Origin of the sequence: Janthinobacterium sp. P210005 (genome assembly GCF_036231865.1) — a bacterium.
Taxonomy (GTDB): Bacteria; Pseudomonadota; Gammaproteobacteria; order Burkholderiales; family Burkholderiaceae_D; genus Janthinobacterium; species Janthinobacterium kumbetense.
The window spans coordinates 337,723-395,393 of record NZ_JAZARC010000004.1 but is presented as its reverse complement, the minus strand read 5'-3'; the positions used below and the strand labels follow the sequence as shown (position 1 = coordinate 395,393).

Genomic DNA, 57,671 nt, shown 5'->3' with positions numbered 1-57,671 from the left:
TCCATCAACACCTCTTTTGCCATCAGCATGGCTTTTTCGGCCGTGCCGCCGATGCCGATGCCCAGCATGCCAGGCGGGCACCAGCCGGCGCCCATGGTCGGCACGGTCTTCATGACCCAGTCCACCAGCGAGTCGGACGGGTTCATCATGATCATCTTCGACTTGTTTTCCGAACCGCCGCCCTTGGCAGCCACTTTCACGTCGACGGTATTGCCTTCAACCAATTCCATGTGCACGACGGCTGGCGTGTTGTCCTTGGTGTTCTTGCGGTCGAAATGCGGGTCGGCCACGATGGAGGCGCGCAGCTTGTTGTCGTCGAAGTTGTACGCGCGGCGCACGCCTTCGTTGACGGCGTCGGTAACCGTGCCGCTGAAGCCTTCGAAGCGCACACCCATGCCGATTTTCAGGAAGACGTTGACGATACCCGTGTCCTGGCAAATCGGACGCTTGCCTTCCGCGCACATGCGCGAATTGGTCAGGATTTGCGCGATCGCATCTTTTGCCGCCGGGCTTTGCTCGGCCGCATAAGCGCGCGCCAGGTGTTCGATGTAATCAGCAGGGTGGTAGTAGCTAATGTACTGCAACGCTGCGGCGACGGATTCGATCAGGTCTTCTTGCTTTATGACAGTCATGGTGTTCTCGCGGTAGATAAGAAGGGTAAGACTCTTTACTAATACTAGTTACTGCATTGGAATGACAAAGCCCATGGCCGCTGCTGGCAGCCATGGGCTTCGGGTTTAATGCGGTCGTGCCTGGTTCTGGGTCACCGTCATGATGCGGTCGGTGTACGCGATCGCCATGGCGGAAATGATGAAGACCATGTGGATCACCGTCTGCGCGATGATCACTTCCATCTTGTAGGAGTTGGCATTGATGAAAGTCTTCAGCAGGTGGATGGACGAGATGCCGATGATGGCCATCGCCAATTTCGTCTTCAGCACGGAAGCATTTACATGCGACAACCATTCCGGCTGGTCTGGGTGGTCATCGAGGTGCATGCGCGAAACGAAGGTTTCGTAGCCGCCAATAATGACCATGATCAACAGGTTCGAAATCATGACCACGTCGATCAGGCCTAATACCACCAGCATGATGGTCGCTTCGTTCAGCTTGGTCGGCAGGGCGCTGCCGGGCACGGCGACGGCCGTCAGTACGTGCTGCAGGGCTGCATCATTGCCGAACACGGCGCCGATCAGGTCGGATAATTCCACCCAGAAATGGAAGACATACACGCATTGTGCGAGGATCAGGCCCAGGTACAGCGGCAACTGCAGCCAGCGCGACATGAAGATGAAGGCGGACAATGGATGCAGCTTGGTATGTTTGGCAGACGGTGGTAGGTGGTCGATCATGTAGGGGTTCCTGGGGGAGTAAATACCAATTTTTGGCATGCCCGACATTTTACACTTGCTGTCGATTACTGCGCATGGCCTTGCTCTGTATTATTGGGTTTGATGAAACACAAAGTGGTATTGAAGCTTCGGCGCGCCAGGCATTTTCCCAGTGAAAATACTGTACGGCGTCCCCTTGACGCCCATCGCCGAAGGCGCTTATGGTTAGCCTTGACAGAGGAAAACGCTGCAGAAAATGCGCAATGTAAGGCGTCCGTAAGACAGGGCGCTTATCGTGTTAGCAAACAATTACTACACTGGAGACAAGCATGGCCGCTACAGAAAACCAAGGACAGGGCACGCAGCAGCAAGGACCAGAAGAGTCGCGCGTATTTGAACCATCGGCGGCCTTTGCCGCACAAGCCACCATTTCCGGCATGGCCGCGTACCACGCCATGGTGAAAGAGGCGGAAACCGACTACGAAGGCTTCTGGGTCAAGCTGGCGCGCGAAAACCTGAGCTGGAAAAAGCCATTCACCCGCACCCTGAACGAAGACAATGCCCCGTTCTACAAATGGTTCGAGGACGGCCAGCTGAACGTGTCGTACAACTGCCTGGACCGCAACATCGAAAATGGCCTGGGCGACAAGACGGCCATCATCTTCGAAGCGGACGACGGCACCGTTACCAAGGCAACCTATAAAGAACTGCACGAAAAAGTCTGCAAGTTCGCCAACGGTCTGAAATCCAAGGGCATCGCCAAGGGCGACCGCGTCATCATCTATATGTCGATGTCCGTCGAAGGCGTTGCCGCCATGCAAGCCTGCGCGCGCATCGGCGCCACCCACTCCGTCGTGTTCGGCGGCTTTTCTGCGAAATCCTTGCAGGAACGCATCATCGACGCGGGCGCCGTGGCCGTCATCACGGGCGACGAGCAATTGCGCGGCGGCAAGAAGCTGCCATTGAAATCCATCGTCGACGAAGCGCTGGCGCTGGGCGGCTGCGATACCGTGAAAAACGTCATCGTGTATAAACGCACGGGCAGCGACTTGCCGATGGTGGCGGGTCGCGACACGTGGCTGCACGACCTGGTCGCAGGCCAGAGCGCGCAATGCGAACCGGAATGGGTCGATGCCGAGCATCCATTGTTCATCTTGTATACGTCCGGCTCGACCGGCACGCCGAAGGGCGTGCAGCACTCGAGCGGCGGCTACCTGCTGTGGGCCGCGCTGACGATGAAGTGGAGTTTCGACATCAAGCCCGACGACGTGTTCTGGTGCACGGCCGACATCGGCTGGGTGACGGGCCACAGCTACATCGCGTATGGCCCGATGGCCGTGGGCGCTACGCAAGTGGTGTTCGAAGGCATCCCGACCTACCCGAACGCGGGCCGTTTCTGGGAAACCATCAAAAAACACAACGTCAGCATCTTCTACACGGCGCCAACGGCCATCCGTTCGCTGATCAAGGCGGCCGACGTGGACCCGAAAGTTCATCCAGGCAACTACGACCTGACCAGCCTGCGTTTGCTGGGCACGGTCGGCGAGCCGATCAATCCGGAAGCGTGGATGTGGTACTACAAGCATATCGGCGGCGAGAAATGCCCGATCGTCGATACCTTCTGGCAAACGGAGACGGGTGGCCACATGATCACCCCGTTGCCGGGCGCCACGCCGATGGTGCCCGGTTCCTGCACCCTGCCATTGCCAGGCATCATGGCCGCCATCGTCGACGAGGCGGGCCAGGACGTGCCGAACGGCCAGGGCGGCATCCTCGTAGTAAAACGCCCATGGCCATCGATGATCCGCACGATCTGGAACAACCCCGAGCGTTTCAAGTCCAGCTATTTCCCGGAAGAACTCGGCGGCAAGATGTACCTGGCAGGCGACGGCGCCATCCGCAACAAGGACACGGGCTACTTCACCATCACAGGCCGCATCGATGACGTGCTGAACGTGTCGGGCCACCGCATGGGCACGATGGAAATCGAATCGGCCCTGGTGGCCAACCCGCTGGTGGCCGAAGCGGCCGTGGTGGGCCGTCCGGACGACACGACGGGTGAATCGATCTGCGCCTTCGTCGTGCTCAAGCAAGCGCGTCCGACAGGCGAGGAAGCGAAGAAACTGGCCCTGGAGCTACGCAACTGGGTCGGCAAGGAAATCGGCCCGATCGCGAAGCCGAAGGAAATCCGTTTCGGCGACAACCTGCCGAAAACCCGCTCCGGCAAAATCATGCGCCGCCTGCTGCGCGTGCTGGCCAAGGGCGAGACGATCACGCAAGACGTGTCGACCCTGGAAAACCCGGCCATCCTGGAGCAGTTGAAGGAAGCGTCGTAATGGAAGGTCGGTCCCTGCGGGGGCCGACCATGGCATGTATTGGGTTGCTGCTTGTCGTTGTGTGCTTTAACTTTTACCCCACGGTAAATAACTTTGGCAGTCCGTAGAATCTTTGCTATAATCTGCGGCTTCGCGACAAGCGAGAAATAGTACGCAATGCGAGCAAGTAGACGCATTGCCTGCAGGAGAGGTGGATGAGTGGTTGAAGTCGCACGCCTGGAAAGCGTGTATAGGTTCATAGCCTATCGGGGGTTCGAATCCCCCTCTCTCCGCCACGGATAGTAATTAAGTAAGATCAGGACGTCTCAGGAAGTCCCTCAAAAACCGCTTAGAGCCTTGATTCTAAGCGGTTTTTTCGTTTCTGGACGTTGCACAGCGTCCCAGGACATCAACCTCAAGTAGGCGCAAGTTTGGGGGCTTCTCGTACTCAGCCATTGCCGCTTGCCCCAAAAATTCAAAAAAACGACTATATTGATCTTTACAGCATGCCGCGCAGGAGGTTTGCCATGCCAAAGATCATTGCTCCGTTGACAGATTTACTCATCCGCAACGCCAAGCCACGCGAGCGGCCGTACAAAATGTTCGATGGTGACGGCATGTACCTCGTCGTCGCGCCAACCGGCTCCCGTATCTGGCGGTTCAAGTTCCGGCAGGCCAACGGCAAAGAGAATACGCTGACGTTCGGTCCTTACCCGGAAATCACCTTGCAGGACGCACGAGAAAAGCGCCTGGCGACACGCCGCCTGCTACTGCAAGGAATCGACCCCGCCCAGCATCGCGACGACGCCAAACGTCTGGCAAAGGATAAGGCGTCCAACACCTTCGAAAAAATCGCGCGCGAGTGGCACGGCAACAAAGTGCCGACGTGGAGCGAACGCACCGCCAAGAACACCATCCAGCGCCTGCAAGCGGACATCTTTCCAGCCATCGGCCGCATGCCGATCGATGAGATAAAGCACCGCGATCTGATTGCCGCGCTGCGCAAGATCGAGGAGCGTGGCGCAAGTGAAGTCGCCCATCGCCTGAGAGCGGTATGTGCGTCAATTTTCAGCTACGCGATTCAGTGCGGATTCACAGAGCGCAATCTGGTCACCGATATGAAGGATGTGTTGAAGACCGTCCGCGCCGGACACTTCGCCGCCATCAACACCGACGAACTACCGCAGTTCCTGGCCATTCTGGACCGCAACGAAGCACGCATGTTCGCGCAGACCCGCATTGCGCTGCGGCTGATGCTGCTGTGCTTTGTGCGCACCAGCGAGTTGATCGAGACGCCCTGGAGTGAAATTGACCTGGAGCGCGGCGAGTGGATCATTCCATGGCAACGCATGAAGCGCGGCAAGCTGACTGTCAATCCGGATATGACCAACCATCACGTCTGCCTGTCACGCCAGGCGCTGGAGCTGTTGCGCGAACTGCACGCGATCACGGGCCGCAGCAAGTACCTGTTCCCGAACCAGCGCGACCACGAAAAGCCGATCAGCAATAACACGATACTGGTGGCGCTTGGACGCATGGGATACAAGGGCAAGATGACCGGCCATGGCTTCCGGGCGCTGGCCATGAGCACCATCAAGGAGCGCCTGGGCTACCGGCATGAAGTCGTGGACCGCCAGCTGGCACATGCGCCGAAGGACAAGGTGGCCAGTGCCTATGACCGGGCGCAGTTCCTGGCAGAGCGGCGCAAGATGATGCAGGATTGGGCCGACTACATCGATGCCGTCAGCGGCAAGGGAGCGCCGCCGCTGACGCCCAGATTAACGCTGATCAGCGGCGAATTCAGCCGGGATGGCGGAACAGGAGGGCACCATGTCTAAGTATGTACTGCGCCTCACGGATGCGCTTATCAAGCAAGCTGCTCCGAAGGACAAATTATATAAACTTCCCGATGGGGCTGGTCTGTACATCGAAGTGCAGCCCAGCGGCAGCAAGATCTGGCGCATGAAGTATCTCCAGCAAGGCGGTGGAGAAAGCGTTCTGACTTTTGGCCGGTATCCCGAAGTGTCCATCGCCAAAGCCCGCGAACACAGGCTTGCAGCGCATCAGATGCTGGAGAGGAAGCAGGACCCGAGCACAGAATTCAATCGAGAAAAATTGCATCCACTGCCAAAGCCTATTCCACTCGACGAAATATTCGATGAGCCGGAGTGGGGCCATGTGCAGACCAGTGTTCTGCGGGCGACCCTGTTCGCTATCCGTCACCTCGAAACCGCCTTATTTCCTGCATTGGAGCGCATTTCCGTCAGTGAAGCACAGCACAGTATCCAGCAAGGAGCCATTCGGCAAATTGAACAGGACGGTTTGCAGGTCGTTTCCCGACACCTGGAGGGTGTTGCGACGGCGCTCGCTGCCAGCTATTTACGTAATGGTATGAGCATGGACCAATTGGTTAGCGCGATGAAAGAGTCAAGGAGGCGGGTACGTCGCCAGGGAGACAACATGCGGTAGCTACCGGAGCCTTTGTCCGGGCTGCAATTCTGCATGCAACCAAAAGCACCCTTGACGAAACGAACCGCTTGCAAATGTCGTGATCAGACCTAGAATGAAGCTCTCTTATGTGGGAATCGCTCCCACGAGGGCATGCATCGAGCATGTCCCTATGCTTAGCGGCATAGGCGTTGCGGTCGTCACCCGCCACCATGATACCTAGCAGTTTCTGCTAGAGATATATATCGCCGGGCCATGCAGAAGCATGCACATCTCGGCACGATAAAGCGCTGCCTTCAGCGTCTTCATATCCCACAATCCGCAAGACGGATTGCCTGGATGATTGCGTCCGATGGGCGCTCCTTCAAACAGGAGCAAGACTCCTGCCCTGATTGGTTCGCATACCCCGCGAGGTAGCGAACCCTATAAAGCACAGCATGGCTTTGCCGCAAGCCGCACCGTCAGCAGAAATGCCAGCGATGCGATGCCATCGCGGCCGCTGCCAGCGCATGTGCTTCAGAGCCGCCAGTATCGTCACCGCGAGTGCGATGCTGGCATGTATGCCGTCACATGCCATGGCTACGTGCGCGCGTCGTTACTGGCGGCGTGCTGCCAGTGACGACGCGCCGCTGACGGCATAGGCCAAGGCGGCAAGCACAGAGCGTCCGCGTGACGGTGCTCAGTGACGAGGCCAGATGCCTCTCCATCGCAGGCTAGCCTTGCGATTTCCTTTGCCCGCAACGGGCTGATTAGTTGAAGTTGATCCGTGCACGATGTGCACTCCATGGACCCTGGGTGATTGGTCCCTGCTGCGGCGGCTCCCTCCGGGAGCGTGCAGCGGTGCCACACGCGCATGCGGCGCGGGCAGGCAGCAACAGCAACCGCATACACGGGAGTGGTGTCCCGAGGCCCTTGATTCAACCTTTTCTGCCGAGGCAGCGAGGGTGGCCAGAAACACTTACCAGACAGAATTACACCACGCAGCATCGATGTAAAAACCAAGGATCGAAGGGATGACTTTGCCATGCGCGACTTGAACTACCAGCTCAAGCAACTGTGTCACCGTAACCGGGATGGCAGCTTTGCGACGCAGGCCGACCGCGAGCGCCTATTAAACCTGTGCGCCAACGACCTGGCGGAACGGGGCTTCCAGCATATGAGCGTGGACAGCCTGAAGCCGAAGCACGTGGCGGCGCTGCTCGACAAGTGGAAGCAGGATGGCGTCAGTACCGGAACGGTCAAGAATCGCATGAGCGCCCTGCGCTGGTGGGCCGAGAAGATCGGCAAGGAGAACATCATTGCGCGCACCAACGGCGAATACGGCATCGCGGAGCGGGTGTTTGTCACCAATGTCTCGAAGGCGAAGGTGCTGGACGCCGACACGCTGGCCCGCGTGAACGATCCGTATACGCGCATGTCCCTGCAGCTGCAGGCGGCGTTTGGTCTGCGGCGCGAGGAAAGCATCAAGATCAAGCCAGGATGGGCCGATGGCGGGAACATCCTGCGGCTGCAGGACAGCTGGACCAAGGGCGGCAAGTACAGGGAGGTGCCGATCACAACCATGCAGCAGCGCGCCGTGCTGGAAACGGCCAAGGCGCTGGCGGGAAGAGGCAGCTTGATTCCGGCGCAGTTGCGGTATCGGGACCAGTTGAACCGCTTTCGTGCGCAGTGCGACAAGGCTGGCATCCATGGCGTGCATGGGCTGCGCCATGAGTACGCGCAGCGGCGCTATGCGGAGCTGACTGGCCGACCCTGTCCAGCCAGTGACGGTCTGACTTCGAAGCAGCTGGATGCTTCGCAAAAACTCGCAGATCAAGCTGCGCGGCTGAAGATTTCGGCGGAGATGGGGCATGGCCGTGAACAGGTCACCTCCATCTATCTGGGCAGATAACCGACCACTTGTATCAGGAGCGCAGCGCATGGAATAGAAGAGATGAAGAAGGGGCAGCGCTGGCGCTGCCGGAATGATCGAGGAGAGTCGGCATGACTCTTCATTGTTTGCTGTTCATCAATCGAAGGAGAATCTTATGACCACGACTAAAAAATTCCTCCGCTTGCCTGCGGTCATCGAGGCCACCGGCTGGTCCCGCGCCACAATCTGGCGCAAGGTGAAGGCAGGCGTGTTGCCAGCGCCTATCCCCATCGGCCCCAAGTCCATCGCTTGGGACTCGGAGGAGATCGCCCAGTGGCAGCAGCGCTGTATAGACGCCAGTCGCGGGGGCAGCTGAGCGTGATAGTGAGCAACGGTTCGATCCGTAGTAACTCGTACCATCAATTCGATCAGAAAACAGCGAGCGCCCATCGCCCTCTCCGTTGGGACGCCGACCAAGGAAGCTCTCGAACTCCACTTGGGCGATTGGCTTCGCGCGGCACTAGGCATGAAATCGCCGCGATGCGCTTCGATGTCGATGCGTGGTGCGGTACGTTTGCCCTGCGGGTGGAATAGCGGATTCGTCTAAACCCTGTATCAGTGTTGGTTGATGAAGCTGGCCGTGCTGTCCTGTGTAGGTCATGCTCGGCAGCCATCACACTTCGGTGAAATCGGCCAACCCATTCCCCGTCACACTGTCCAGCTGTTGCCCGTTCAGTAGAGTCGATACAGATATAGCTCCCAGATAAAGGCGGCTCATAAATCGGCCATTACTCAGCTATGTCCCTATTCCGATCGGACTCCGTATCGGATATCAACTCGATAAACCGTGCCAGTTCAGGCAAAAGATTCTTGGCAGCTTCAATGTCATAATGCAGGAGCTGGCGGTCTAATTCAATGCCAGTCATTTTTCCGAAATGTTCCAAAAAAACTTTCCGCGTGATGTTACCAGCGCGCGAATTGAAAAAATCTGGGTCTAAGCCCGCGACGAGCCACGTCTCAATCTCCGGATCCGCAAAAACAATATGCACGCTATTTTCGCCATCCAGTCGATCATTCAGCTTGGAGAAATTGTCTTTAAGATCGGCATCAGCCAGAACAACCACCTTGTCATACGCTGCGCCGTACTGCGAATCGAGCATCATCCTAAGGTTTGAGACTATGGAACTGCCACCACCAACCGTAATGGAAAAAAAACTTTGAAGCTTCAATTTCTCGATGAGAAATTTTACGAACTTTCTGTCATTTTCACCTTCCACTACTATCGCAATATGTGAGCTAGGAATTTGCGTAGAATTTTCTTCTGTGCGATTAACGACGAACTCACTTTTTAAAGCCGCGCTCCATCTCGAGAGCATCGACCGCAAGTCCACAATACTATCAAATCCTGCAATCCAATTACTACGCGATTGCTTCGTAATCCAGTCCACAAGATCAAATATCAAACTATTCTCTACATAGGCGGTTTGGAATTCTTTATATTCTTGATTTCGTCGTCGCGTTTCTTTTTCATCTAACATTCGCTTCCTAGCGAAAGTCATGACCGGCATTTTATTCGTGAACGCAGTAATTAGCTCACACCAAGTGATGCTCAAATCGCGTGCGGGAATTGTTATTTCTTCTGAATTAGGTTCACCATTCTTGCCATAGTACTTAATTTTTAATTTTTGATCCACGATATGAGGTGCTCCCGCACCCCGATAGCTACCGCCATATCGCCTGTCCAGAATGCAAACAACGACATCGCATTTTTTTATGGCTTCCATACATTCGTCGTGTGAATGCCCAAAATGAACAGGAAAAGCTGCGTTTTCATGATATACAACTTCATGACCATCGTTCTCCAATTCGTGAATAACAAATGCCCGAATGTCGTACAGATCATATGCTGTTGACGAAAGAAATATACGCACAACCACTCCTAAAATTTTAATTATTATAGTGTTGAGGCCACAGATACGAATGTGTGGCTAGGGTGAGATTTTTGGCAATATTAACACACGAAATGCACATTGCTAGAGAACCTGGTATGGGTAAGCAGAGCTTTCGACTTCCTATCATCTTCTATGAATTCCAGTTGTGCGAATCTAACCCTACCATTTATGCTCTCGAAAACATGCTGTGGCACAGGCATAACGCCCAGGTCTATTGGGTCATTCGTTCTTACATTACCAAAAGGCCGTTTGTCTGAAATTAAGCTTTGAAAGCTGCCGAGTTCAAAGATGCACTCTGCAGCTCAAATATAAATTTTCCCACTTTCAAGAGCCTCGAACACGTGAGCTGCTGAGACAATTCGAAGAGCGCAGTTAAAGAAAGCAAGAGTTCCGCTACCAATGGAATCCCATGATCCCCTTTTAGTTTTCTTCAGAAAGAGTATTGTGGCATCGTGCAGCATGATGTCATAGTTCTATTTTCTAACTAAGCCACAGTAGAGTAGGGCTTCGTTCTGCCGTTCTTTGATCGATAATTACTGTGAAACTATTTACTTATTATCACTCGTAGGTCATTGCCTGAAATAGATTTTATGTAAGTATAGCTCGTACCTAGTACCGTCAATTGCTCAGATGTTATCGAATTTTCTGATATGGCTGGTTGCACTATGTAGAAGTTTAACTTCATTTCATGATCTCGGCATTTGTATCGAAGCAGATCAATATCGACAATGGCGCCCTTAAGTACCCGGTCAAATCCGGATGTTATCGATTTTTGATACCGCGCCATTAGTTGCGAAAGTAGTGCCTCACCGGAGTGCATCCATTTCACAGATCGAGAAGTTTGGCCGCTGACCTCGTAAGTGTCGTTTACACGTCCTCCAGGAGTTGTCACGCCACCTTTTGAAGAGCAATATTTGCAGTGATACAAGTCTATCCTAATAATTCCATCTTGCTCGCATATGCCGATAAGATCGGCAATTTCACCGGCACCATCATCGTTGAAAATTATGTCATATTTGTCAATAATTTTCTGATAGGTAAATCCCTGTACTGTGTCCAAGTCTCTTTCCTTGCCCATGGACTCGTGGTGAATTTTTGTACTTCCCCAATCCCATACAGAAATTAGTGATTTCGGAATTAAAATATTTATAGTGGAAGGTGAATAGTAACGATAATTTCCGTACACTACAGAGCCATCCTGTTTTAATAATCTGAGTGGGTTATTTTGAAGGTATTCGGATAAAAGTCTTTCACCATCTAGAGATATTTTTGTGTTGTCACAAACAAATCGATAATCGTCTTTCAGTAGATAAATTTTTACGATCCCGAGTACGGATTCCACACCGCTATCGTTGCAGGTGTACATGGAAATCTCTAGTTCTGAGTCAGATTTTCGTGTTGGTTGGGAAAGATTGACATCTAGCAGGTTGTAGGAGATTCCATTGATAATTAACCACGTCTTTATCTCGTTTTCAATTGAAATGCTCTCTGGCCAGTCCGCGTAAAATAATCCTGTTGGCCAGCTGTTATTTATCTGCTCTGATCGCATGACATTGTTGATGATGTTCTTTGTTTCGATTTTATCATCATTGAGTTTTTCTGCGACGTGCTTACACCAATTTACCCATCTGTCTATAGGTCCAGAGTCCATTTCCCAAATTTTCCCCTTGTGTGAACAACCGGCCGTGGCTTTTTCTCCATTAAAGAAGCCTGTAGCAAAAATATTCGATTTTATGGCTGTTCCATTTTCGAGTTCTCCAATTATGGAATTAATATCGCGTCCCACATGCATAGTGAAACGGATATCTTTCTGATTTCTGGAAAGGCCAACATTTTGTAGTTTGAGAAAATTTATATCATGCAAAGTCCGGAAAGTTTTCTCGCCTGAAATTATTGCAGAGTTTCTGGAAATGAGAGATCTGAATTTCTTCGATTGTTTATCATCTCCGGAACAATGAATAAACAGAGTATTTTTCTGCTTATTGTAGTGCGCTAAGTAAAGAAACCATTCAACATTTTCTATTTCTGAAGTCCGAGCCCACGATACTGAGACATTTGCTTTTGTAATCAAGATTACGAGATCTTTTGACTCATTTACGGAGGAGAAGATTAACTCTTCTTTGTGAGCTGTAAAACCCTCTACATTGATAGGAAGCCAGTCAGATTCGGACAACCGGTAAGCAATCGCGCTAATGTTGGGCTCTGGGTTGAGCGCTAGTATTTCTTTTCCACTTCCATCTTCAAATTGAGCAGCGAATTCATCTCGTTGCACTTCTCGTTGAATTTTAGTTTCGCTTACGTCCCGAATGATTGCGCTCCAGTCCGCACTCTCCTCATAAAGCGATGCCATCTGAGAGTCCATTCTTTGATTCGCGATGTTAGCCACAAATTTAGCAGTTCCGAGTTTGGTACTTACCCTTGTCATTCGACCTATGAATTGCAAGGTTACAGCAGGGCTCTGATGTTGATCGTGAATGGCAGCAATCTTTAATTCCGGAAGGTCAAAGCCTTCACCAAGCATATCGACGCAAACTATTATTCTGTATTTTTTTTCTTTTATTTTCAGTAAAACATTATCTTTATCAGGTGTTTTGCTATGAATCAGTACGCAAGGAATATCTGAATACTCATTGTATATTTCGAAAAGTTTAGTTGCTTTTGCTTGTGATCTTGCTCTAACCATCATTAGATGATCTTTGCCGCTATCCAAGTCATTTCTAAGGAGCTCCACTGCCTTGCTAGCAATGGCGTGATCTCCTAGAAGCGGATTGTATTCGCGGATTGGGTGAAATTCAATTTCTTGAAAATATCCGTCCAGCTGAGCTTGTTTTAGAGAATAATGATAAATTATTTTCCCGTCTAGACTCTTTTTGTCCTCGCGAAATGGGGTGGCGGTAAACTGAATAGATGGCTTATCCAGAAATAGTTTTCGAACACTTTTCCAAGTGGCTGCGGCTACGTGATGTGCCTCATCAATAATGAGGTGCGAGCATAAATTCGCTAGAGCTGATAGCTCGGAAGGTGAAAAATTTTGTAACGCCTGTGGAGTTGCGATTATTGCATTGCAACTCTTAAGTTCACTCACCTCAGCTTCGGAGAGGCGGGATTTTATCTTTCCGATAACTGGCGTCTTTGCGTCAGTGTGAATTGCGCCCATTGCTCTTAAATTTCGCAGCTCAACAATATTATTTGCGATTTGATCTCGTAGCGCATCGGATGGAACGATGATAAGCGTTCTTGAAAAAGTGCCAGCAAATATTAAAGCGAAGATTGTGTCAGTCTTGCCTGTGCCAGTCGGCATGACAATAGTAGCTGGAGTGGCAGCGGCAGAAACTAAATGCGCTAATGCGGTGTACAAGGCCCCTAATTGAGGCCTTCTTAATCCCTGCATGCCGTTGTTCTCATTCGGTTCAACGAATCGGAATGGGTTTTCTATCCAACTCCGATATACGTCATCACTCTCATATCTAATTGGATCGAATGGCATTCGCTAACCTCCCATAAATTTTCTAAGTTTTCGCTTCTTAATGATTGCTAGAGTGCCATATCGGTTGCTGAAATGCAAATTCCTTAGTTTCTATCACAATGATAGTTAGTTCTGCGACCTCTGGGCGCTCCCTTTAGGCTCCAGCGCGTCAAATCTGCGCAACTTTTGACCTTGATGTTGGCGAATGTGCCGGGAAATACTTCCAACCCAGAAGTGCTAATATAACCCTGCTTTCCATTGGGAAAGGCCCCTTGACGTATGTGTACCCATTGGAGGAGCTATGCCAAATTTGACCTTATCTGACGTTGTTGACGTATTTTCGAAGGCAGGAACACCGAAGGCGACCAAGGTCCGACAGGTCAAGAATCGTGCGGCATACCAACCCGCCACTGATTTTTATCGTGCTTTGCGCAGCTCAATTGTATCGATCCATGTAAACGGGAAGAATCGAGATGCTTTAGACAACATCGTTCCATCGCTTGCGGATGCAAAGAAGATCGGCAACTACCAAGAAATTGTTGATGGTTATAAGAAATTTTGGGGCAAGAAGGCCGTGGGTTGGTTTGACCCGCCACGTGGGAGCTACAGCCATGCAGGGGTTGATGTACTCGTAAACCCGGAGCTGGGATTGATCATCGACGGCAAGCGTATTGTCATCAAGCTGTACTTCAAGTCGGATGAGATCACCAAAGCGCGTATCGAACTGGTGCCTGTCCTAATGGAAGTTGTCTTGCGGGCGAGTTGCCAGGAAGGTGATCTTGTTGCGCTGCTTGATGTACGTAAATCCAAGCTTCACTTCCTCGGCGTGGCAACAGGCCCGGCCACCGCTATGCTCAACGCTGAGTTGGCATACGTCGCTGCCCTGTGGCCGAGCGTTTGACACGTCAGGGTTTGGCTGTAATGGACGCTACATGGCTATCACACTTCGGTGAAATCAGTCATCCCATTTCTCATCACACTATGCGGCTTGCGGATTTGCCAACAGCGTGCAAATCCGCGTAGAATGCGATGCATGCGGGTGTAGCTCATGGTAGAGCAGAAGCTTCCTAGGCGGCTGATGTATGCTGCTATGAGGGGTATGTTTGGGGTAATGCTAAAATCTTGAATTGCCAAAAATTTGTATGTATGCGACCTTCCAGCGAAAATTCGAATCCCCCTCTCTCCGCCATAGACACAAAAGCAAAAGGCCACCTTCGGGTGGCCTTTTTGTTTTTGTGCCCGGCGGAGAGAAGCAGGGCGCCTGCGCGCCCTGCGCGGGGGATTCGAAGGGTCGGGCCTATCGGCCCGACCCTCTCCGAATCAACCAACTGCTGCCGCTGCGCGGCAGCCTCACGCGCCTGTGGCGCGCGTTCGTGGTTCTAATCAGGTTTCGACTGAGCGGGCTTCTACAGCGTCCAATGCATAAGTCCGTATCCAATGGCGGATCTGACCCTGCACCCGCGACCCTGCACCCGAAAGCCATTTTAATCAAGCGTTCCCAAAAACCTTTTGTAGGGCACTCTTCGGCAAATTCTTTAGCCACTCCCAGAATGTCCCATCTGAACGAACAACCGACGCGACGGCTGCAGTGGATGAAAGGGGGGGCTCCGCTGCGGAGGCAGGCTCTACTTCAGCGTCCGGGGCTGAAGTGTCAGGAGGGACTGCATGAGGCGGAATTCTGGAAAGTCCCACGCGCTGTATGTACGCGGCAAATCGTTGTTGGAGCTTAGTACTAAACGGCGGTACTAAGCGACCAATTCGTGATGCTTTCCATTCCCCCCACGTTGCTGTTCTAAAGTCGTTAAACTGGAAGCAAACAGTTATTCCGTTGTACATAGCAAAGATTGTGGTTGTGGTTTCCTTATCAAGGAAGTTTCCCATCTGGGCATTGTAGAGTTTATGGAAGCCATTATCGGTAACCTTGTTACCTTTGATTAGATATATTGTAATGTCGTTTTCGCCTACGCCATCTCTTGCGACACAGTCACATTCAGGGCGGATATTTACATAGTACTTACCTTGCTTATAGAACACATCTCCGATGGAGACTGAAGGCTGTAGGCGGTCAGTACGAATGAAGCGTTCGCCTTCCAGCACTTTCCTCACCTCTTCAGGCTTGACCTGTTCGCTTACCGCATCTATGTGACGTTGGTCAGCCATAATAGCGGCATCAAAAGGCACTGGGCGTAAGCGGGAGACGATGTTCCTGCCAATCATAGAGGTTAGCTCTGCAGCCTCGGAGACGTTATCGTCTCCGTAATTTTGCCAAAGGACGACAGGCCAAAGATGGCTGAATCCATAAAAATCAACAAAGAACGAATTTCGGGTTTCTGCATATGCAGCTTCCCATCTCTTAAGGACATAGGCGCTGGGGTGGCCTTTAATCCATTCGCTTAAAATAAAATAGATGCCCTTGTCGATAACCTCTCGCTTAGGGAAAACAAAAATGTGATCGCTAGGACTGTCATTGAAAAGATCATCTTCTTTTAATCGCGCCCTGACTTCTTCTGGATTTTCATTTGTGAAAATGAAAACTGGAGCGAATTTTCGCGCCCGAATTTTTTTTAGAAAATCTAAGTTTAGCTTAATATGCTCTTTTGAAATTCTATCACCATATTTAATGAGAGGTAGTTCGTCACTATCATTTGCATTATGAAGATTCCAATCCAAAACGAAGAATGAAGCCTCAGAAAGATTTTCAAGTTGAATGTCCGAGGGTAAGGCTGGAAGCCGAATTACATGCGAGTTTTCAGATTCTATTTGCTCGGCGAGTAAAAATATTTCTGTACCTTCGGTCTTGACTTCATCATCGATAAGCACGGCGATACCGCGAAACAAAGAACTCAAATCACTCATGATTTTTCTCGCACAAAACTGATAACAAAATTTGCCCCAGAGAGTATTTTCTGATTTTTTAAATCTGCCAATTCAATGGAGTAGTCATGTCTCTCCAATAGTTGTTTTGCAATATACAATCCAAGTCCACGACCTTCTTCACCTTTTCCGGAATAGAATGGTTCAAAAATATAGGGCGCATCATCTTTTCGAATTCCAGGTCCATTATCAGAGAAAATTAATATTGACTCCCGTCCATCTAACTGAACTTTTATCCGCTTTGTTTCAATATCCGATGCATCCAACCAAAACACAGCGTTGTCGAATAGATTTAATAAAAGCTGAAGTAAGACAGCGTCGGTAGTTTTTGCTACAAGTGGCCCACCTATCACCTCGACTTCATATTCGATATTTGCTTTAGATATCGTCTGCTCATATATTTTTGCTACCTTTTCCAAAATGTCGGAGACACGTATTTCACGGCGTCTCTGTTTGGCCGAACGAAATAGCAATTGGATGTCACGCAATTGTGAGTCGATAAAACCCAGCATACCTCGGACAGATGCCAAGTCCTCCATCATTTTCTCAAAGTTGACTTTAGCTTTACCGTTGCCGACCCTAATAATAGAATCCATCTTTTGTAATGCTTTGTTCATGATAGATGTGATGTCATGTGATGCCGTCTCAACAGACAAGCCTACACCGGCAAGATCTTCAGTCGTTTCAGCTCTCTGAACGAGAAACTGTCTTTCCGCTTTATAGTTTTTCTCCGCCTTTTCAAGAAGAGCTACTGCTTTCTTATTGTCTTTTATCGATTCCTTGATTACCTCGAAATCAGTCTTGACTTGTTCTTCTTTAAATATATTAATCGCATTTTTTTCGACGATTCCAGCGCGATATTGTGCATATGGTTTCGATCGAACAAAAGCTAAAAAAGTTTGCAATAGGCAAATAAAATCATCGGTAGGATTGCCTGTTTCTATTAATCCTTCGCGGTTGGTTTTGTCCTTTAAGCCCGGATTGCCTTTCTCAGAAATATTGACATATCCGACAACCTGATCATTGCTCAGAAATTGCCCTGCGCTGATAGTGCCACGATAGGCGTCAATACGTAGCCAATCGTCATCTGGCTCACCATAAGGATAAACACGAATACCATCCCGATAAAGATATATCCTGTGATCCTTAATAAGGTTTTTATCATCCTTATCAAGAGAGTATTTCGCTTCAGCTGACGCGCTGAAATCAAATACATAGAATCCAAAATTGAAGGAGCCGCATTCGGTAGAGCGGCGTTTCAATTCCTCACCTGCAGTGCCGAAGTGGTCTCGAAAAACCCGCAGCGCCGTTATGTCAGAGTCTGCCAGATGTAAAATTTGAGGAATTCCATTTAACTTAAAAGAGAAAAGTTTTTTTGGTTGGTTATACTGACCATCTTCAATTTGAAAAACTGAGCTTTCAGTTAGCAACGTATGCAGGCGCTCTACGTAATTTTCACTAAAGTCTTGATCATCGCCATTCACTTCAATGGAAACTTGGAATGATGTTTGAGGGTGAACAACAAGATTACCAGACGCACCATCAAATATTGACTGTAAGCGAGTCAGGTCCCTAAAGACATCCCTTACTTTATTAGGCGTCCACGTTCCCTTTATGCCAGAGATCTCTATTCTAGTTCCAGATGTTCCTTGTTCTATTAATGCGCCAGATATTTTTCTTGTCTTTGGTATAATGACTGCTGCTGGCCTAGACTCTACCTCAATAGATAAATCATCGAGGTATATTTCCTTTTGTTTGTTATTTTCGCTAAGAAAATCATCATCGTATTGTGAGAAATCGAAATTTATTACATGTTCAATTTTACTGTCAATCGGACGAGTTGTTATTATAACTTTCTTCCCAAGTTTTAATACTGCAAAACGCCCAATTCCTTTCTCTCCCTGAATTTTTCGACCTTTTTCAGTAGTGTCTAAAGTCTTTTTGCTGATTTTTTTCGAAGGAGTAGCAGGGCTTAACCATTGGTTCTTGATCGTTTCCAATGTCATGCCACTACCATCGTCCTCAATTAAGATGACGGAATCGTCATCTACTTCCATATTTTTACCAAAATTTAAAAATGATATTTTTACCCAATTGGCGTCAGCATCGTAGGAATTTTTAGCTAGTTCAGCTAAAGCAATTCGTTCGTTTTTAATGAGTTGCTCGCCTAACATTGTCAAAAGGCGCGCATATGGCCGAATCTTAAAATCATTTTTCATATTATCGCTCCGCTATCAGAACAAATTCTTCACCGTAAACCTGAGATTCCTCATTGGATCTAGTGAATCGTCCTTTAGGCGTTCTATATGGCGTCAAAATTTTATTGGAAATTGTGCGTTTGGCTAATGATACATTTGAGAATCCTGCCTGTATCAATGATTCAGTTAGATGCTTCGCATTATCTATTAGCACTCCTTTATATTTTGTGTTTCCAATAACAAATAAGGCTAAGCCGTTAATTTTTAACATTTTTGAACACCGATCAGCAACTTGTTGCATATCTAGATAATATTTGGCTACAGATTTTGCTGCTCTTGGATCTTGTGAAAATAGACTAAATACAATTTCACTGCCACTATGGTTAAGTCTCTTTACTTCACGAGTGAAATTGAAATCATGTTGAGTTGTGCCAATGGAACCATTGCGTAAATCTTTATAGTTAGTGGCGAATCCTAGCCATAGCGATGAAAGCTGGTGAAGGTCAGCATATTCGTAGGAAGTAACGTAGGGCGGGCTAGTAATTATCATATCCACTACGCCAGTGCTTCCATGATCCACTGAAAGAAAATTTTCGTTAATAATTTCTGTATGATTTTTTCCAGTCGATGGGCTTTCGCGATAAGCTTTTAACATTAAATTAAATTGGCTGGAAAAACTGGGTATCACTCCGGAAATTATTTTATTGGGATCAATCTGTGGTTTAATTGACTTTGTTAGCCAGCGAGAACACGCTTTTAAAATATTTGAGAAAGCGCAGAGAAAGAAGTCCCTATAAATACTTCCTTCGGGAACTGCGTTATATATAGAATTACGTAATTTTGCCAAAGCACGCATTTGATTGTCTGGGTACCAATAATAAAGTCTGATTTTCGCATCAGAGGTCAGTCCAATCGCTCTGCTAGAAGATTTGAATGTATTTTGAATCTCTTCAAAGTATTTTTCTAAAATTTTAATTTCGTATTGATGGCTTTTTGCACGAGCAATTAATGTGGCCACTGGATTGATATCGCATCCCCAAAAAGCGAGTGCTTCCCGTTGCGCTTCAAACGCTACAGTGCCACATCCGCAGAATACATCGGCGATTCTGCGCACGACTATCTTCTTGGACTTGGCGTAATCAAGCGCCTTGTGGGTAATAAAAGCTGGGAATTTCGCCGGGTAGGAATGGATCCGGTGCATCTTGAGTTCCCGTTTTTCTCCCGTGTCCCAAAATGTGTTATGGGGTACATCGGCGATGCTGAGTTCTCTCGCTTTTTTGATCGAGGAAATTCCTGTGTATCCATCTGCCATAGTAAAACTCTTAATTTTTTTAGTTAATGAAATACTACACTGTGCCCACGCACTAAGTATAGTTTTTTGTTGACTTAGAGGTGTAAATAAGAATAAATAAAAAATCGGCAAAATTCACATTTTTATTACATTTGGTGAATATTGAGTGCCAATGGTGGTTTACGCTACCTAAGGTAGAAAATTTCGACGCGATAGTAGTGCGTGTACGTTATCTCAATTGGCACTATTTGCCTTCTAGGTCCGAAGGTATCGTATACGGCGTGCAATTTTACCGATGCATACTGCCTGCAAAAAATTGCGATTTGTGCGATGCTAAGGAGCCGACTGTACACCAAGGGGGATACGCATCCAACGGGTCATGTTTGCCATTTGGACACGGGCTGAGGCATTGCGCACGGTAGGAGCCAGCCCGGAGAACTAAGAAGGCACGCCCTCGGCGTCCGAAGCTGCCCGCGCAGCTGGCAGCAGTTGGTCGATTCGGAGAGGGCCACGTCGGCAGTTTTGTTCTTTCGAAGTCCCCAATTGGCTATGAATTCATACTGACAAGGGCTTAATAGGTTTCTACGGTGCCCAAAGCATCAGTTCGTGTCCGAATGGCAGACCTGCCCGTAGGCTGCAGGAGCCTTGGCAACTGCGGGTTTCGTTGCCGCGGCCTAAACCACAGCCGCCTTGCCCCGCACCCGTACCCTCCTACCCATCGCCTTTTTCGCAACCGACCTGCCTACCCGCTTAGGAATTGCAACGCTTTCCTCCGCCACCGTCTCCCCAGACCCAATAACCTCCGCCACCAGCCGCACCCCAAGCGCACCCAATACGCGAGTCATGGTCTCCATGCGCGGCTGACTATTCGGGCGAAGCGCCTTGTACAAACTCTCGCGCCCCAAACCCGCCGCCTTGGCGATCTCGGCCATGCCACGCGCACGCGCGATATCGCCAATGGCGGCGGCGAATATGGCGGCGTCGTTCGTTTCCAGTGCTTGCGTGATGTAGGCGGCAGCCGCTTCATCGCTGGTGATGTATTCCGCTGGGTCGAAGTCTTCCAGATCCAGCCCTTCAAGGTCGGACAGTTTGATGTTGTGCTCAGTCATGATGCACCTCCTGTATTGCTTCGGGTCGCTATTATTTTGTCGGTTTTGCGACGGTTTTCTCTGCGGCAGACTTCTTCAACTCCTTGGCCATCTGCCTGGCCTTGTTGATGTCGGTAGCCTGGGTGCTCTTGTTGCCTCCCACGAGCAACACGATCACGTACCCTTCAACTTCAATGAAATAGACACGCCAGCCTGGCCCTACATCAATGCGTAGTTCTCGGACGCCGCCACCAATTGCCTTCACGTCACCCAACCCGTTTTCCAGGCGAACGATGTGCTGAGCGATGATTGCCTTTGTCTTGTCGTCCTTGATATCGGACAACCAGTTGCCGAAGTGCTTGGTTTTTTTGACCGTCTTCATGAAAACATTGTATTCATTCGAATACAGATGTGCAATCAAATTTGAGTAACCCTTGTTCCCCCACAAACCTTGTCGCGTCTCAACCCCTCATAGTTTCCCCCATGTATCGTAAGACTCTCCCACCAAGCCAGGAGAGTCTCATGTCCTACACCTACACCAAAGTCGACGAACTGGAAAAAACCACCATGGTCGGTAACCATCAATGCGTTGCGCTGGTCCGCCACTACGCGGGTGCGCCTGCCACATTGGCCTGGAAGCAGGGGGAAGCCGTGCTGGGAAATCGTTTGCTGCGCAAGGGCACGGCCATTGCCACGTTTATCAACGGGAAGTATGCGAATCATCAACAAGGCAATCACGCGGCCTTGTATATGGGGCAGACGCTGGACGGCATCATTGTCATGGATCAGTGGACGGGCAAGCGCCTGGGCATCGTGACTTCGCGAACCTTGCGTTCCAAAGGTCAGTATAAGAATGGCTTGCATATCGATCCTAGCAACAATGCCGATGCTTTTTTCGTCATCGAATAGGGGCGTATCCGTGCAACCTAAACGTTTGTTGACCGGCGCCGCCTGCTGCATTTTCCCGGTGCTAGCGCAGGCAGCCATGACTGCCTCATATGCTTGCCCGGAGAGCGTGCCTGCGGCATCGATCAGCCTGACCGGCGTACCGGCCGGCTGGACGCCGTATATCGGCAGCCCGCTCTACCTGAGCGCCGCAGCGCCGATCGATGGCGCACCGGAGCGCAGGGGGCAGCTGGTACCCAGCGGGGAGCGCAAGAAGAAAGGGCAAACGACGCTCAGCTACCGTCTGGATGGTCGCTATCCAGATGGCAAGTGGCTGCAATGCAGCTACGGCGTGCATGGTGAAGTAACGCTGTCGAGGAGGATGGACGACAGTGTCAGCGTTTGCGAATTTACCTACAGGAAAGGCAGCAAGGCCGGACAGAGCGAGATCGATATCGATTGCCGTTAAGGCATTTTGGTATCGACGGTATTTTCGTCTGATGCCGCGCCGCCGCATACCGGTCGATCTTACTCAGCACAAAGCGTCTTATACATGCTGCTAACCCCACCTACAAACCTGCCGCCTGTCCGTAGCGCACACGCAAAAAAGCCCGCCAAAGCGGGCTTTCTCACTCTACAGCCAAACCAACAACTCAGAACTGATTCATCGTGTTGTCTTTACCAGCCGCCTTCAGCGCCGCTTCGCCGCTGAAGTAATCCTTGTGGTCGTCGCCGATGTCCGAGCCGGACATGTTTTGATGTTTCACGCAGGCGATGCCCTGGCGGATTTCCTTGCGCTGCACGCCGGCCACGTAGCCCAGCATGCCCTGGTCGCCGAAGTATTCCTTGGCCAGGTTGTCCGTCGACAAGGCTGCCGTGTGGTAGGTCGGCAGGGTGATCAGGTGGTGGAAGATGCCGGCTTCGCGGGCCGAGTCGGCCTGGAAGGTGCGGATCTTCTCGTCGGCGGCGATCGCCAGTTCCGTCTGGTCGTATTCCACGCTCATCAGCTGGGCGCGGTCGTAGGCGGACACGTCCTTGCCTGCCGCTTTCATGCCGTCGAAGATTTGCTGGCGGAAGTTCAGGGTCCAGTTGAACGATGGGCTGTTGTTGTACACCAGCTTGGCGTTTGGGATGACCTTGCGGATTTCGCTGACCATGCCGCCGATTTGCGCGATATGCGGTTTTTCCGTTTCGATCCACAGCAGGTCGGCGCCGTTTTGCAAGGAGGTGATGCAGTCGAGCACGCAACGCTCTTCGCCGGAACCGGCGCGGAACTGGAACAGGTTGCTCGGCAGGCGTTTCGGACGCAGCAGCTTGCCTTCGCGCTTGATGATGACGTCGCCATTGCCCAGCGCGTCGGCCGACACTTCTTCGCAGTCGAGGAAGGAATTGTATTGGTCGCCCAGGTCGCCTGGTTCATTGGTGACGGCGATCTGCTTGGTCAGGCCGGCGCCCAGCGAGTCCGTGCGGGCGACGATGATGCCGTCGTCCACGCCCAGTTCCAGGAAGGCGTAGCGGATGGCGCGGATCTTGGCCAGGAAATCTTCGTGCGGCACCGTGACTTTACCGTCCTGGTGGCCGCATTGTTTCTCGTCGGATACCTGGTTTTCGATCTGGATGCAGCAGGCGCCCGCTTCGATGAACTGCTTCGCCAGCAGGTAAGTCGCTTCCGCATTGCCGAAACCGGCGTCGATGTCGGCGATGATGGGCACGACGTGGGTCACGTGGCCGTCGATCTTGGCCTGGATGGCTTGCTTGGCATCGCCCTGGGCCGCGTCCAATTGGCGGAACAGGCCGCCCAGTTCGCGTGCATCGGCCTGGCGCAGGAAGGTGTACAGTTCCTTGATCAGGGCGGAGACGGCGGTTTTTTCATGCATCGACTGGTCCGGCAGCGGGCCGAACTCGGAGCGCAGGGCGGCGACCATCCAGCCGGACAGGTAGAGGTAGCGGCGGTCGGTGCTGTTGAAGTGTTTCTTGATCGAGATCATCTTCTGTTGACCGATGAAACCATGCCAGCAACCGAGCGACTGGGTGTACTTGGATGGGTCCGCATCGTAGGCGGCCATGTCGTTGCGCATGATCTTCGCCGTGTACTTGGCGATGTCCAGGCCAGTCTTGAACTTGTTCTGGGCGCGCATGCGGGCGGCGGACTCGGGATTGATGGCGTTCCAGGCGCTACCTTGTTGGTCTTTCAAACCAGCAACAGCCTTGATGTCGTCTTGATATTGGGACATGTGAATCTCCTAAAAAGAAAAGCTATGTTTGAGAAAATCGCCGAGTGCGCCACAACGTCTTGTCGAAGCAAACTGCATGACTAAATAGTAGGCCGATTCGCGCTGATCTTCAAGTCTTATATAAGACATATAACTTAAATTTAATCGTTCTTTTTCAACGACTTAATTATAATTTTTCAGGATGTGAAATGAATTTTCAAAAAGTGAGAGCATTAATGGATGAGTCTGCCGTTTGAAATCCCGCGATGTGAAACGCCTTTTCAGATTTTGGTGCAGCGCGACAAATCGGGGCGAAAGGAGCCACCCGAAGGTGGCGTAGCGGTACATTTGTTTTAATATCATGCTCCGCTTGTGAAAGGTAACGTCAGCGATGCAGATTAACGGTATGGATTTACCCGTCGAGTATATTGCTTTTACAGCAAGATATCGGGATGCGGCAGGATTCTGCAATGTGAGGCTGAAGGAGGAGCTCGATTCTTTCGGTCGCGTCCTGCAGACGGAATTGGCGCACACCTATACGGATGCCGTCGAATTGACTGCCCGGACAGCGCAGCTGGGGGCGTATTTCGTCGGCGATGGCTGCTATGGGGAGCCTGGAAGCGGCAGTGCTGGCCCGGGAGCCATGCCGGATATCGTTGATTTTACAGAAATCATTTGTTTCGGCATGGCCGGTGACGGGAGTCCATTCTGTCTCGATTTCAGGGGTGCCCGGGGCGCACCATCCGTCATCTTGTGGGACGATGATTACTGGCGGAAGATTTCAAACTCCTTTGAAGACTTTCTATCGCTATTTTCTTGATCGCTTACCGGGGCAACTGCTGCAGCGCACGAGGCAAGCCCGTGCGCTGCCCGAGGCTAGCTAGCGTCCCACCGTCTGCCGCTGGTCCTTGATGAACAGGGCCGTCAGCATGCCGACCACGCACACGCCGATCACGTAATAGGCGGGGCCCAGCACGTTGTTCTTCAGCATCAGGGTCACGACCACGGGCGTCAGGCCGCCGAAAATGGCGTACGACAAGTTGTAGGAAAACGACAGTCCCGAGAAGCGCACCTGGGCCGGAAACGCTTGCACCAGCACGTAGGGCACGGCGCCGACGACGCCGACGAACAGGCCCGTCATGGCGTACAGGGGCAGCAGCAGGTCGGGGCGGGTGCCGACGGTGGTGTAGAAGAGGTACGTGGAAATGGCCAGCAGCACGGAACCGACGAAGATCACGCGCTTGCCGCCCAGGCGGTCGGCCAGCATGCCGGCGATGATGCAGCCGAAGGCCAGGCACAGGGTGGCCACGGTATTGGCCACCAGCGTGGTGCGCGGCGCGATGTGGTGGATCTTTTGCAGCAGGGCAGGCGTCATCAGGATGACGACGACGATGCCGGCCGACAACATCCACGTCAGCAGCATCGAGACGACGACGGCGCCGCGGTGGCTGCGCAGCACGGATTTCAAGGGCATTTCCGTCGCCAGCGCCTTGCGCTGCTGCATTTCCGCAAACACGGGGGTTTCATGCAGCCAACGGCGCAGATACATGGCGCCGAAGCCGAAGATACCACCCAGCAAGAACGGATAGCGCCAGGCGCCATCGGTGATTTCCGCCGGCGTGTAGACGGTGTTCAAGCCCGTCGCCACGAGCGAACCCAACAAAATACCGACAGTCAGGCCGGCCGTCAGCACGCCGCAGGCAAAGCCCGTGAAACGGCTGGGCACGTGTTCGGACACGAACACCCAGGCGCCCGGCACTTCGCCGCCCACAGCCGCGCCCTGGAAGATGCGCATCAACAGCAGCAGCAGCGGGGCGGCCAGGCCGATGGTGGCATACGTGGGCAGCAGGCCGATCAGCAAGGTCGGCACGGCCATCATCAGGATGGACAGGGTGAACATGCGCTTGCGGCCGAGCAAGTCGCCGAAGTGGGCCATGACGATGCCGCCCAGCGGACGCACGACGTAGCCGGCGGCGAAGATGCCGAAGGTTTGCAGCAGGCGCAGCCATTCCGGCATTTCCGGCGGGAAGAACAACTGGCCGATGGCGTTGGCAAAGAAGACGAAGATGATGAAGTCGTAGAATTCCAGCGCGCCGCCCAGGGCGGCCAGCGATAGGGTCTTGTAGTCTTGCTGGGTGAGGGGACGGCTTGCGGCGGTGTCGGAGGTAGGCATGTGTCTCGTTCTTGTGTGTTATGGGAGATTGCCAGACCTAGCATACGCATTTCCGCCGCGTGAGTAAATGCGGGGGGAGGGGGGGAGCCGCCTCAGCTGTGCTTAATACAACGCCGCTATCATCGGCGTTGACTTCATTGCAAAGGACACAGTATGCACATCATGATCGTGGGCGCCAGCCGGGGCCTGGGACGCGCGCTGGTGGACGGTTTGCTCGCTGACGGGCATGCCGTCATCGGCGTATCGCGCCAGCAACCTGCCGACTTGCCCGCTGGCCAGGGCACGCAACTGCAATGGATCGCGGCGAACCTGGCCGAACCCGCCGAGGCCGTCGAACGCATCGCGCGTGCAGCGCCGGCCGCGCTGGACGCGGTGATCTACAACCTGGGCGTGTGGGAAGAAAAGGCCTTCAGCGACGACTACACTTTCCTCGGCGATGCGGACGACGCCATCGTCGACATGGTCAATACGAATATCACGGCGACGATCTTGCTGCTCAAGCGCCTGGTGCCACGCTTGCTGACCAGCAACAAGCCGCAGCTGATACTCACGGGGTCGACGTCCGGCCTGCGCCAGAGCGGCCGCCCGGAAGTGACGTTCAGCGCGTCGAAATTCGCGCTGAACGGCATCGCCGACGCCTTGCGCGAAGGTTTCCGCGAACAGGGGCTGGCCGTGACGGCGCTGCAGCTGGGCTACCTGAATACCTACGATGGCTTGTCCGTGCCGCTGGCGGACGCTAGCGCGCGCGGCGAAGGCGAGCTGATACCCGTGCATGACGTCGTTGCCGTCGTGCGCATGCTGCTGAACCTGTCGAACGCCTCGTTCGTGCGCGAACTGGTGATGCCCGCGCTGCGCGACGAGCGTTTCTGACTCTCAGGCATCCTTGCCGTAGACCTCGGACCAGCCGAGACGCTCTTCCAGCCACTCGTCCACTTCCGAGCTATCCATGTGCATCAGGGCGGCGCCCAGCCGCAGCTTGCCCTTGGCCAGGGCCAGCACGGCGAACACGGATTCCAGCATGACGGGGTCGAGCTGGCCCTGCAGGTCGCGCGCGGCGATAGTAGGCAATTGCGCCCAGGCATCGCGGTAGCTGTCGGCCAGCCAGTCCGGCAGAGGCGGATTGTGCAGGCGGTGGCGCTCGATTTCAATCAGGGCGATGAGCGCATAGAAATCTTCCTCGCGCGCTTGCGCGCCGCCCAGCATGGCGACGAGCTGGGGCACGGCCGCATACGAGGCGACGCCCACGTCGCCCTGGTGGTGCAGCTCTTCCCACAGCTCATGCCAGACGTCTTCGCCCGCCTGCATGGCCTTGAGCGCCTCGGCCACGTCGTAAGGTACGCGGTAGCCGCCTTCCAGGGTGGGCCAGAGGGGATCGTCGAGTGATAACAGCATGGTTTTCCTTGATGGGACAGCTCGGCTGAGCAAACGCGCACTATACAAGCACCCGGCGCACGCAGAGCGCGTAGCCGTCGAACTCGCGCAAAGTCTGATAGGCGACGCCCGTGTCAAAGTCCTTGCACCAGGCTTCGTCTTCGATGTCGCCCGGCTCGCTCGACCAGTGCCAGTTTGGCCGGAATGCCTCTTTCAATGTCGCATACAGCAAGGTCTGCTCGCGTCGATCCGGCAAGCTGTGGCCGAGGCTGGCGGCCCAGTCTGACGTGGCTTGCCACGAGTCGTACTCCGGCTCGAGCTTGTCCGGCTGCAATAGCAGATGGTAGTCGGGCACGCCATCCTTGCCGAGAATCAGGCCGGCATAGCGCTCGCCCTGCCGCAAGGGGACGGGTGCGGCGGCCGCTGGCGCCAATTCGACCCGGCGCACGGCGCAGGCGCGGCCGCTGTAGGTCTTGCGAAAGTTGTATTGGGTGCCGTTATCGAAATCGTGGCTCCAGGCCAGGCGGGGCAGGATGGCGTCCGCTTCCGACGACCAGTACCAGGCATCCGGGAAGGCGTCGCGCAAGTTGGCGTGCAGCAAGGCCAGTTCGCTGCGCGTGGGCAGGCAGGCGCCGCGCGCCGCGGCCCAGTCGAGCGCGGCTTGCCAGGGCAGGGCGCCGGCTTCGCCGGGCAGCAGGAACAGCTGGTAGCCGGGGGCGCCAGCGTGGCCAGGCAGGATGCCCGCGTAGCGCTCGCCGGCAATGGCGCCCAGCACGCCAGGGCAATGCTCGAACCAGCCATCGTCTTCTTCCTCGGCAATAAAGGCCGCGATCAGCGCTTGAGGCGCGGGCGGCGCGCCGGCCAGCAGGGAGTTGAAGCAGTTGATGGCCGAGGCGTGGGGCGTGCCGGCGCCATTGGCGATACCGACGAGAAATTCGCCCGCCCAGTCGGGCAAGGTGGCGATCAGGCGCGGCAGTTCGTGCAGCAGTGCCATGCAATACGCCGTCTCGCCGTAGCGCCAGGCGGCGCGGTTGGCTATCTGATAGGCGCCGTAATCGTGTTCGGCTTGCACGGATTGAAAGATGGCCAGTGCGTATTGCGCGCCTTCCTTGCCCGTCAGCGCATCGAGCATGGCGCAGTAGCGCTGGAAGCGCTGCTGGGCTTCATCGGGCGGCGTGGCGGTGTCGTCGTCCTGGATGATGTTGCCCAAAATTAAAAGTTCGGCTTTCCAGTGTTCGAATGAGGATGGCATGGAATGAATGAAATGATCGCGACGAGCTGCCATTATGACCTGTGCCGCCCGTGATTTTATTGATGGTGGCAGATTTCTTTTCGATCAAAATGCATCGTCCTTGTTTTCGTGTTTATCAATTCGGCTTCCTGTGGTGACTCATCGTTACAAATGAATTTTATTAGATGGTTGTGGTGCGATATTTTTCTCTGCTTGAAATGGATAATAAGAAGGCGGCGCTGGAATTAATATATTTTTATGCCGTTCAATTCAGCGGTTGCCTATCATATTTTTTACTTATCGTGAATAATTCGGGTCGAGTGAAATATCATTAACCTGATCGGAATATCACGTGAATAGTAGAATTTTATTTTGTGCGCTGGCTTTTGCTGCCTTGTCGGCCTGTGGCGGCGGCAGTAATGACGCGGCGGACAATGGCGGCGCAGTCGTGCCACCCGTTACCCCTTCCATTCCGGTGGCGAATACGGCGCCCGTCGCGCAGGCCGGGCCCGCCCAAAGCGTGGTGGTCGGCAGCGTCGTGACCTTGGACGCGAGCACCAGCTCCGATGCGAATGGCGATGCCTTGACCTACAAATGGGTGATCAGCTCCAAACCTGCATCCAGCGCCGCTGTCCTGGATTCCTTATCTGCCGTGAAACCGACTTTTACCGCTGATGTGGAGGGCGTGTACGTGGCCACGCTGATGGTCAATGATGGCAAGATCAGCAGCGAGCTGTCGTCGGTGACGGTTGCCGCGTCGGTAGCCAATGCCCCGCCTGTCGCTAACGCGGGGCAGTCAATGACCATTGTCGCGGGTATGGGTATCATGTTGGATGGTAGCGCAAGCAGCGATGCGAATGGCGATATCCTCATCTATAAATGGAGCCTGGTATCGAAGCCTGCCGGCAGTACTGTACGGATCGTGGATGCAAACTCCGTGCGTCCGTATGTCGGCGTGGATTTGCCAGGTGCCTATGAACTGAGCCTGGTTGTCAACGATGGCAAGGTCGATAGTGCGCCGGCTTTCGTGACGACGACGGCGGTTGTCGGCAATGCCCGGCCATTGGCCAATGCGGGCGTGGCGCAGAACGTGCTTAAGGGGAACACCGTTATTCTTGATGGCAGCGCAAGTTCCGATGCGAATGGCGATGCCCTGACGTATTACTGGACCCTGACTTACCGTCCTGCGGGGAGTACTGCCACGTTGTCGTCCGCAACGCTGGTGAAACCCTCTTTTATCGCCGACAAGGCTGGCACGTATGTCGCCACGTTGCGTGTGTGGGACGCAACGACATCGAGCGATTCAATGAGCGTCACGATTACGGCGACGTCCACGAATGCCGCTCCGGTGGCGAATGCCGGGGTGGATCAGCGTGTGCTGGCAGGTGCGTATGGTGTGACCCTCGATGGCAGGGGCAGTTCGGATGCGGACGGCGACAATCTCAGTTATAAATGGACGTTCATCTCCGTGCCGCCAAATAGCATGCTGCAACCGTTTCCCGGCGAATTGTACCGCAGCCAGGCAGTCAGCAGATTTTGGGCGAATGTGCCGGGAACCTATGTCGTCAGCCTTGTCGTCAATGACGGTACGGTCGACAGTGCACCATCAACCGCCACCATTATTGCCACTGCAAGCTCGACCAATGCGGAGCCGATGGCCAATGCGGGCATAGATCAGGTTGTCGCTCCAGGAACGACCGTGCGTTTGACGGGACTTGGCAGTACGGATGCGGACCGCGATGTGTTGACATACCGCTGGCAGTTGAAGAGCAAGCCTGCTGGCAGTGCGGCCGTGCTGTCGTCATTGACTGCCGCGCAGCCGACATTTGTCGCAGATATGGCCGGTGATTATGTCGCGACATTAATCGTCAACGATGGCTCGGTGAATAGTGGCGAAGATAATGTCACGGTAACGGCGACGCCGAATCTGCTCAATTTATACCAGGTGCAGGACAATGGGGCCGGTCCGGTCGAGACGAAGGCCGGCTTGCCTTACCTCGCCAATGCGACGGTACAGAGGTCGTGCTCGGGATCGTGCGCGGCCAACTTTACGGTCGATACCTTCAAGGTGGCCGCCGCCGGGACGAGCTTCATGATTACCAATGTGACGGCCGTCGACAGTACCGGCAAGGTCGTTCCGGCCATCGTCGGTCTGGTGTCGGGCCAGGTCATTCCTGCCGGCAGCAGCGCCACCTTCTCGCTGGTGTCGCCCAAGACGAATGGCGCAACGGCTAAACTGAGCTACAAGTTCTTTGTGGCGGAAACGGGCCAGTCTTTCGTTTATAACGCCGACTTCACGTCAAACTAAGTGATGTAACTCAGTGATGTAATATGGCGAACGCCGGGCTTCGGTTCCGCGTTCGCCAGCCCCACTTGCCCACTTGCCCCATGCCCACCTGGACTTCCCCGCCCCAACTCGTCGCCCTGGCCGGCTTTTATGCGCAGGTGCAAGCCCATCCGGATGCCATCGGCGACGCGGCCTTCCTCGGCGCCGTCAAAGCCGCCCACTGGCCCACCAACTGCTGGAGTTACGTGGAAGCATCGTTCGCCATCATCGCGCCCGCCTGCCTGCTGCGTCCGCATCTGACCGCCGAGCTGATCGTCTTGCCCATCGACGCCATGATCGCGGGCGGCCTGGACGATGCGGGGCAAGTCATCGCCATCGGCCTGGCCTGCGCCACGCGCGACGCGCCGTATGTGGCGGTGAGCGCAGAGGGCAAGCGCTGGCTGACGCAGGTGTGGCCGGGACTGGAAGAGCTGGTCGAGACCGTGTTTCAAGCCAGGCTGCAGGAGGCGCTGGCGGAAGATGAGGACTAGGCAAGCCTGCCCTTGACCTGGAAAGCCCGTTTGCGTTAGGGTATACGTAACTGCTTACATATATCCCGCCCAACATGTCTTCCAACTTGCAAACCTACGGCTCCCTGATGCTGGCCAGCCGCCTGCGCCGTCTTTCCGATCAACTGTATGCGGGCGTCGATACCTGCTATCTGGCCGCCGGCGTCGAGCTGACGTCGCGTTGTTTCCCCTTGTTATTGCTGCTGCGCGACAACGGCCCGACGGCGATCACGGCCCTGGCCGCGCAGATCGGGCAGACGCACCCGGTGGTGGTGCAACTGGGGCGCAAGCTGCTCGATGCCGGCGTGGTGGCGGAGATGCCGGACGCCAAGGATGAGCGGCGGCGCTTGCTGGCGCTGTCCGACGCCGGGCAAGCGTTGCTGCGCAACATGGCGCCCCTGTGGGACGATGTGCGCGCGGCCGTCGATAGCGTCTTCGAGCACGGTACGCCGCAGCTGATGGCCAGCCTGGACCGGGCCGAAGCGCGCCTGCAGGCGCAAGGTTTCGGCGAAACGATCGCCGCCTGCCGGCGCCTGCGCGAGCGGGCGGCCGTGGAAATCATCGATTACGCCGCGCAATACGCGGCAGACTTCAAGCGGCTGAACATCGCCTGGCTGGAGCGGTATTTCTATGTCGAGGCGCTGGACGACAAGGTGCTGTCCGATCCGCAACGCTCGATCCTGGACGACGGCGGACAGATTTTTCTCGCGCGTTTGGACGGCAAGATCGTCGGCACCTGCGCCCTGATCCGCGCCGGCGACGCCAGCATCGAGCTGTCGAAGATGGCTGTCACCCCCGAGTGCCAGGGCCTGGGCATCGCGCGCCGCCTGATCGAACGGGCCTTCGACGCCTTCGAGGCCAGCGGCGCGCAATTGCTGTTCCTGGAATCGAACAGCAAGCTGGCGCCCGCCATCCGCCTGTATGAAAGCAGCGGTTTTACGCACGTGGCGCGGCCGGCCGGCGAGGCCCATTACCAGCGCGCCGACGTCTACATGGAGTGGCAGGGCCGCTAGCGCACGCGAGGGCGCCACGCGGCGCTCCCCATCGGCCGTCTCCCGCGTTACAATACGCGCATCCATAACGGAACTTAGGTTCCACTATTCCGAGACGCCGACGCCGCATGCCTTCCTTCCCGATGCCCTTCCCGCAGTTGATCGTTCCACCCGAGCCCACCCAGGCGCGCAGCAAGCTGGCCTTCGAGCGCTTGCTGCTGGTAGGGGAACAGTTGCTGGCGGAAAACCGTTTCGATGAAATCGGCGTGGCCGACCTGGCAAAACTGGCGGAAACCTCGGTGGGCACGTTTTACCGTTTGTTGGGCGACAAGGACACCTTGAGCCGCTTGCTGCTGCAGCGCTTTTTTTCCGACATGGTGGAAAAGGTCGAAACCCTGACGGAGCTGCGCCAGTGGGAAGGGCGCAGCCTGGAAGACTTCATCCGCGCCATGGTGGCCATGTTCGTGGCCGTCAACATGGGCCGGCGCGGCGTGCTGCGCGCCCTGATCACGCGCTGCTCGCAGGATGCGCAGTTCCGCGACAAGGTGCACCAGATCAACCATCTGATCTCGCAGCGCACGGTCGCCGTGCTGGCCAGCAAGTCGGCCAGCATCCGCCATCCGAATCCCACGCAGGCGATGATGGTGGTGCCGCCCGTGCTGCTGGGCATCCTGAACCAGCACGTGTTGTCGGGTTCGCTGTCCTTCCTGTCGGCGGCCGCGCTGGAAGACGAGCTGGTACGTGTTGCTTTAAATTACCTGACTTGAGATATTTACCGATTTAACTTGAAATCGGAATTCGGATTCCGTATTATGTTTTCCAACAGCAGGAAAATATATTCCTGCACCTGAACACAAAGCATGTTCAACAGCAAGGAGACAGAATGCGGCGTCACACGACATCCGATGTTCCATTGCATTATCTCGACCTCGGTCCCGGCACACAGGCAGGGCAGGGCGATCCCGTGTTTTTGTTGCACGGCCTCGGTTCCTGCGCCGAAGACTGGCGTCCGCAAATCGACGCCCTCGGCAGCAGCCATCGCCTGATCGTGCCCGACCTGCGCGGCCATGGCGCCAGTCCCGCGCCCAACGGCGACTGGCAGATCGGCGACTTCGCCAACGACCTCTTCAATCTGATGGACCAGCTTGACGTGGCGCGCGCGCACATCGTCGGCTTTTCGCTGGGCGGCATGGTGGGCCTGGAAATGGCCAACCGCGCCCCCGGCAGGGTCGCCAGTTTGTGCCTGATCAATTCCCAGCCGTTCCAGGGCAGCAAACCGGCCGCGCTGCTGTTTGCCTACTGGCTGCGCCGCACGGTGATCGCCACCTTCGGCTTGAAAGCCATGGGCAAGATCATCGGCAAGAAACTGTTTCCCGACCCTGAACAGCAAGCCCTCGTCGAGCGCTTTGCCACGCAGATGGCGGGCATGGACAAGCGCGCCTACCTGGCCGCGCTGGACGCCATTTTCCACTGGGATATCGACATCCATTTCCAGGCCCTGGCCATGCCCGTCCTGATCATGGCGGCGGACCAGGATTACACGCCCGTCGCCAGCAAGCGGGCCTTTGCCGCACAGTTTCAGCAGTGCGAGATCGAGATCATCGCGAACTCGCGCCATGCCACGCCCCTGGACCAGGCGCAGCGTGTGAATACCTTGTTGCAGTCCTTCCTTACCATAAATTCAAAATAAACAGGCCACTCGCCGCACGGGCCGGGGGCCGGAACACAGTCATCGCAGGGCAGGTGCACGCTTTTTGCGCGCGGGTACCGTTACGTCTTGCGATTCTGGAATCCGGCCGTTTTCCCTGGCGGTAAGCAAGCCTGACATTGGAGACGCTATGAAACTTGCTTTGAAATTGATGCCCGCCGCCCTCGCCGTTGCCGGCGCGTTTGCCACCCAGGCCCAGGCGCAGGAAGCCAACCCGGCAACTGCCGTCAGCGCCCAGGAAGCCAGCGATGCGAAAGAACGCATGGAAACCGTGACGGTCTCTGCCCGCCGCCGCGAAGAGCGCCTGCAGGACGTGCCGCTCGCCGTCACGGCGTTTTCCGCCAAGGCCCTGGAACGGGCGAATATCCAGAACCTGGCCGATTTGCAGGAGCGCGTGCCGAACCTGACCGTGTACGCATCGCGCGGCACGAACACCACCCTGACGGCGTTTATCCGCGGCGTCGGCCAGGCCGACCCCGTCTGGGGCGTGGATCCGGGCGTGGGCATTTATTTCGACGACGTCTACATGGCCCGTCCGCAAGGCGCGCTGCTCGACGTGTTCGACGTGCAGCGCATCGAAGTGCTGCGCGGTCCGCAAGGCACCCTGTACGGCAAGAACACCATCGGCGGCGCCATCAAATACATTTCGCGTCCGCTGGCGAAGGAAAACGGCGCTTCGGCGGAAGTGGGCATCGGCAACTACAACCAGCGCAACTTCAAGGCCGCCTTCAACGTGGCCAATGAGAACGGCACGTGGCGCGCGCGCCTGGCGGCTGCCAAGCTGGACCGCGACGGTTTCGGCCGCAACACGTTTAACGGCGAACAGGTCAGCGACCAGGACAGCACGGCCGCGCGCCTGTCCGTCGGCTATTTCCCGCAAGACATCCCCTTGACCGTCGTGCTGAGCCTGGACGCCACGGACGACAAATCGGGCGTGCGCGGCTTCCAGCGCATGGGCGTGAGCGCTTTCGATCCGCTCAAGCGTCCGCCCAGCACGGATGCGTATGACATCCAGAGCGGCATGCCGGGCAACAACTTCACGCACAACCGGGGCGGCTCGCTGGTGGCCAACTACACGTTGTCGAACGACTGGTCCGTGAAAGTGATCGGCGCCAAGCGGCGCAGCACGTCCGAGCAAACCATCGACTTCGACGGCTTGCCGCAGCCCATCGCCGACGTGTTCGGCGATTCGCGTGACGAGCAGAAAAGCCTGGAATTGCAGGCGTCCTACAGCGGCGACTATGGCGCCGGCGTGATCGGCCTGTACCGTTTCGAAGGCACGGCCGGCGGCGGCATCTACAACAATTTCCTGGGACGCCAGTTCCAGGCCGCCGTCAGCACGGTGGAGACGGACAGCACGGCGCTGTACACGGACTGGACCTGGCCCGTGGGCAAGGCGTGGAGCATCAATGCGGGCTTGCGCCACACGCGCGAGGAAAAGCGCGCCATCGTGCTCAACCGTGCTTTTGCCGACGTGGGCTTTACGCGGCCGATCCAGACGGCGGCCGATTTCGACAAGTCTTTGTCGGTCAGCAATACCTCGCCGAAACTGTCCGTGCGCTATGAAGCGTCGAAGACGACGAATTTCTACAGTAACCTGTCGCGCGGCTTCAAGTCGGGCGGCTACAACGTGCGCGCCAACAACCTGGTGGTACCCGATTCCGCGCGCCCGTACAAGGATGAAAAACTCGATGCGCTGGAAGTGGGCATGAAGTACGCGGCGCCGGACGATACCTTCGACGCCAACGTCGCCCTGTTCTACAACCGCTACAAGGATATCCAGTTGTCCGTCTTCACCAGCTACGTGCAGCCGGGCGGCTTGCCCGGTTTCTATGGCGACTTCACGAATGCGGGCAAGGCGACAGTCAAAGGCGCGGAGTTCGAATTTTCATGGCGGCCGAACCGCCAGTGGGAAGTCAACGGTTTCCTCGCGCTGCTGAACGCCAGCTATGACGAGTTCATGAGCGGCGGCAAGAACATTGCGGATACGCAAAAGTTCAGCAATACGCCGCGCCGGCAAGTGGGCCTGAACCTGACGCGCACGGACCGCGACGTGTTTGGCGGCGCCTTGCGCAGCATGGTCGGCTACGGCTACCGCAGCAAGGTGTATCCGACCACGGACTTGAGCGAAACCCTGGCGCAGGGCGGCTACAGCATCTGGACGGCTGGCGTCGTCTGGGAAGCGCCGAAGAACTGGACCTTCAGCCTGCATGGCAGCAACCTGGGCAATAAACGCTACCGCACGGATGGCTACAACATTCCTGCGCTGTTCATCCTCGACGGTTTCTATGGCCCGCCGCGCCAGATCATCGCCAAGGCAGGCTACAAATTTTAAGGTTCTCAACTATCGGGGCTGGACCCGCCGGGTCCGGCCTCGCTGGTCGTAAGTGCCGGCTTGATATGCATCAAGCCGGTTTGTTGTCGCTGTTTTCGTCCTTAATAATAATCAGGAGACTGGCATGGCACATCTGAATCAGCAACTGCGTCACTTATTAGCTGCACTCATCGCCGCCTGCGGCTTGCTGGCCGCGCAGCCGGCCGCAGCCGGCCAGTGGGACTTCGGCCTGTACGCGAGCCTGTGGGGCTCGCGCGAGTATCAGGTCTGGCTACCGAGCAACTACAATCCGAACACGCCGCTGCCCGTCGTGTTGATGCTGCACGGCTGCGGCTCCGAGCCCAACAGCATGGCCGCCGTCAGCCGCTACAACCAGCTGGCCGACAGCGAAAACTTCATCGTCGTCTATCCGCGCCAGAACGTCACGGCCAACCCGATGCGCTGCTGGAATTTCATGTTGCCGCTGAACCAGGAGCGGGGCACGGGCGAACCGGCCGTGCTGATGGGCATCTTGAACAAGGTCAAGAGCAAGTATGCGGTGCAGGACAGCCGCGTGTATGTGACGGGCATCTCGGCCGGCGGCGCCATGGCGTCCATCATGGCCGCCTGTTATTCCGACGTGTTCGCTGCCGTGATGGTGCATTCGGGCGGCATGTACAAGGGCGCCACGGGCATGATCACGGCCGCCGATTCCCTGTTCAACGGCAGCTCCTTCGACCCGAAAGTGCGCGGCAAGGATGCCTGGCGCTGCTCGGGGTCGCCGCGCCGATTGATGCCGACGATGGTGTTCCACGGCACGTCCGACATCGTCGTCAATCCGGTCAATGGCGAGCAAACCATCGAGCAATTCCTGCAAACGAGCGATTACGGCGACGATGGCCTCGACAATGACAGCGTGCGCTACCGTGCCGACAGCATCGTGCGCCAGACCGTGCCGTATGGCCGCAGCTATTCCATCGACACCTACCTGCACAACGGCGCCGTCATCGCGCAAAAGTACACGGTCGAGGGCATGAACCACGCGTGGAGCGGCGGCCCTCCCGGCTGGCCGTTCAGCGACGAGCTGGGCCCGGACGCCACCGTGATCAGCTGGAATTTCTTCAAGAATTACCAGCGCTGATGGCGTAGGGAACTGAAGCTTGTAGAATGGGGCGCCGCGATTGCGCCCCACTTTATGCCTGTGAAAAATCCCATGCCCGCTTGCCGTTTGCTGTCCTGCCTTGCCGTCGCCTTGCTCTCCGCTTGCGCCAGTGGCGGCCCGCTCGCGCCATCGGCCGCCGACGCGCAAGCGTTCGAGCGTGCTGCCCAGCAAGACAGCATGCGCAGCGAATGCGACTGGAACGCGCGCTACGCGCCCGTCGCGCCCAGGGACGCCAGCGTGGCGCAGCTGCAGGCGATCGCCACGGCGCGCCTGGCGGCCTTGCAACTGGCGCCCGCCTGGACCTTGTCCATGCCCGGCAGCGCGGCGCACGCCTTTACGGAGTCGGAGCAAGACCGCGCTGGGCTGCAATTGCTGCTCAGCATCGTCTTGCCGGCCATGGAGCGCTACCCGGCCGGCGTCTTCGCGCGCACGGGCTTGCGCCACGTCGTCCTGGTCAAGGATTTGAGCGTGGATGGCCAGCGCCGCCTGGCCATGCCGGCGCCGGAAATCGACAGCGTCGTCTACGCCGACAACCTGCTGGCCGCGATGTGTCCATCCGGCATGGAGCTGCGCGTGCACCATGAGTACTACCACTTCATCGAATACCGGCTGTTCAACGATTTCTATTACCGCGACCCCGCCTGGCTGGCCCTGAACCCGCCCGGCACAGCCTACGGCCAGGGCGGCGCCACGGCCTATGGCAAGGGTTTCCAGAACCTGGGCCACCCGCAGCCGGGTCTCGTCAGCCTGTACGCGGCCTACGGCCCCGAGGAAGACAAGGCGGAAGTGTTCGGCTGGATGATGACGCCCGCGTATGCGTTGCGGCTGGAGCAGTGGAGCCTGGCGGATGCGGCGCTGGCGGCCAAGCGGCAAAGCTTGACGGAAGTAGTGGGAACCTTGGCGGATTCTTACTAAATATCAAGTATTTCCTTGCCATCTCATGGCATTGTCGGTTCTCCAGCTTGATTAAGAGCATATCCCAGTAGGGAGCGTCTTCTGCTGGCAGCACATCAGGAGCGCGGACAAGGCGTGAGGAGGACGCGTGGCGAGCCACGCAACGACGATCAACGCAGTCCCCGCTTCTGAGGCGCGCCAGCGGGAGATGTATTCATCTACTGGGATAGGCTCTAAATGCAAGTGCGAATGAGGAGAACTCCATGGACGGTGACGAGTCGATATCTGGTGCCCAGCGTCCCTTGCGCCTGCGCCTGGGTGTCTCGCCCAAGGTGCCCGCCGGCGTGCTGATACCACAGCGTATCGCCGGCAGCGAGGCGATCTGTGGCGGTATCGAGTACCGTGTGCTGTGTGTTTCGACGCATGCCGACTTGCCGCTCAGTAGTTTGATTGCCTTGCCCGCCGCCATCGATCTCGTGACGGATCAGGGCCGGCTGCGCAGTATCTGCGGCCTCGTCACGCAAGCGAGCGCCGGCGACAGCGACGGTGGGCTGGCCAGCTACCAGCTGGTGCTGACGGATGCCTTCGCCATCATGGAGAAGCGCTGCAATACGCGCGTCTTCCGGCGCCTGACGGATATCGAGATCGTCAAGACCCTGCTCGACGAGTGGATACGCAGCAATACCGTGCTGGCGCACGCCTTCCAGTATGCATTTGCGGATTTCTTCGAGGCGCAAATGTATCCGCAGCGTGAATTTGTCATGCAGCACAATGAATCCGATGCAGCCTTCGTGCGCCGCTTGCTCAAGCGTAGCGGCGTCGCCTGGTTTTTTCGTGCGGTGGGCAATACGGATACGCATGCCGAGCCGGCGCATACCCTGGTGCTATTCAACCATGCCGATGGCTTGCGGAAAAACATGGCGGATACCGTGCGCTATCACGCGGACCGCGCGACGGAACAGCGCGACACCCTGACGTCGTGGAGCGAAGTGCGCAAGCTGCAGGCGGGCAAGGTGACGCGCCATAGCTGGAATGAAGAACACCCGCGCGCGCGGCCGTTCATGACTGCCGATGCCTTGGGGCGTGGACAGCAGGGCATGCATGGCAATGCCGTTGCCGCCACGCTTGATGATTACCGCGTGCTGCCGCCGCGCGCGGGCATCGATCATGAGGCCTTGTGCCAGCTGGGCATGCTGGCCATGCAGCAGCACGATTACGAGAGCCATTGCTTTCACGCCGAAGGCAGTGTGCGCGACCTGTGCCCGGGCGAATACTTCAGCCTGGCCGAGCACCCGGACATTGACGCCTTGCCGGCGGCCGAGCGTGATTTTGTCGTTACATCGCTGCAGGTGGCAGCGCAAAATAACTTACCCCGAGAGCTTGCCGCCAGGGTAGCACGCCTGTTTGCGCGCAACCGCTGGCTGGCCGATGACATAGCGCTGTCGCAGCGCGAACTGGCGGCGGTGGTGGATGATGGCCCCTTGCGCATGCATATTGCACTGACTGCCGTGCGGCGCGGCGTGCCCATCGTCCCATCCTATGACACGCGCATCGACCTGCCGCCAGTCACCATGCATAGCGCCGTGGTGGTGGGACCGGCGAATGAGGAAGTCCATTGCGACGCGATGGGCCGGGTCAAGGTTCGCTTTCCCGCCACGCGCAAGCTGGACCACGAGCATGCGGGCGGCACGGGCGCCTCCGACACGGATGCCGATTCGGCCTGGATACGCGTCGCGTCGAACTGGGCGGGGAACGGACCTGGCAGCATGCAGCAATGCGGCTACCTGGGCTTGCCCCGCGTGGGCAGCGAAGTCCTGCTGGCCTTTCTCGGCGGCGATCCGGACCGGCCTATCATCGTCGGCCAGCTATACAACCACAACGCGCAGCCGATCGCCCTGAGCAAGGCAGGCGACTTGCCCGGTAACCGTTACTTGTCCGGCATCAAGAGCCGCGAAATCAAGGGCACGCGTGGCAACCAGCTGCGTTTTGATGATGTCCATGGGCAAATCAATGCCCAGCTTGCCAGCGATCATGGTTCCACTCAGCTCAACCTGGGCTGGCTGACGCAGGAAAGGCGCAACGGCCAGGGCACGGCGCGCGGCGAGGGTGCCGAGTTGCGTACCGACGAGCAAATGGCTATGCGGGCGGGCAAGGGCATGCTGATTTCGGCCTGGAAGCGCCTGAATGGCGATGGCAGCCATATGGCGCGCAGCGAATATCTGGGCCTGATGGAAAACTGCCTGGAATTGTTTCGCTCGCTGGGCAGCTATGCGGTGGCGCATCAGGCACTGGAACAGGAAGACCAGGCGCAGCAGGCATTGCAGCAAAGTTTAAAAAGTTGGGAAGGCGGCAGCAATACGGAGCCCCGTGCCGAACTGGGCGCTGCGGCGGCGATTGTCGTCACGGCGCCCGCCGGCATCAGCTTTGCCAGTTCGAAGGCCATCGTCAGCTACGCCGCCAGCAATGTCGATACGGTGGCGCAGCAGCATCTGCAAGCGGTCGCGGGCCAGCGCTATAGCGTGAATGCGGGCAAGGGCATATCGCTGTTTTCCCATGCGGACGGCATCCGCGCCATCGCGCACCATGGCAAGTTCCTGCTGCAAAGCCAGCATGACGACATGGAACTGAATGCGGGGAAAAACCTGAAACTGACGGCCAGCGACGGCAAGCTGACTGGCATGGCCGATGAAATCGTGTTGATCTCCAAGCACGGCGCCTTTATCCGCATCGCCGATGGCATCACCTTCGGCAGCAAGTCGCCGCTGAATTTCAATGCACCCAACTTCGTTTTCAATGATCCGCAGAGCATGGCGGTGCAATTGCCAAACTTTGCCGAGGGCAAGACCGACCAGCAATTCATTTTTCAATACGAGGGCGACGACAGTCCCGTCGATGGCGTGCCGCAAGAACCGCAGCTGGCGCCGCAGGCGCACTTTGCAGTGAAGCTGGGCGATGGTTCAGCGACGAATGGCCGCAGCGATGGGAGCGGCAAGACGGACGTGCTGGAGCGCACGGCGATGCATCTGGCCGCCATCGAAGTGTTCAACAACAAGGATTGATGACGCCAGGAGAGTGCGATGGGCAGTTATCCGACAGTGCCGTATGTCGTGGGCGACGATGTGGCGATCCTGCATTGCGAACGCAGCGTGTGCAAGAAGGTCAAGATACGCCGCAATCTGCCGGGCAATATCATCGTCATTCATGGCGTCAACGATGTGGGCGTCAGCTACAAGGCGGTGGAAGATGGCTTGTGCGAAGGCCTGACGCAAAGGCTGGGTCGCGGCTTTACGGCCGCGTCTTACCGCATGCCTGTGGCGGCGGACAAGGACAGGCTGGAAGACGATCCCGACGCCATCTTTTTCAAGCGCACGATTGCCAAGGACACCAACAGTCCCGTGATTCCATTTTACTGGGGCTACCGTGAAGTGAAGGACAAAATTGATGTCGTCAATGGACAGTTTGTTGATCGCTACGGTAACCGCCTGGACAAGGATTTATCCAAGGAAGGCGGGCCGTTCGGCAACGCCACCAGCAGCTTGCCCGACATGTGGCGCCCGGGCATGTATGCACCTGCGGATCCCATGGGCGATGCTTTGCGGCCACTGAGGACGGCGCCCGGGCGTATGTACATGGTGCTGGCGGCGCAGCGCCTGGCCGCACTCATTTCCATGATCCGCGATTATGACGCGGAAGACACTGTCAGCATCGTTGCTCACAGCCAGGGTTGCCTGCTGTCGCTGCTGGCGCAAGCCATGCTGATGGAAAAGGGGCTGGCGCCGGCCGATAATCTGATACTCACGCATCCGCCGTACAGCCTGGTGGACAGCCTGCCTCTGTTGATGCGAGGTGCCGCCTGGTTCGATGGCGGCGAGGATGCGGCAATGAAGCCCTACTACCATTTGCTCAGTGGTGCGCAGACCTTGGGCGCGCGCCTGAAGACCTTGGTGAATATAGTTACCGGCGTGGCGAAGGGCAACGGCCAGGCATGCAAGCCGCCGTTTTCCGACCTGAAAAAGGACGAACATCGTGGCATGGTCGGCAGCCGCTGGCAGAGTGCCGACGACCGCGACAATCGCCGCAAAGTCTATCTGTATTTTTGCCCTGAAGATATGACCGTGGCGCTGGATAACATCCAGGGCATAGGATGGGATGGCGTGCCCGATTATGCGTCGGGAAGTGAATTGATGGAAGAAGAGGAGACATCCAGTCTTGATGGGTACAGTATTTCTTCCGGACATACCAAGATGGTGGAACACAAGCAGGTACGCGGCGCGCTGGCGGAACTGGGGGGCAGATTTTATCAGCGCGTATTCAGCGAGAAGACCAGGCTGGATCCGGCCACTGGCAAGACCACGGTTTCATTGGTGGGCAAGCCGCCGCCTTTTGATTTTCCGTTGCGCCTGCCGACGGAAACGGAGCAGTCGCACGTGGAGGTTTCGCTGCGAAAACACCGTGCACAACATCAGGCGGTGGCCTGGCCTGTCAATGCCCGGTTGGGAAAGATGGAGCAGCGCAATGGCATACGCACCATTACGGGCGAAGCATTGAAGCAGCCGGTGGCCGCCGATTTACGCGGCATGTCGCAAATCGATCCTGCGAGTATCCCGGCAACGTCCATGATGAGAAACCGTCCTGTTGCCGATCAGGGACCCGCGGAGGAGGTTGATCCTTGCGATGCTACGGTCGCACTGACGAGCGGGACTGGCATGCAGTTACGTAGCGAATATCGTCCTGATCCGGGAGGCTATCAAAAGTTTCCCGAGCGGCTAGAACACCTTAATCCACGAGAGTTGGCATTGATGACGGCAAGCTACAACAAAGAACAGGGACTGCACGTGAAAGACAAGCTTGATCAACGTGAAATCGTGTCCGCGCTACGCTACCCTGACAGCAACGTCGTGGCGAAAATTCAGGAAAGTCCGAACGAGGCGCGCTTGCGCTGGCAGCGCGAGGTCAGTGCCAAATCTTTCCACAGTTCCATTATCGGTAGCGCGAAGAATCATCGCCAAGTGACGGCGTATGACGTGGCCATTGGCAGTGGCAAGGCGTCGTCGGATCCGCAGTTTTATGCGTATCTGTGTGCGGTGGCGGATTGGCGGGTGAAGAACCTGAAGAGCAACGAAAAAGGGCGTAAGGGAATACGGATAAAAGATAAATTCATATTGGAGTTTGCTCCCTATTTATCCGTAGAACCTGGATGGAGAAGTGCTGCGATCAATGGCAGCATTGACTATTACAACACTGGGATCTTGCCTGTAGGATTGCCCTTGCTATCAGGGCCGTTGTGGAAAATTGTAGTGTCACAAACAAAAAACATAAAAATAGTGAGTGAAAAAAGCAAAATAAAAGAATTGTCGAAGCCCCGTCGGTAGCAACTTGCCTGGGCCGAATATTGTCTCGCCGGAATTGCAGACCAAAAGGTGATAGCTATGATGACGCTTCGTTGGTTGGGAATATCATTAGTTGTTGTAATTTTATTTTTTGGTTTTTTATGGCTCAATGCCTTATCGAAGAGTCAGGCGCGTGAAATTGCATCCCAGTTGCAGGCGCAACAGCCAACGAAACCTGTGGAATCTGGGCAAGAATACGTGCTGGAAGTGATCGGATTCGGTGTGACAGTGGACAAATACCGTCAGGGTAAATTGTGGGAAGCTTTGCAAAAAGGAAGTGCTTATACCAGCATACGCGAACAAGACCCCAAGAAATACCCATGGACGGGTGATGACAAGGATGGGGAGGGCGGCAGTAGGGCCTACGATGCGCTGGAAAATGGCATCAATTTCACTCCGATGAACTGGGGCTTGCCATCCTTCTATGCAGGTACTCCCATCCTCGACCCGGCCGCACAACCGAGCTTGATAGAGCCGATGGCGGGACTCGTGGCTGGCGCTGGTACGGGGGGCATGCCCTTGCATCTATTTTCCGTGGCTTCATGGAAGTTGGATGAACATCCCGATCAATTGCTGATTGATGTTTTTGATTTTTTCGATAAGCATCCTGACGTACCCTACGTCGCCTTACACTCGGAGGACAGCGTTGGTACGCGGGATGGCAACCGGAAGCCAGGTACTGCAAGGAAATTGGTAAACGGATATTTCATTCCAGATATGCCCGATGCCACGGCAGTATTTATCCTTGCGCGCCGAGAGCGAATAGAACCGTTGCGCCCTTTTGTATGGGATGACCCAGCGAATAAATTCGTTAGGGAACAACTCCGTGCCATGTACAACGAACTGATGCAATCGCTTCCCTCACGCGAGAAACAGAAACGACCTGACGCCTTCAGCGAGCGTCAACCCACCGTCGCCGAATGGCTCGCCGCCGCCGCTACCTTCGCCCAGCGGCCCGATATCCGCGGCGTGGGCTTGCATACCTTCGATAAACTAAACCCATGGGAAAATCGTCCGCCGCGCGACTGGAAGCCGACGCCGTGGTTCCCCATTCCATGGAACCGGGAACAGATGGAAACCTTCGACCGCTTGCCCTCGTTCGGTTTCGTGCACCGGCCCGTATTCGTCAAATTTACGGATGAGGAAGGCAAGCCTGTCATGCGGCGTGATGCGCGCCAGAAGATATTCAATGCTGGCTGGCAGCAGGCACTGCAGACCTTGCCGGAAGCGGAGCGCGGCAAGGGGCCGGCGCGCGTCGTGGCCGGTACGGGCAAGCAGCCGGAACAGTTGCTGATGCTGGAAGGCATGTTGCATGACTACGCGGCACAGGGCGGCCCGGAAATCGACAGCGGCAAGAGCGCGCAGTTCATCAATACCGATCATCGCCTGGGCAATACCGGTGCGGCCACCTGGTTCATGCAGATGGCCATCGGCGTGATGGGCAGCTATCGCGACGGTGGCGCCAGTGCGGCGATCAATCTGCGTGACAATAACGAGGCGAGCATTATCTTCATCACACCGCCACCGGACGCAACCCGCAAGAAACAGGATGCCGGCGGCGATATCTTCCGCAGCCGTATCACGCCAGCCGTCGACCCCGCAAACTACGCGGCGCCATCGGTGGAAGCCATCCTGGAAAACCAGGCGGGACAATGATTCTGGAGGCAGCATGCGCAAAGTCATCAGGTTGGGCGACGCCACTTCGCACGGCGGCAAGGTGCTCAGTTGTGCCGCCACGCATTTTACGGTCAATGGGATTCCTGTCGCCTGCGTCGGGGACTTGTGCAGCTGCCCCATCAAGGGACATCAGGGTTGCAAGATTGCCAGCGGCTCATCCCGGCACAGCATCAACGGCATCGCTATCGCCTTCGAAGGCGATAGCACCACCTGCGGCGCCAAGTTGCTCGCTGGCGGCGCCAGCTTCCGCACGTCCTGACGTCCGCTCCTCCTGGTATTTCCTGGTAACTATATAATCTGCGCTTGGGCGATACCCGCCCTTGAACGTCGATGAAGGAATGCCATGCCTGGATCCATGCCTAGATATATCGTGCGCCCCTTGGCGCTGTGCGTAGTGTCGGCTGTGTGCCTCTCTGCCGGTGCCGCCGAGGTGGTGGCGGTGGATGCGCAGCAGCGCGCGTCCTTGCTGGAGTTTTATGCGCAGCAATATCCGGGCGAGCCGGCTGCGCGCACCGTGTTCGAGAGCGTGCCCGTGGTGGGCGGACGCGGCAGCGAAGTGGTGGGCAGCGTGGAAACGGCGCCGTATCGCGGTCATGGCGCGCTGTGCCGTACGCAGCGCACCAAGTTCGTGCTGCACGGCGAGGGCAAGCAGGCGCGCTGGCAGGAGGCGGGCATGGAATATTTTGCCTGGCTCGACCGCGGCACTTGCCGCCCCGTGGCCGAACCCGTGCGCATGCTGCAGCGCGTCCCCGATGCGGAACTGGAAGGCGTGCTGCTGTACCAGAAGCCGCTGCTGGAGCGGGCGCGCTTATTGATGGCGGGCAATACGGCCTGCGCCCCGTTGCGGGCGCTGAAGTTTTCGCTGGCGGCCGTCGACGTGGGCGCCGCCGCACCGCGTGCCGAAGAGCGCTATGCGCTCGTGTTCAAGAGCGATCGCGACAGCTACGCCCGCGTCTGGCTGCGCAAGAGCGGTGCCCAGTATGACGCGTGGAATGTGACTTGCCCGCCAGTGCTGTAAGCTGCGCCCCCTCGATTGTTTTTTTGACTGTTGCAACCATGAACGAAAATTCCACTTCCGCCCGCAGCTGGGGCACCATCGTCACGCACAGCGACGAGATGGCCATCATCTACCGCTATGTCGACACTTTCCATGACGATTGGGACCTGTCGTCGCAGCCGGACCGCATCATCATCGCCTGGCGTTATGAGGACGAGACGGGCATGCCCGCGCCGAACGAGCGCGAGCACATGGAAGAGCTGGAAGCGGCGCTGGCGCCCGTGGTGGAAGAGGAAGGTTTTGCCACGCTGGCGCTGGTGTCGACGGGCGAGAACCTGCGCGAATGGATTTATTACACGCAGTCGGGCGAAGAATTCTTCAATCGCCTGAACACGGCGCTGGCGCCGCGTCCAAAGTTCCCGATTGAAATCCGCAGCGCGGCCGACCCCGCCTGGTCCACCTACGCCGGCTTCATGGCCGCGCTGCCGAAGTAATTACGTCAACGAATTACGTCAATGCGGCGGCCACGATGCGCGTGGCGGCCGTGATGATGTCCTGGTTCGTGTCGGCTTTTTTCTGTTCGCGCGTGTAGTACACGGTGATGATCAGCGGCGCGCCGCTGGCCGGGTAGGCGACGCCGATGTCGTTGACGCTGCCATACGCGCCCGAACCCGTTTTATCCGCCACCTGCCAGCCGGCAGGCACGCCGGCGCGGATGCGCTTGTCGCCCGTCGTGTTGCCGCGCATCCACGCGTCCAGTTGCTGGCGCTGCGGTGCCGGCAAACTATTTCCCAATAACAATTGCTGCAAGCTATGCGCCATGGACGCGGGGCTGGCTGTGTCGCGCACTTCGCCGGGAATGGCGCTATTCAATTCCGTTTCCCAGCGTTCCAGCTGGAACACCGTATTGCCGATGCTGCGCGCATAGGCCGTCACGGCTTGCGGTCCGCCCAATATTTTCATCAAGAAATTAGCCGCGCTATTGTCGCTGTACTGCAAGGTGGCGGCGCACAGGTCGGCCACGTTCATGCCGTCGGCCAGATGCTTTTCCGTGATGGGCGAATACGTGACCAATTCCTTTTTCTCGTAACGCACGTGTTGGTCCAGCAAGCCCGGCTGGCTGACGCTGCGGGCCAGCACGGCGCCCGCCAGCATCGCCTTGAAGGTGCTGGCCAGGGGGAAGCGTTCGTCGGCGCGATAGGCAACGCGCTGTTCGCTGCCGTGGCGCCAGGCGGCAACGCCGAGGCGTCCGCCTGCGGCCTGTTCCAGCGCGGCCAGCTGCGTCTGGGCGGCGGCGATGCCGGTGGCGGGCGCGGCAAACAGCAGCGGTGTCGGGCACAGCAGGGCGGTGCCGCCGGCCAGCAGGAGGTGGCGGCGGACGTGGTTCAGGGATTCAGTCATGGTCGGTCAGTGTTGTTGGAGTGGAAAGGGTGGCCAGCAGTTCGCCGATGGCAAGCAGGTTGGCCGGTTTGGTCAGATGGTGGTCGAAGCCGGCCGCACTCGACTGGCTGCGGTCGTTTTCGGCGCCCCAGCCCGTCAATGCAACGAGCACGACGTTGGCGCCGGCCGGTATCCGGCGCAGCGCGCGCGCCACTTCGTAGCCGTTCATGCCGGGCAAGCCGATGTCGAGGAAGATGACGTCCGGCAAAAATTGCGGCGCCACGGCCAGGGCCTGCGCGCCGTCGTGGGCCACTTGCGTGACATGGCCCATCATGTCGAGCACGGCGGCAAGGGTATCGGCCGCATCGACATTGTCGTCGACCACCAGCACGCGGAAATGCGGGCCGCCGGCGGCGCTGGCGGGCGTGGCCACTGTTGCGGGCGCTGCCGCTGCCTCCGCCAGCAGGGGCAGGCGCACGCTGAAGGTGCTGCCCAGGCCGGCGCCGGGACTGGCCGCCGTGGCGCTGCCGCCATGCAACTCGGCCAGGCGCCGCACCAGCGACAGGCCGATGCCCAGCCCGCCCTGCGCGCGGCCCATGTTCTGTCCCACCTGGGTGAACATGTCAAACACGGTCGTGATCGACTCGGCGGGAATGCCCACGCCGCTGTCCTTGATCTCGATCAATGCCTCATTGCCATCGCGCCGCGCGCGCAAGCTGATCTGGCCGCCGGCCGGCGTGTACTTGGCGGCATTGTTGAGCAAATTGCCCAGCACTTGCGCCAGGCGCGTGGGGTCGGCCTCGAGCGGCAGCGCTTGTTCATCGACTTGCACCTGCAATTGATGGTGGCTGGCCTCGATCAGCGGCATGCTCGTTTCCACGGCGCTGGCGATGATGGTTTTCAAGTCCGCGCGTTCCAGCTTGAGTTCGATCTGGCCCCGCGTGATGCGTGCCACGTCCAGCAAATCATTGACCAGATGCACCATCTGATTGACTTGCCGCTCCATCACGTCGCGCACTCTCGCCACGGTGGCGGGCTTGTCGGCGGCCAGGCGCATGATTTGCAAGCCGTTGCGGATGGGCGCCAGCGGGTTGCGCAGTTCGTGCGCCAGCGTGGCCAGGAATTCCGTCTTGCGCCGGTCCATTTCGGACAGGTTGTCGGCCAGCTGGCGCAATTGCTGCTCAGAACGCTTGCGCTCGCTGATGTCGCTGAACAATACCGTCAGCAGGCGGCTGCCGGGGCCGCCCAGGCGCGCGGCGAAGACTTCGAACCAGCGCTCCATGGCCACGGCTTCGTTTTCGTAGCGTACGGGCTCGCCGGTCTTGACGACCTGGTCATACATGTCGAACCAGTGCTGGTCATGGTCGGGCACGAAGCTGCGGATGGTCTTGCCGATGGCATTGTCCAGTCCCGATTGCTTGACGAAGGCGGGGTTGCCTTCCAGGTAGCGGAAATCGACGGGGCGGCCTTGCTCGTCGTACAGCATTTCGATGACGCAAAAAGCCTGGTCCATCAGCTCGATCAGGGTGCGATAGCGTTCCTCGCTGCGGCGCAGCGCATCTTCCACCTGTTTCTGGCGCGTAATGTCGAGCAAGACGCCGGGCAATTGCAGGGGCGTGCCATCGGGCGCGTATTCCGCGCGGCCCCGCGCGATGACCGAGCGGTACTGGCCATCGCCGGCGCCGACGCGGTAGCTGGCCTCGAACGGCGTGTGCGCCTGCAGCGCCTGGGCAATCTGCGCGCTGACTTGCTCGCGGTCATCGGGATGGATGATGTCCAGGTAGCGCGCCAGCGGCGCCGCCGTGGCCGCATCGGCATTGACGGGGAACAAGCGCGCCATATTGCTGTCGGCCGTGACCCGGTCGGCAACGATGTCCCAGTTCCAGGTGGCCACTTCGCCGGCCGCCAGGGTCAGGCGCAGGGTTTCCTCGTTCTGCTTGCTGGTCGTCAGGTCGAGCGAGATGCCGGACAGGGCGATCACGTTGCCGGCGCCATCGCTGGCGCAGGTGCCGCGCATGTGCGCCCAGTGCAGTGAACCGTCGGGCCAGCGCACGCGGATGTCGATTTCGAAATCGCTGGCGCTGGCGATGGCCGCGTGCACCACCGTCTGCCAGTGCTGCAGGTCACCATCGAGCATGGCGCCCGTCAGCTGCGCGTAATCGATGCGGCTGTCAGGCGGCAGGCCCAGGTTCGCCTTGAAGGCGTCGGAGCCGGCCATGCTGCCGCTGCCCAGGTCGATCTCCCACGTACCCATGCGGCCGCCCTGCATTGCCAGGCGCAGCCGCTGTTCCGTCTGCCGTTGCCGCGTCACGTCGCTATGCGAGCCCAGCCATTCAACGATGCTGCCGTCGGGCGCCAGCACGGGCAACATGCGCACGAGCATGTTGCGGTAGGCGCCGCTGACGTGGCGCAGCCGGTATTCCGCTTCGAACACGCTGGTCAGGTGCGATGGCATGACGTAAGGCAAGTTGCGGTCGTCCGGATGCAGGGCATTGACCCAGCCGCGGCCCAGCAGTTCGGCCTCGGTCTGGCCCGTGAAGGCGCGCCAGGATGGCTGGTCGGCATCGAACTGGCCGAAGGTTTTCGTGCTCCAGACGATGTCGCAATGGGCGCTCAGCAGCAGATGCGCCGCCTGGGCGGCGACGGTGGAGGACGGGACGGCGTTGCTGGGCTGGCTGGGTTCGGACATGGAGGCTATCGATGATGGTGCAGGGGGCCGCCGCCGCACTGGAATGGGGCGGCCTGGCAACTTCATTCTGGCGATATTACAACTATTTTTACCCTCGGGGCTGTCTCGCAGGGCAGCAATTCCGCTTTCGGCTGGCCTGGCGAAAAGGTGCGTCACGCGGCATGGCATCGGAGGAAATAGCAAGGCGAGCACGCTATTGTGGCTGAATAACCACTAGTCTGGCCTTTATGTTGATGAATGAATATTTTACATAACAATATTCTTGCAGCGCATAAGGCGCTTGAATTAAATTGGCGCCTTACTTAAAAGTTGGTGTTCATCAGACATCCCGGAGATGCGGCCAGAACCGCTGTCAGCTTGGACGACAGCCAGGGCAGAGCCAGTGACGCCGAGAGCGGAGAAACATCCGCTCGCGCTGTTGCACCAAAATGGTGCAAACGATCATCCAGCGCCGTACATAACCCGGAGACAGGTTTCGCAATTCTTTTTTAAACTTCTGGGAAACAACATGATCAAGATGTCCAAGATGCACAAGCGTTTGTGCGCCAAAAGCGCTGCTATGCTGGCACTGTCCGCTGCCTTGCCTATCGGCTCGGCTTATGCTGATGAAGTCGCTGCTGATACGACCCCTGCCGCCAGCCAGCTGGAAACCGTGACCGTGACGGCGCAGCGCCGCAAGGAAAATATCCGCGACGTGCCCGTCTCCGTGTCGCTGCTGCGTGATGAAAAGCTCGACGTGCTGGTGTCCGGTGGACAAGACATTCGCGTGCTGGCCGGCAAAGTGCCGAGCCTGAACGTGGAATCGTCGAATGGCCGCACCTTCCCCCGCTTCTACATCCGCGGCTACGGCAATACCGACTTCAACATCTTTGCATCGCAACCTGTTTCCCTGATTTACGACGATGTCGTGCAAGAAAACCCTATCCTCAAGGGCTATCCGATTTTCGACGTGGCTGGCGTGGAAGTGCTGCGCGGCCCGCAAGGCACCTTGTTCGGCCGCAATACGCCTGCCGGCGTGGTCAAGTTCGAATCCGTCAAGCCGAACCTGGACAAGGTTGAAGGCTATTACAACGTTTCCGCCGCCACGCACAACACCACCAATTTCGACGGCGCCGTCAACGTGCCGCTGAGCAAAGAATGGGCCATGCGTGTCTCGACCTTGCGCCAGCACCGCGACGATTACGTCGACAACACGTTTACGGGCCAGAAAAATGCGCTGGACGGCTACAACGAACACGCGGAACGCGTGCAATTGCTGTATGCGCCGAACGGCACGTTCAACGCCCTGTTCAATGTGCATCAGCGCAGCACCACGGGCAGCGCGCGCGTGTTCTTCGCCAACGCCATCAAGCTGGGCACGAATGACCTGGTCGACGGTTTCAATCCGACCAAATCCTACACCGATGCCTTGAACTTCCAGGAGCTGCGCACCAATGGCGCCAGCGCCCGCCTGAGCTGGGAACTCGACGGCGTCAAGCTGTACTCGATCACCGGTTTCGAACGCGTGGGCAAGTATGTGTCGCATGGCGACATCGACGGTGGCGCGCCGGGCATGGTGCCAGCGATTCCATTCCCGGTTGAAACGGCTGGCGGCATCAAGAGCGTGAAACAGTACTCGCAAGAATTCCGCGCCGAATCGAAAAATGCCGGTCCGCTCAATTGGCAGGCTGGCGTGTACTACTTCAACGAAGATGCCAACGGCTACACGGATAACTTCGGCGGTAGCGACCATGCGCTCGTTTCGCACCTGGCCAGCCGCCAGAAAAACAGTGCCTGGGCCACCTTCGGTTCCGTCAACTATGCCGTCAACGATGACTTCATGCTGCGTGCCGGCTTGCGTTACACCAAGGACAAGAAGGATTTCAACACCGTTGAAGCGGACCGTATCGTCCAGATTTCTCCGACCAGCGCCGATGTCAGCAAAGCCAAGGTCAACTGGGACCTGAGCGGTACCTACAAATACAACAAGGACGTGAACTTCTACGGCCGTGTTGCTACCGGTTTCCGCGCGCCAAGTATTGCGCCAGCCAGCGACAAGGTGTCCGTAACGGTTGCCGACGCGGAAACCATCACCTCGGTCGAAGCGGGCATCAAGGCCGACCTGTTCGAGCGCCGTGCCCGCGTTGCTTTCAGCCTGTACAACTACCAGGTGAAAAACCAGCAACTGACGGTCGTTGGCGGCACCTCGAACGTGACGCGTTTGATCAATGCAGCCAAGACGAATGGCCGCGGCGCGGAACTGGAACTGGAAGGTTTTGTCACGCCTAGCCTGAAGATGTCCCTGGGCGGCAGCTACAACTTCACGGAAATTAAGGATCCGAGCCTGTCGGTGGCCACATGCCGCAGCTGCACCGTGACCGATCCGAAAAACGCCGCCGGCTTCGCCATCATCAATGGCAATCCATTGCCGCAAGCGCCGAAGTGGACGATCACCGCCACGGGCCGTTATTCGATCCCGATGGAAAACGGCGAATTCTTCGTCTTCACGGACTGGGCTTACCGCAGCAAGATCAACTTCTTCCTGTACGAGTCCACCGAGTTTACCGGCAAGCCGATGGTCGAAGGCGGCTTGCGCGTGGGCTACACCTGGGATGCCGGCAAGTATGAAATGGCCGTTTTTGGCCGCAACATCACCGACACCCAGCGTATCACGGGCGCCATCGACTTCAACAACCGCACAGGCTTCATCAATGAGCCACGTCAGTTTGGCGTGCAGTTCAAGGGCAACTTCTAATTGCCTGATACCAGGTGCCGGCCATGTGCTGGCGCCTGCATTGCTACCCGCCCGGTTCGCCGCGGCGGGTTTTTTTATGGGTGCTCGGGAAGCTGCGCCAGCCGCTGCGCCCAGGCGGGAATGGCTTGCCGCCAGAAGTCTTCCACCTTGTCGGCGCGCACCTCGAGGCCGAGGAAGCGGGCCGCCGGCAGCAGCGCCGACGCCAGCAGGTCGGCGGCATTGCTTGCCGTATCGAAGGCGAGGGCGCCAGTCTGCTTGGATAGCTTTTCGCCGCTGTCGTTCGTGACGACAGGCACGTGCAGGAAACCGGGGTGGGGCAAGCCCAGCACATCCTGCAGATACAGCTGGCGCGGCGTGGAATCGAGCAAGTCCGCGCCGCGCACCACCTGCGTGATGCCCTGCGCGCCATCGTCGACCACGACGGCCAGCTGGTACGCCCAGTAACCATCGCCGCGCAGCACGATGAAGTCGCCCACCTCGCTGGCCAGGTCCTGCCGCTGCGGACCCGCCCAACGGTCGGCAAAAGCGTACACCGCATCGGCCCCCTGCGGCACCCGCAGCCGCAAGGCCCGTGCCGCCTTGCCCGGCGCCAAGCCGTGGCGGCAAGTGCCAGGATACACGGCGGCCCCACCCTTGGGCCCGCCCGCCAGCAGTACCGAATCCTGGATTTCCTTGCGCGAACAGCCGCACGCATACACGAGGCCATCGTCCTGCAATTGTTTCAGCGCCGCCTCGTACAGCGGCAAGCGCTTGCTCTGCCACGTCGCCTCGCCATCCCACTGCATGCCGCAGCGTTGCAGGCTGGCCAGGATGCCCAGATCGGCACCCTCGACATTACGGTCATAGTCCAGATCCTCGATACGCAGCAGCCACGTTCCTTGATGCACCTTCGCATCGAGATAACTGGCCATGGCGGCAACGAGCGAACCCATGTGCAGGGGGCCAGAGGGGGAGGGGGCGAAGCGGCCGATGTAGGGGGAGGTGGGAACGGGCATGCAGAGAACTGTTGATTATGTATAGAGTTGGCGCGGTTTTTCTGGATAACGTGTGATTGGCTGCAATTCAGGCAGTGGCAAGTATCGTTCAGAATATAAGTCAAGTCAATTTGTTGTTGGTTTTGCTATTTAAATGAATGTTTTTATAATTTTAAAAAATGTTACAAAAGAGAATAAGGTGCCATGTTGGCTGAAATTTTTTTTGATGAGGGTCGTGGAGTTATTTTTTTAAAATGGCGGTTTCCATGATGGAAATTACATGTTTTATGCCGTCGGTGATAATTGAGTTGTTGTTGATATATTTTTCCTTGGTGTTTTTTAATATTTCAATATCTGCACAGCTAGCTACGTCCATGTCAATTGCATTTGCAACATTGTGATCAATGTTAATTTCATCTAGGATTCCAATTATTATTTCTATTGATTTTTCAATTTGTTTTTTATATAAATAGAATTCCGCAACTAATAGTCTAATTTCGCCTGATTTGCTTTCAAGTAATGTATCTAAAATATTTTTTATGTCATCATTTTCTGCTTTGCAAAGTGCGTAAAATATTGCATTATTTAAACTGCGTGAAATGATCGGGTATTCTCCGAAATTTCTTATGGGGTATATTTCTTTTTTGGCTAGTTTCAGTATTTCACTATTTTTATCTCCTGTTAATGCGATTAGCCACAGTAATTCTTTTTTTCTTTCGCTTATATTTTTCTGGTTTGGTTGTTTTAATATTTCATCTAAATGTACTTTTTCTAATATTCTTTCTTTGGATGGTTTTGAAAGATTTTCTAGTTCAATTATTCTTCCTTTTTTTATTATGCCTAGAGTGTTTGAATTTATAGATTTTTTCATTTTCCCAGTATTCCATTTTTTATTTCAATGTGCATTGCTTTGTAGTCACCTGCTGAGGCAAGTTTTCCAGTGTCATCGCATAACTTTGCTCCAGAGATTTTTGGAGGTGCATAATTTCCGTTGGCTACGCTAGAAGTTGGAACAATTTCCTTGTGGGATTGCAGTTCCAGGTCGCTCCAGGTCGATTCTCTGCTCCTTGGATGGAAGCGCTTGCCGGTGGTATTGCCTTGCTCGTCGTAGTCGTATTCCGTATCGCCGTAGCGTTGCAGGAAGTTGCCGGTGGCGGGAGCCATGTCGACCAGATTGCCAGCCGGGTCGAATGCGAAGTGTTCGGCCAGGCCCGCTTGCACGGCAAACAGCAATTGCCCGACGGGGTCATAGGCGTAGCGCAGATTGCCAAGCGGGCCGATGGCCGTGGCGCCCGTCTGCAAGATGGTGCGCAAATTGCCCTGCGCATCGTATTCGAAGCAGCGTTCGCGCAACGGGCTGGACGCCTCGGCGCCGCGTGCCAGGGTTAGCTGGGTGAGCCGCGATTGGGGATCGTACTGGCGCGTGGACAGCACAGGGCGTGGAAGGCGACATTGTTTTGGCGCAAGTGCAGGTGCGACAGCCACGGTTCCAGCACCATCTCGTAAAACGCGAAACCGCCGTCCGTGCGCAGGAAGCGAAATTCAAATACGTAGCCATTGAAGTGGCGCAAGGTGCCGTCTTCGCGCACCAGGTCGACGGTCACCATCTTGCCTATCACTTTGTCGAGCGCAACACTGGCGTCGTCGGACAGCACTTCCACCACATAGGAAAAGTCGCGCGACAGGCTTTCGCTCGCGTCCAGGCTGTTGGCCAGGAACTGGATACCGGCGGGCCCATCGCCATGCGGAAAGTGCAGGCGCAGCAGGCGCTGGCCCTGCATGTCGCCCGTTATTGCCGTCCATGCCGCCGTCGTATCGGGGAACTGGCTCATCGTGCATCGCTTCACGGTAGGGATCGTTGGCCGACTGTAGCAATAGCGAACACAAGCGTTTTGCGCGGCCGCAAGGTTCAATCGTTGAATGAGGGCATCAATTGCATTTCGTAGTGCATGTCATCGCGGTGGCGCGGCGCTGCCGTATCGCCGAGGAAACTGTTGCAACCGAGGCCGCCTTGTGGCGCGGCCGTCAACGCCACCCCCCGCACATCGCTGGCGCGCAGCACCAGCACGATGTCGTAGCGCACGAGCGGCTGGCCGAACAGCATCAGCATGTGGCGCAGCGCCTGGCTGGCCGGGGCACGGGGCAGGAAACTGGCGTGCTGCTGCGCCGTGAGCGGGCCGAGGCGCAGGCGCACGGCCAGGTCGGGACGGCGGCAGCGCTCGCCGACGAGGGCGCGCTGGCCCAGCACGGCGTTTTCCCTGCCCAGCGCCGTTTGTTCGCGCGGCGCCAGTACATCCATGGCGCCCGTCGCCTCGTCGATGTGGCAGGGCACGCCGAAATGGTCGCCGAGGATGCGCGCCATGACGATGGACGAGACGTCGTGTTGCTGGAGCAAGCCGCTGTACAGGCCGGCCGCCGCCTCGTCCTGGCCCGGGCGGCAAGCGGCCAGGGCCAGCAGGCGCGACAGGAAGTCGCCCGCATGGCCGGCTTGTTCGATGCGGTATTTTTGCCAGGCCTGGTAAAACAGGGCGACGGCGCGGCTGGAAAACAGGTCGAGAAAAGCGCGCGGGCCATTCTCGCGTTCGCTATGCTGGTGCGCGGCGATACGCTCCGAATAGTGGCTGGGCAAGCTGCCCTGGCAACCCAGCAGGCCCATGAAGGCGGGTGTGAGGTGGATGGGCTGGCCGTGACCGGACAGCAGCGCTTGCAGCAGGGTATCGGCATCGGCTATGCCGCTGGTCGTGAGCGCCTCGATCTGGCTGGCGGGAAAGCGCAGCGAGACGCTATTGTCGAAGCGCACGAACTTTATCAGCGCCGTGTGCTCGTCGACGCCGTGTGCGGCCAGCCAGGCCAGCAGCAGGCGCAGCGCCTGGAAGCACTCGAAGCGCTGCGGCGCGTCGAGCAATTGCTGGATCACGCTGGCGTGGCGTCGGCGCTGCGTTCCGGGCATCGCAGGATTTCCTCGCCGCTGCGACGGGACAGCAGCGTCAGTTGGCTAAAGCAGTTGAGCTGGCTGTTCAGGGCGAAATAGCGCTGCAGCACCTGGGCAAAAATATAGATGCTGCAGCCGACGAAAGCTTGCTCGTCGATGCCCAGGCGGATGGCGATGCCGGGCATCAGCGTGGGAAACGGTACGGTGGGCATCCACGCGCGCGTGCTGCCGTGCTCGAGTGTGAGGATGCCCTGGATCAGGCGTTGCGTGGCGGGAGAGCGGGGCAGGTCGTACAGACTGAGCAT

At 56.7% G+C, this 57,671-nt stretch carries 46 protein-coding genes and 1 tRNA gene (2 of these 47 only partly in view); 26 read left to right on the top strand and 21 right to left on the bottom strand.

Going from position 1 to position 57,671, the window contains the following annotated elements; genetic code table 11:
• Both VPH40_RS18430 and VPH40_RS18425 read right to left on the bottom strand, forming a co-directional pair.
• Positions 1–632: the beginning of a fumarate hydratase gene (locus tag VPH40_RS18430; protein ID WP_166449574.1), read on the bottom strand. The gene continues 910 nt to the left of window position 1, outside the view; the window shows 632 of its 1,542 coding nt (coding positions 1–632); the start codon lies at positions 630–632; its stop codon lies beyond the left edge, outside the window.
• Between the two features lie 105 nt (positions 633–737).
• Entirely contained in the window at positions 738–1,352 is a 615-nt protein-coding gene (locus VPH40_RS18425) for a YqhA family protein (RefSeq protein ID WP_077400355.1), read from the bottom strand.
• A gap of 308 nt (positions 1,353–1,660) precedes the next feature.
• Between VPH40_RS18425 and acs the strand changes: the two genes are divergently transcribed.
• The 6 genes from acs (at position 1,661) to VPH40_RS18395 (ending at position 8,322) form a co-directional block, all read left to right on the top strand.
• Positions 1,661–3,667 carry an acetate--CoA ligase gene (gene acs / locus VPH40_RS18420; protein WP_328574157.1) on the top strand — a complete coding sequence of 669 codons (2,007 nt, stop codon included), beginning with the start codon at positions 1,661–1,663 and terminating at the stop codon, positions 3,665–3,667.
• 184 nt (positions 3,668–3,851) lie between these two features.
• A tRNA-Ser gene (locus tag VPH40_RS18415) sits at positions 3,852–3,942 on the top strand.
• Positions 3,943–4,173: 231 nt separating this feature from the next.
• Positions 4,174–5,484, top strand: a complete 1,311-nt coding sequence (locus VPH40_RS18410) for a tyrosine-type recombinase/integrase (RefSeq protein ID WP_328574156.1) — start codon at positions 4,174–4,176, stop codon at positions 5,482–5,484.
• Entirely contained in the window at positions 5,477–6,115 is a 639-nt protein-coding gene (locus VPH40_RS18405) for a DUF4102 domain-containing protein (RefSeq protein ID WP_328574155.1), read from the top strand. Before VPH40_RS18410 ends, VPH40_RS18405 begins: the two co-directional genes overlap by 8 nt.
• A gap of 1,003 nt (positions 6,116–7,118) precedes the next feature.
• A complete protein-coding gene (locus VPH40_RS18400) occupies positions 7,119–7,985 on the top strand; it encodes a phage integrase N-terminal domain-containing protein (protein WP_328574154.1) in 867 nt (288 codons plus the stop codon).
• 136 nt (positions 7,986–8,121) lie between these two features.
• On the top strand, positions 8,122–8,322 hold the full coding sequence (locus VPH40_RS18395) for a helix-turn-helix transcriptional regulator (RefSeq protein ID WP_328574153.1): 201 nt from the start codon (positions 8,122–8,124) through the stop codon (positions 8,320–8,322).
• Between the two features lie 412 nt (positions 8,323–8,734).
• On the opposite strand, the gene VPH40_RS18390 is transcribed toward VPH40_RS18395, so the two are convergent.
• Complete coding sequence (locus tag VPH40_RS18390; RefSeq protein WP_328574152.1) at positions 8,735–9,877, bottom strand: DUF4062 domain-containing protein; 1,143 nt, start codon at positions 9,875–9,877, stop codon at positions 8,735–8,737.
• 565 nt (positions 9,878–10,442) lie between these two features.
• The gene (locus VPH40_RS18385) at positions 10,443–13,385 is read right to left on the bottom strand and encodes a DEAD/DEAH box helicase (RefSeq protein WP_328574151.1); all 2,943 of its coding nucleotides are present in this window, start codon (positions 13,383–13,385) and stop codon (positions 10,443–10,445) included.
• Positions 13,386–13,665: 280 nt separating this feature from the next.
• Here VPH40_RS18385 and VPH40_RS18380 point away from each other — a divergent pair, with 280 nt between their 5' ends.
• The gene (locus VPH40_RS18380) at positions 13,666–14,265 is read left to right on the top strand and encodes a hypothetical protein (protein WP_328574150.1); all 600 of its coding nucleotides are present in this window, start codon (positions 13,666–13,668) and stop codon (positions 14,263–14,265) included.
• A 587-nt stretch (positions 14,266–14,852) separates the two neighbouring features.
• Here the strand turns inward: VPH40_RS18380 and VPH40_RS18375 are convergent.
• The 5 genes from VPH40_RS18375 to VPH40_RS18355 form a co-directional block, all read right to left on the bottom strand.
• Positions 14,853–16,220: a hypothetical protein gene (locus VPH40_RS18375; protein ID WP_328574149.1), complete on the bottom strand. Its 1,368-nt coding sequence runs from the start codon at positions 16,218–16,220 to the stop codon at positions 14,853–14,855.
• The gene (locus VPH40_RS18370; protein ID WP_328574148.1) at positions 16,217–18,457 is read right to left on the bottom strand and encodes a sensor histidine kinase; all 2,241 of its coding nucleotides are present in this window, start codon (positions 18,455–18,457) and stop codon (positions 16,217–16,219) included. The genes VPH40_RS18375 and VPH40_RS18370 overlap by 4 nt, the downstream gene beginning before the upstream one ends.
• 1 nt (position 18,458) lies before the next feature.
• Positions 18,459–19,748 (bottom strand): hypothetical protein, encoded by a 1,290-nt coding sequence (locus tag VPH40_RS18365; RefSeq protein WP_328574147.1) that lies wholly within the window; start codon positions 19,746–19,748, stop codon positions 18,459–18,461.
• A gap of 653 nt (positions 19,749–20,401) precedes the next feature.
• The gene (locus VPH40_RS18360; RefSeq protein ID WP_328574146.1) at positions 20,402–20,836 is read right to left on the bottom strand and encodes an addiction module antidote protein; all 435 of its coding nucleotides are present in this window, start codon (positions 20,834–20,836) and stop codon (positions 20,402–20,404) included.
• 31 nt (positions 20,837–20,867) lie between these two features.
• Positions 20,868–21,197, bottom strand: a complete 330-nt coding sequence (locus VPH40_RS18355; RefSeq protein ID WP_328574145.1) for a type II toxin-antitoxin system RelE/ParE family toxin — start codon at positions 21,195–21,197, stop codon at positions 20,868–20,870.
• A gap of 140 nt (positions 21,198–21,337) precedes the next feature.
• Between VPH40_RS18355 and VPH40_RS18350 the strand changes: the two genes are divergently transcribed.
• Both VPH40_RS18350 and VPH40_RS18345 read left to right on the top strand, forming a co-directional pair.
• Positions 21,338–21,724 carry a BPSL0067 family protein gene (locus VPH40_RS18350; RefSeq protein WP_328574144.1) on the top strand — a complete coding sequence of 129 codons (387 nt, stop codon included), beginning with the start codon at positions 21,338–21,340 and terminating at the stop codon, positions 21,722–21,724.
• A 10-nt stretch (positions 21,725–21,734) separates the two neighbouring features.
• Positions 21,735–22,169, top strand: coding sequence for an STY0301 family protein (locus tag VPH40_RS18345; protein ID WP_328574143.1), 435 nt, complete (start codon positions 21,735–21,737; stop codon positions 22,167–22,169).
• A 184-nt stretch (positions 22,170–22,353) separates the two neighbouring features.
• On the opposite strand, the gene VPH40_RS18340 is transcribed toward VPH40_RS18345, so the two are convergent.
• A complete protein-coding gene (locus VPH40_RS18340; protein ID WP_034784508.1) occupies positions 22,354–23,934 on the bottom strand; it encodes an isocitrate lyase in 1,581 nt (526 codons plus the stop codon).
• 385 nt (positions 23,935–24,319) lie between these two features.
• Here VPH40_RS18340 and VPH40_RS18335 point away from each other — a divergent pair, with 385 nt between their 5' ends.
• Positions 24,320–24,733: an SMI1/KNR4 family protein gene (locus VPH40_RS18335; protein WP_328574142.1), complete on the top strand. Its 414-nt coding sequence runs from the start codon at positions 24,320–24,322 to the stop codon at positions 24,731–24,733.
• 60 nt (positions 24,734–24,793) lie between these two features.
• Here the strand turns inward: VPH40_RS18335 and VPH40_RS18330 are convergent, their stop codons facing one another.
• Positions 24,794–26,086, bottom strand: coding sequence for an MFS transporter (locus VPH40_RS18330; protein ID WP_328574141.1), 1,293 nt, complete (start codon positions 26,084–26,086; stop codon positions 24,794–24,796).
• A gap of 153 nt (positions 26,087–26,239) precedes the next feature.
• On the opposite strand from VPH40_RS18330, the gene VPH40_RS18325 reads away from it, so the two are divergent.
• Positions 26,240–26,956, top strand: a complete 717-nt coding sequence (locus tag VPH40_RS18325; protein ID WP_328574140.1) for an SDR family NAD(P)-dependent oxidoreductase — start codon at positions 26,240–26,242, stop codon at positions 26,954–26,956.
• A gap of 3 nt (positions 26,957–26,959) precedes the next feature.
• Here the strand turns inward: VPH40_RS18325 and VPH40_RS18320 are convergent, their stop codons facing one another.
• Complete coding sequence (locus VPH40_RS18320) at positions 26,960–27,478, bottom strand: hypothetical protein (protein WP_328574139.1); 519 nt, start codon at positions 27,476–27,478, stop codon at positions 26,960–26,962.
• A 40-nt stretch (positions 27,479–27,518) separates the two neighbouring features.
• A complete protein-coding gene (locus tag VPH40_RS18315) occupies positions 27,519–28,709 on the bottom strand; it encodes a hypothetical protein (RefSeq protein ID WP_328574138.1) in 1,191 nt (396 codons plus the stop codon).
• 331 nt (positions 28,710–29,040) lie between these two features.
• Here VPH40_RS18315 and VPH40_RS18310 point away from each other — a divergent pair, with 331 nt between their 5' ends.
• The 14 genes from VPH40_RS18310 (at position 29,041) to VPH40_RS18245 (ending at position 47,151) form a co-directional block, all read left to right on the top strand.
• Positions 29,041–30,996 (top strand): PKD domain-containing protein, encoded by a 1,956-nt coding sequence (locus tag VPH40_RS18310; protein WP_328574137.1) that lies wholly within the window; start codon positions 29,041–29,043, stop codon positions 30,994–30,996.
• Between the two features lie 80 nt (positions 30,997–31,076).
• Positions 31,077–31,505 (top strand): hypothetical protein, encoded by a 429-nt coding sequence (locus VPH40_RS18305; protein WP_328574136.1) that lies wholly within the window; start codon positions 31,077–31,079, stop codon positions 31,503–31,505.
• A 74-nt stretch (positions 31,506–31,579) separates the two neighbouring features.
• Positions 31,580–32,536 carry a bifunctional helix-turn-helix transcriptional regulator/GNAT family N-acetyltransferase gene (locus tag VPH40_RS18300; RefSeq protein WP_328574135.1) on the top strand — a complete coding sequence of 319 codons (957 nt, stop codon included), beginning with the start codon at positions 31,580–31,582 and terminating at the stop codon, positions 32,534–32,536.
• Positions 32,537–32,643: 107 nt separating this feature from the next.
• On the top strand, positions 32,644–33,282 hold the full coding sequence (locus VPH40_RS18295) for a TetR/AcrR family transcriptional regulator (protein ID WP_218965280.1): 639 nt from the start codon (positions 32,644–32,646) through the stop codon (positions 33,280–33,282).
• A gap of 116 nt (positions 33,283–33,398) precedes the next feature.
• Entirely contained in the window at positions 33,399–34,205 is an 807-nt protein-coding gene (locus tag VPH40_RS18290; RefSeq protein ID WP_099665259.1) for an alpha/beta fold hydrolase, read from the top strand.
• A gap of 148 nt (positions 34,206–34,353) precedes the next feature.
• A complete protein-coding gene (locus VPH40_RS18285; RefSeq protein WP_328574134.1) occupies positions 34,354–36,558 on the top strand; it encodes a TonB-dependent receptor in 2,205 nt (734 codons plus the stop codon).
• Between the two features lie 124 nt (positions 36,559–36,682).
• Entirely contained in the window at positions 36,683–37,678 is a 996-nt protein-coding gene (locus VPH40_RS18280; protein ID WP_328574133.1) for an extracellular catalytic domain type 1 short-chain-length polyhydroxyalkanoate depolymerase, read from the top strand.
• 72 nt (positions 37,679–37,750) lie between these two features.
• Entirely contained in the window at positions 37,751–38,614 is an 864-nt protein-coding gene (locus VPH40_RS18275) for a hypothetical protein (RefSeq protein ID WP_289918164.1), read from the top strand.
• Positions 38,615–38,856: 242 nt separating this feature from the next.
• Positions 38,857–41,652, top strand: a complete 2,796-nt coding sequence (locus VPH40_RS18270; protein ID WP_328574132.1) for a type VI secretion system Vgr family protein — start codon at positions 38,857–38,859, stop codon at positions 41,650–41,652.
• Between the two features lie 18 nt (positions 41,653–41,670).
• Positions 41,671–43,965 (top strand): T6SS effector phospholipase Tle3 domain-containing protein, encoded by a 2,295-nt coding sequence (locus tag VPH40_RS18265; RefSeq protein ID WP_328574131.1) that lies wholly within the window; start codon positions 41,671–41,673, stop codon positions 43,963–43,965.
• 57 nt (positions 43,966–44,022) lie between these two features.
• A complete protein-coding gene (locus VPH40_RS18260; protein ID WP_328574130.1) occupies positions 44,023–45,639 on the top strand; it encodes a type VI lipase adapter Tla3 domain-containing protein in 1,617 nt (538 codons plus the stop codon).
• Between the two features lie 13 nt (positions 45,640–45,652).
• Positions 45,653–45,919 carry a PAAR domain-containing protein gene (locus tag VPH40_RS18255; RefSeq protein WP_099665253.1) on the top strand — a complete coding sequence of 89 codons (267 nt, stop codon included), beginning with the start codon at positions 45,653–45,655 and terminating at the stop codon, positions 45,917–45,919.
• 96 nt (positions 45,920–46,015) lie between these two features.
• Positions 46,016–46,678 (top strand): hypothetical protein, encoded by a 663-nt coding sequence (locus VPH40_RS18250; RefSeq protein WP_305054353.1) that lies wholly within the window; start codon positions 46,016–46,018, stop codon positions 46,676–46,678.
• Between the two features lie 38 nt (positions 46,679–46,716).
• Entirely contained in the window at positions 46,717–47,151 is a 435-nt protein-coding gene (locus tag VPH40_RS18245) for a DUF695 domain-containing protein (RefSeq protein ID WP_070257244.1), read from the top strand.
• A 13-nt stretch (positions 47,152–47,164) separates the two neighbouring features.
• Here VPH40_RS18245 and bla read toward each other — a convergent pair whose 3' ends face one another.
• Positions 47,165–48,058, bottom strand: a complete 894-nt coding sequence (gene bla / locus VPH40_RS18240) for a class A beta-lactamase (protein ID WP_328574129.1) — start codon at positions 48,056–48,058, stop codon at positions 47,165–47,167.
• Positions 48,051–50,726 carry a hybrid sensor histidine kinase/response regulator gene (locus VPH40_RS18235; protein ID WP_328574128.1) on the bottom strand — a complete coding sequence of 892 codons (2,676 nt, stop codon included), beginning with the start codon at positions 50,724–50,726 and terminating at the stop codon, positions 48,051–48,053. Before VPH40_RS18235 ends, bla begins: the two co-directional genes overlap by 8 nt.
• A gap of 508 nt (positions 50,727–51,234) precedes the next feature.
• On the opposite strand from VPH40_RS18235, the gene VPH40_RS18230 reads away from it, so the two are divergent.
• On the top strand, positions 51,235–53,460 hold the full coding sequence (locus tag VPH40_RS18230; RefSeq protein ID WP_328574127.1) for a TonB-dependent receptor: 2,226 nt from the start codon (positions 51,235–51,237) through the stop codon (positions 53,458–53,460).
• A gap of 74 nt (positions 53,461–53,534) precedes the next feature.
• Here the strand turns inward: VPH40_RS18230 and gluQRS are convergent, their stop codons facing one another.
• The 6 genes from gluQRS to tssF all read right to left on the bottom strand — a co-directional run.
• Complete coding sequence (gene gluQRS, locus VPH40_RS18225; RefSeq protein WP_328574126.1) at positions 53,535–54,455, bottom strand: tRNA glutamyl-Q(34) synthetase GluQRS; 921 nt, start codon at positions 54,453–54,455, stop codon at positions 53,535–53,537.
• A gap of 220 nt (positions 54,456–54,675) precedes the next feature.
• Positions 54,676–55,305 carry a hypothetical protein gene (locus VPH40_RS18220; RefSeq protein ID WP_328574125.1) on the bottom strand — a complete coding sequence of 210 codons (630 nt, stop codon included), beginning with the start codon at positions 55,303–55,305 and terminating at the stop codon, positions 54,676–54,678.
• A complete protein-coding gene (locus VPH40_RS18215; RefSeq protein ID WP_328574124.1) occupies positions 55,302–55,868 on the bottom strand; it encodes an RHS repeat domain-containing protein in 567 nt (188 codons plus the stop codon). Before VPH40_RS18215 ends, VPH40_RS18220 begins: the two co-directional genes overlap by 4 nt.
• Entirely contained in the window at positions 55,820–56,266 is a 447-nt protein-coding gene (locus VPH40_RS18210; protein ID WP_328574123.1) for a contractile injection system protein, VgrG/Pvc8 family, read from the bottom strand. The genes VPH40_RS18215 and VPH40_RS18210 overlap by 49 nt, the downstream gene beginning before the upstream one ends.
• A 77-nt stretch (positions 56,267–56,343) precedes the next feature.
• The gene (gene tssG, locus VPH40_RS18205; RefSeq protein WP_328574122.1) at positions 56,344–57,384 is read right to left on the bottom strand and encodes a type VI secretion system baseplate subunit TssG; all 1,041 of its coding nucleotides are present in this window, start codon (positions 57,382–57,384) and stop codon (positions 56,344–56,346) included.
• A protein-coding gene (gene tssF / locus VPH40_RS18200; protein WP_328574121.1) for a type VI secretion system baseplate subunit TssF crosses the window boundary here: on the bottom strand, positions 57,348–57,671 show its 3' portion. It continues 1,542 nt past the right edge of the window; only the last 324 of its 1,866 coding nucleotides appear in the window; its start codon lies off the right edge, out of view; the stop codon is at positions 57,348–57,350. Before tssF ends, tssG begins: the two co-directional genes overlap by 37 nt.

What these genes read in the sequence shown, in the direction of transcription:
- VPH40_RS18365 (WP_328574147.1), bottom strand. Translation starts at nt 19,748, where the DNA reads ATGGCAGATGGATACACAGGAATTTCCTCGATCAAAAAAGCGAGAGAA.
- VPH40_RS18290 (WP_099665259.1), top strand. Translation starts at nt 33,399, where the DNA reads ATGCGGCGTCACACGACATCCGATGTTCCATTGCATTATCTCGACCTC.
- VPH40_RS18380 (WP_328574150.1), top strand. Translation starts at nt 13,666, where the DNA reads ATGCCAAATTTGACCTTATCTGACGTTGTTGACGTATTTTCGAAGGCA.
- VPH40_RS18375 (WP_328574149.1), bottom strand. Translation starts at nt 16,220, where the DNA reads ATGAGTGATTTGAGTTCTTTGTTTCGCGGTATCGCCGTGCTTATCGAT.
- VPH40_RS18405 (WP_328574155.1), top strand. Translation starts at nt 5,477, where the DNA reads ATGTCTAAGTATGTACTGCGCCTCACGGATGCGCTTATCAAGCAAGCT.
- VPH40_RS18355 (WP_328574145.1), bottom strand. Translation starts at nt 21,197, where the DNA reads ATGAAGACGGTCAAAAAAACCAAGCACTTCGGCAACTGGTTGTCCGAT.
- VPH40_RS18385 (WP_328574151.1), bottom strand. Translation starts at nt 13,385, where the DNA reads ATGCCATTCGATCCAATTAGATATGAGAGTGATGACGTATATCGGAGT.
- VPH40_RS18340 (WP_034784508.1), bottom strand. Translation starts at nt 23,934, where the DNA reads ATGTCCCAATATCAAGACGACATCAAGGCTGTTGCTGGTTTGAAAGAC.
- VPH40_RS18325 (WP_328574140.1), top strand. Translation starts at nt 26,240, where the DNA reads ATGCACATCATGATCGTGGGCGCCAGCCGGGGCCTGGGACGCGCGCTG.
- VPH40_RS18285 (WP_328574134.1), top strand. Translation starts at nt 34,354, where the DNA reads ATGAAACTTGCTTTGAAATTGATGCCCGCCGCCCTCGCCGTTGCCGGC.
- VPH40_RS18350 (WP_328574144.1), top strand. Translation starts at nt 21,338, where the DNA reads ATGTCCTACACCTACACCAAAGTCGACGAACTGGAAAAAACCACCATG.
- VPH40_RS18335 (WP_328574142.1), top strand. Translation starts at nt 24,320, where the DNA reads ATGGATTTACCCGTCGAGTATATTGCTTTTACAGCAAGATATCGGGAT.
- VPH40_RS18330 (WP_328574141.1), bottom strand. Translation starts at nt 26,086, where the DNA reads ATGCCTACCTCCGACACCGCCGCAAGCCGTCCCCTCACCCAGCAAGAC.
- VPH40_RS18295 (WP_218965280.1), top strand. Translation starts at nt 32,644, where the DNA reads ATGCCTTCCTTCCCGATGCCCTTCCCGCAGTTGATCGTTCCACCCGAG.
- VPH40_RS18320 (WP_328574139.1), bottom strand. Translation starts at nt 27,478, where the DNA reads ATGCTGTTATCACTCGACGATCCCCTCTGGCCCACCCTGGAAGGCGGC.
- VPH40_RS18210 (WP_328574123.1), bottom strand. Translation starts at nt 56,266, where the DNA reads ATGAGCCAGTTCCCCGATACGACGGCGGCATGGACGGCAATAACGGGC.
- VPH40_RS18395 (WP_328574153.1), top strand. Translation starts at nt 8,122, where the DNA reads ATGACCACGACTAAAAAATTCCTCCGCTTGCCTGCGGTCATCGAGGCC.
- VPH40_RS18360 (WP_328574146.1), bottom strand. Translation starts at nt 20,836, where the DNA reads ATGACTGAGCACAACATCAAACTGTCCGACCTTGAAGGGCTGGATCTG.
- VPH40_RS18400 (WP_328574154.1), top strand. Translation starts at nt 7,119, where the DNA reads ATGCGCGACTTGAACTACCAGCTCAAGCAACTGTGTCACCGTAACCGG.
- bla (WP_328574129.1), bottom strand. Translation starts at nt 48,058, where the DNA reads ATGACTGAATCCCTGAACCACGTCCGCCGCCACCTCCTGCTGGCCGGC.
- VPH40_RS18275 (WP_289918164.1), top strand. Translation starts at nt 37,751, where the DNA reads ATGCCCGCTTGCCGTTTGCTGTCCTGCCTTGCCGTCGCCTTGCTCTCC.
- VPH40_RS18315 (WP_328574138.1), bottom strand. Translation starts at nt 28,709, where the DNA reads ATGCCATCCTCATTCGAACACTGGAAAGCCGAACTTTTAATTTTGGGC.
- VPH40_RS18265 (WP_328574131.1), top strand. Translation starts at nt 41,671, where the DNA reads ATGGGCAGTTATCCGACAGTGCCGTATGTCGTGGGCGACGATGTGGCG.
- VPH40_RS18425 (WP_077400355.1), bottom strand. Translation starts at nt 1,352, where the DNA reads ATGATCGACCACCTACCACCGTCTGCCAAACATACCAAGCTGCATCCA.
- VPH40_RS18300 (WP_328574135.1), top strand. Translation starts at nt 31,580, where the DNA reads ATGTCTTCCAACTTGCAAACCTACGGCTCCCTGATGCTGGCCAGCCGC.
- VPH40_RS18245 (WP_070257244.1), top strand. Translation starts at nt 46,717, where the DNA reads ATGAACGAAAATTCCACTTCCGCCCGCAGCTGGGGCACCATCGTCACG.
- VPH40_RS18305 (WP_328574136.1), top strand. Translation starts at nt 31,077, where the DNA reads ATGCCCACCTGGACTTCCCCGCCCCAACTCGTCGCCCTGGCCGGCTTT.
- VPH40_RS18270 (WP_328574132.1), top strand. Translation starts at nt 38,857, where the DNA reads ATGGACGGTGACGAGTCGATATCTGGTGCCCAGCGTCCCTTGCGCCTG.
- VPH40_RS18255 (WP_099665253.1), top strand. Translation starts at nt 45,653, where the DNA reads ATGCGCAAAGTCATCAGGTTGGGCGACGCCACTTCGCACGGCGGCAAG.
- VPH40_RS18370 (WP_328574148.1), bottom strand. Translation starts at nt 18,457, where the DNA reads ATGAAAAATGATTTTAAGATTCGGCCATATGCGCGCCTTTTGACAATG.
- VPH40_RS18230 (WP_328574127.1), top strand. Translation starts at nt 51,235, where the DNA reads ATGATCAAGATGTCCAAGATGCACAAGCGTTTGTGCGCCAAAAGCGCT.
- VPH40_RS18235 (WP_328574128.1), bottom strand. Translation starts at nt 50,726, where the DNA reads ATGTCCGAACCCAGCCAGCCCAGCAACGCCGTCCCGTCCTCCACCGTC.
- acs (WP_328574157.1), top strand. Translation starts at nt 1,661, where the DNA reads ATGGCCGCTACAGAAAACCAAGGACAGGGCACGCAGCAGCAAGGACCA.
- VPH40_RS18410 (WP_328574156.1), top strand. Translation starts at nt 4,174, where the DNA reads ATGCCAAAGATCATTGCTCCGTTGACAGATTTACTCATCCGCAACGCC.
- VPH40_RS18260 (WP_328574130.1), top strand. Translation starts at nt 44,023, where the DNA reads ATGATGACGCTTCGTTGGTTGGGAATATCATTAGTTGTTGTAATTTTA.
- VPH40_RS18220 (WP_328574125.1), bottom strand. Translation starts at nt 55,305, where the DNA reads ATGAAAAAATCTATAAATTCAAACACTCTAGGCATAATAAAAAAAGGA.
- VPH40_RS18250 (WP_305054353.1), top strand. Translation starts at nt 46,016, where the DNA reads ATGCCTAGATATATCGTGCGCCCCTTGGCGCTGTGCGTAGTGTCGGCT.
- tssG (WP_328574122.1), bottom strand. Translation starts at nt 57,384, where the DNA reads ATGCCCGGAACGCAGCGCCGACGCCACGCCAGCGTGATCCAGCAATTG.
- VPH40_RS18280 (WP_328574133.1), top strand. Translation starts at nt 36,683, where the DNA reads ATGGCACATCTGAATCAGCAACTGCGTCACTTATTAGCTGCACTCATC.
- gluQRS (WP_328574126.1), bottom strand. Translation starts at nt 54,455, where the DNA reads ATGCCCGTTCCCACCTCCCCCTACATCGGCCGCTTCGCCCCCTCCCCC.